Annotated in this window: 52 protein-coding genes (2 of these 52 running past the window's edge); 26 read left to right on the top strand and 26 right to left on the bottom strand. The window is 64.8% G+C overall.

Annotated elements, in window-relative coordinates; all coding sequences use genetic code 11:
- The 3 genes in view from glcF to N2602_RS35630 are tightly spaced (at most 52 nt apart) and all read right to left on the bottom strand, a layout consistent with a single transcriptional unit that may run on beyond the window.
- On the bottom strand, window positions 1-94 hold the start of the coding sequence (gene glcF, locus N2602_RS35620) for a glycolate oxidase subunit GlcF (protein WP_260381027.1). Its footprint begins 1,229 nt before the window's first position; 94 of the gene's 1,323 nt are visible here — the first part of the coding sequence; it begins with the start codon at window positions 92-94; its stop codon lies off the left edge, out of view.
- Window positions 91-1,329 (bottom strand): FAD-binding protein, encoded by a 1,239-nt coding sequence (locus N2602_RS35625; protein WP_260383795.1) that lies wholly within the window; start codon window positions 1,327-1,329, stop codon window positions 91-93. Before N2602_RS35625 ends, glcF begins: the two co-directional genes overlap by 4 nt.
- A 52-nt stretch (window positions 1,330-1,381) precedes the next feature.
- A complete protein-coding gene (locus N2602_RS35630; RefSeq protein ID WP_260381028.1) occupies window positions 1,382-2,875 on the bottom strand; it encodes an FAD-linked oxidase C-terminal domain-containing protein in 1,494 nt (497 codons plus the stop codon).
- 229 nt (window positions 2,876-3,104) lie between these two features.
- Here N2602_RS35630 and cycA point away from each other — a divergent pair, with 229 nt between their 5' ends.
- The gene (cycA, locus tag N2602_RS35635) at window positions 3,105-3,500 is read left to right on the top strand and encodes a cytochrome c-550 CycA (protein ID WP_172787135.1); all 396 of its coding nucleotides are present in this window, start codon (window positions 3,105-3,107) and stop codon (window positions 3,498-3,500) included.
- Window positions 3,501-3,617: 117 nt separating this feature from the next.
- On the opposite strand, the gene N2602_RS35640 is transcribed toward cycA, so the two are convergent.
- Window positions 3,618-4,574 (bottom strand): alpha/beta fold hydrolase, encoded by a 957-nt coding sequence (locus tag N2602_RS35640; protein ID WP_212259314.1) that lies wholly within the window; start codon window positions 4,572-4,574, stop codon window positions 3,618-3,620.
- 328 nt (window positions 4,575-4,902) lie between these two features.
- Here N2602_RS35640 and N2602_RS35645 point away from each other — a divergent pair, with 328 nt between their 5' ends.
- Complete coding sequence (locus N2602_RS35645) at window positions 4,903-5,085, top strand: hypothetical protein (RefSeq protein ID WP_172787133.1); 183 nt, start codon at window positions 4,903-4,905, stop codon at window positions 5,083-5,085.
- Between the two features lie 7 nt (window positions 5,086-5,092).
- Here the strand turns inward: N2602_RS35645 and N2602_RS35650 are convergent, their stop codons facing one another.
- From N2602_RS35650 to ykgO, 3 genes are all read right to left on the bottom strand, one after another.
- A complete protein-coding gene (locus N2602_RS35650; RefSeq protein WP_260381029.1) occupies window positions 5,093-5,353 on the bottom strand; it encodes a hypothetical protein in 261 nt (86 codons plus the stop codon).
- Between the two features lie 124 nt (window positions 5,354-5,477).
- Window positions 5,478-6,113 (bottom strand): tetratricopeptide repeat protein, encoded by a 636-nt coding sequence (locus N2602_RS35655; protein ID WP_212259312.1) that lies wholly within the window; start codon window positions 6,111-6,113, stop codon window positions 5,478-5,480.
- A 115-nt stretch (window positions 6,114-6,228) separates the two neighbouring features.
- Entirely contained in the window at window positions 6,229-6,354 is a 126-nt protein-coding gene (gene ykgO / locus N2602_RS35660) for a type B 50S ribosomal protein L36 (RefSeq protein ID WP_006611362.1), read from the bottom strand.
- 340 nt (window positions 6,355-6,694) lie between these two features.
- Between ykgO and N2602_RS35665 the strand changes: the two genes are divergently transcribed.
- A complete protein-coding gene (locus tag N2602_RS35665) occupies window positions 6,695-7,579 on the top strand; it encodes an amidohydrolase family protein (protein WP_036021159.1) in 885 nt (294 codons plus the stop codon).
- Between the two features lie 64 nt (window positions 7,580-7,643).
- On the opposite strand, the gene N2602_RS35670 is transcribed toward N2602_RS35665, so the two are convergent.
- Window positions 7,644-8,378, bottom strand: a complete 735-nt coding sequence (locus N2602_RS35670; protein ID WP_212259311.1) for an SDR family NAD(P)-dependent oxidoreductase — start codon at window positions 8,376-8,378, stop codon at window positions 7,644-7,646.
- A 159-nt stretch (window positions 8,379-8,537) separates the two neighbouring features.
- Between N2602_RS35670 and N2602_RS35675 the strand changes: the two genes are divergently transcribed.
- The 3 genes from N2602_RS35675 to N2602_RS35685 all read left to right on the top strand — a co-directional run bounded on the left by N2602_RS35675 (window position 8,538) and on the right by N2602_RS35685 (window position 16,158).
- The gene (locus N2602_RS35675) at window positions 8,538-8,909 is read left to right on the top strand and encodes a helix-turn-helix domain-containing protein (protein ID WP_260383796.1); all 372 of its coding nucleotides are present in this window, start codon (window positions 8,538-8,540) and stop codon (window positions 8,907-8,909) included.
- A gap of 189 nt (window positions 8,910-9,098) precedes the next feature.
- Complete coding sequence (locus N2602_RS35680; protein WP_260381030.1) at window positions 9,099-12,509, top strand: AAA family ATPase; 3,411 nt, start codon at window positions 9,099-9,101, stop codon at window positions 12,507-12,509.
- 238 nt (window positions 12,510-12,747) lie between these two features.
- Window positions 12,748-16,158, top strand: coding sequence for an AAA family ATPase (locus tag N2602_RS35685; protein ID WP_260381031.1), 3,411 nt, complete (start codon window positions 12,748-12,750; stop codon window positions 16,156-16,158).
- 160 nt (window positions 16,159-16,318) lie between these two features.
- Here N2602_RS35685 and N2602_RS35690 read toward each other — a convergent pair whose 3' ends face one another.
- A complete protein-coding gene (locus N2602_RS35690) occupies window positions 16,319-17,014 on the bottom strand; it encodes an alpha/beta fold hydrolase (RefSeq protein ID WP_260381032.1) in 696 nt (231 codons plus the stop codon).
- 111 nt (window positions 17,015-17,125) lie between these two features.
- On the opposite strand from N2602_RS35690, the gene N2602_RS35695 reads away from it, so the two are divergent.
- Window positions 17,126-18,049 carry a LysR family transcriptional regulator gene (locus tag N2602_RS35695; protein WP_260381033.1) on the top strand — a complete coding sequence of 308 codons (924 nt, stop codon included), beginning with the start codon at window positions 17,126-17,128 and terminating at the stop codon, window positions 18,047-18,049.
- A 53-nt stretch (window positions 18,050-18,102) separates the two neighbouring features.
- Here N2602_RS35695 and N2602_RS35700 read toward each other — a convergent pair whose 3' ends face one another.
- From N2602_RS35700 to N2602_RS35710, 3 genes are read right to left on the bottom strand one after another with little or no spacing between them, the layout of a single operon-like run.
- Entirely contained in the window at window positions 18,103-18,804 is a 702-nt protein-coding gene (locus N2602_RS35700; protein ID WP_260383797.1) for an aquaporin, read from the bottom strand.
- A 1-nt stretch (window position 18,805) separates the two neighbouring features.
- Window positions 18,806-19,294 (bottom strand): DUF3237 domain-containing protein, encoded by a 489-nt coding sequence (locus tag N2602_RS35705; RefSeq protein WP_260381034.1) that lies wholly within the window; start codon window positions 19,292-19,294, stop codon window positions 18,806-18,808.
- Window positions 19,295-19,338: 44 nt separating this feature from the next.
- A complete protein-coding gene (locus N2602_RS35710; RefSeq protein ID WP_260381035.1) occupies window positions 19,339-19,773 on the bottom strand; it encodes an ester cyclase in 435 nt (144 codons plus the stop codon).
- Window positions 19,774-19,887: 114 nt separating this feature from the next.
- Here N2602_RS35710 and N2602_RS35715 point away from each other — a divergent pair, with 114 nt between their 5' ends.
- From N2602_RS35715 to N2602_RS35730, 4 genes are all read left to right on the top strand, one after another.
- Window positions 19,888-20,499, top strand: a complete 612-nt coding sequence (locus N2602_RS35715) for a TetR/AcrR family transcriptional regulator (protein ID WP_212259306.1) — start codon at window positions 19,888-19,890, stop codon at window positions 20,497-20,499.
- 138 nt (window positions 20,500-20,637) lie between these two features.
- Window positions 20,638-21,369 (top strand): haloacid dehalogenase type II, encoded by a 732-nt coding sequence (locus N2602_RS35720; protein WP_260381036.1) that lies wholly within the window; start codon window positions 20,638-20,640, stop codon window positions 21,367-21,369.
- A 41-nt stretch (window positions 21,370-21,410) separates the two neighbouring features.
- Window positions 21,411-21,893 (top strand): YbaK/EbsC family protein, encoded by a 483-nt coding sequence (locus N2602_RS35725; protein WP_172787120.1) that lies wholly within the window; start codon window positions 21,411-21,413, stop codon window positions 21,891-21,893.
- Between the two features lie 45 nt (window positions 21,894-21,938).
- Window positions 21,939-22,784: an adenylate/guanylate cyclase domain-containing protein gene (locus N2602_RS35730; RefSeq protein WP_172787182.1), complete on the top strand. Its 846-nt coding sequence runs from the start codon at window positions 21,939-21,941 to the stop codon at window positions 22,782-22,784.
- A gap of 53 nt (window positions 22,785-22,837) precedes the next feature.
- On the opposite strand, the gene N2602_RS35735 is transcribed toward N2602_RS35730, so the two are convergent.
- Together N2602_RS35735 and N2602_RS35740 are read right to left on the bottom strand one after the other, a co-directional pair.
- Window positions 22,838-23,194, bottom strand: a complete 357-nt coding sequence (locus tag N2602_RS35735) for a hypothetical protein (protein ID WP_172787119.1) — start codon at window positions 23,192-23,194, stop codon at window positions 22,838-22,840.
- A 96-nt stretch (window positions 23,195-23,290) separates the two neighbouring features.
- Entirely contained in the window at window positions 23,291-24,277 is a 987-nt protein-coding gene (locus tag N2602_RS35740) for a tripartite tricarboxylate transporter substrate binding protein (RefSeq protein WP_172787118.1), read from the bottom strand.
- Window positions 24,278-24,422: 145 nt separating this feature from the next.
- Here N2602_RS35740 and N2602_RS35745 point away from each other — a divergent pair, with 145 nt between their 5' ends.
- A complete protein-coding gene (locus N2602_RS35745; protein WP_172787117.1) occupies window positions 24,423-24,680 on the top strand; it encodes a hypothetical protein in 258 nt (85 codons plus the stop codon).
- A 104-nt stretch (window positions 24,681-24,784) separates the two neighbouring features.
- Here the strand turns inward: N2602_RS35745 and N2602_RS35750 are convergent, their stop codons facing one another.
- On the bottom strand, window positions 24,785-25,306 hold the full coding sequence (locus tag N2602_RS35750) for an REP-associated tyrosine transposase (RefSeq protein ID WP_172787116.1): 522 nt from the start codon (window positions 25,304-25,306) through the stop codon (window positions 24,785-24,787).
- Window positions 25,307-25,434: 128 nt separating this feature from the next.
- Entirely contained in the window at window positions 25,435-26,370 is a 936-nt protein-coding gene (locus N2602_RS35755) for a LysR family transcriptional regulator (RefSeq protein ID WP_260381037.1), read from the bottom strand.
- A 118-nt stretch (window positions 26,371-26,488) separates the two neighbouring features.
- Here N2602_RS35755 and N2602_RS35760 point away from each other — a divergent pair, with 118 nt between their 5' ends.
- The 3 genes from N2602_RS35760 to wrbA all read left to right on the top strand — a co-directional run bounded on the left by N2602_RS35760 (window position 26,489) and on the right by wrbA (window position 28,728).
- Window positions 26,489-27,241, top strand: coding sequence for an SDR family NAD(P)-dependent oxidoreductase (locus N2602_RS35760; RefSeq protein WP_260381038.1), 753 nt, complete (start codon window positions 26,489-26,491; stop codon window positions 27,239-27,241).
- Window positions 27,242-27,278: 37 nt separating this feature from the next.
- On the top strand, window positions 27,279-27,977 hold the full coding sequence (locus N2602_RS35765; RefSeq protein WP_260381039.1) for a pirin family protein: 699 nt from the start codon (window positions 27,279-27,281) through the stop codon (window positions 27,975-27,977).
- A gap of 151 nt (window positions 27,978-28,128) precedes the next feature.
- Complete coding sequence (gene wrbA, locus N2602_RS35770; protein WP_172787112.1) at window positions 28,129-28,728, top strand: NAD(P)H:quinone oxidoreductase; 600 nt, start codon at window positions 28,129-28,131, stop codon at window positions 28,726-28,728.
- Between the two features lie 36 nt (window positions 28,729-28,764).
- Here wrbA and N2602_RS35775 read toward each other — a convergent pair whose 3' ends face one another.
- Window positions 28,765-29,241 carry an Lrp/AsnC family transcriptional regulator gene (locus N2602_RS35775; RefSeq protein ID WP_260381040.1) on the bottom strand — a complete coding sequence of 159 codons (477 nt, stop codon included), beginning with the start codon at window positions 29,239-29,241 and terminating at the stop codon, window positions 28,765-28,767.
- Window positions 29,242-29,363: 122 nt separating this feature from the next.
- On the opposite strand from N2602_RS35775, the gene N2602_RS35780 reads away from it, so the two are divergent.
- On the top strand, window positions 29,364-29,903 hold the full coding sequence (locus tag N2602_RS35780) for an alpha/beta hydrolase (protein WP_260381041.1): 540 nt from the start codon (window positions 29,364-29,366) through the stop codon (window positions 29,901-29,903).
- A 21-nt stretch (window positions 29,904-29,924) separates the two neighbouring features.
- Here N2602_RS35780 and N2602_RS35785 read toward each other — a convergent pair whose 3' ends face one another.
- From N2602_RS35785 to N2602_RS35795, 3 genes are read right to left on the bottom strand one after another with little or no spacing between them, the layout of a single operon-like run.
- Window positions 29,925-31,070, bottom strand: a complete 1,146-nt coding sequence (locus tag N2602_RS35785) for a GNAT family N-acetyltransferase (RefSeq protein WP_260381042.1) — start codon at window positions 31,068-31,070, stop codon at window positions 29,925-29,927.
- Complete coding sequence (locus N2602_RS35790; protein ID WP_260381043.1) at window positions 31,067-32,419, bottom strand: O-antigen ligase; 1,353 nt, start codon at window positions 32,417-32,419, stop codon at window positions 31,067-31,069. The genes N2602_RS35785 and N2602_RS35790 overlap by 4 nt, the downstream gene beginning before the upstream one ends.
- A gap of 3 nt (window positions 32,420-32,422) precedes the next feature.
- Window positions 32,423-33,526, bottom strand: coding sequence for a glycosyltransferase family 1 protein (locus tag N2602_RS35795; RefSeq protein WP_260381044.1), 1,104 nt, complete (start codon window positions 33,524-33,526; stop codon window positions 32,423-32,425).
- Between the two features lie 251 nt (window positions 33,527-33,777).
- On the opposite strand from N2602_RS35795, the gene N2602_RS35800 reads away from it, so the two are divergent.
- Window positions 33,778-34,764 (top strand): glycosyltransferase, encoded by a 987-nt coding sequence (locus N2602_RS35800; protein ID WP_260381045.1) that lies wholly within the window; start codon window positions 33,778-33,780, stop codon window positions 34,762-34,764.
- A gap of 11 nt (window positions 34,765-34,775) precedes the next feature.
- On the opposite strand, the gene N2602_RS35805 is transcribed toward N2602_RS35800, so the two are convergent.
- Complete coding sequence (locus tag N2602_RS35805; RefSeq protein ID WP_260381046.1) at window positions 34,776-35,804, bottom strand: glycosyltransferase family 2 protein; 1,029 nt, start codon at window positions 35,802-35,804, stop codon at window positions 34,776-34,778.
- 322 nt (window positions 35,805-36,126) lie between these two features.
- On the opposite strand from N2602_RS35805, the gene N2602_RS35810 reads away from it, so the two are divergent.
- The 5 genes from N2602_RS35810 (at window position 36,127) to N2602_RS35830 (ending at window position 41,962) form a co-directional block, all read left to right on the top strand.
- Complete coding sequence (locus N2602_RS35810) at window positions 36,127-36,921, top strand: bifunctional 2-polyprenyl-6-hydroxyphenol methylase/3-demethylubiquinol 3-O-methyltransferase UbiG (protein WP_260381047.1); 795 nt, start codon at window positions 36,127-36,129, stop codon at window positions 36,919-36,921.
- Window positions 36,922-37,212: 291 nt separating this feature from the next.
- Window positions 37,213-39,588, top strand: a complete 2,376-nt coding sequence (locus tag N2602_RS35815; protein WP_260381048.1) for a Wzz/FepE/Etk N-terminal domain-containing protein — start codon at window positions 37,213-37,215, stop codon at window positions 39,586-39,588.
- A complete protein-coding gene (locus tag N2602_RS35820; RefSeq protein WP_212259290.1) occupies window positions 39,581-40,384 on the top strand; it encodes a WecB/TagA/CpsF family glycosyltransferase in 804 nt (267 codons plus the stop codon). Before N2602_RS35815 ends, N2602_RS35820 begins: the two co-directional genes overlap by 8 nt.
- 19 nt (window positions 40,385-40,403) lie before the next feature.
- On the top strand, window positions 40,404-41,396 hold the full coding sequence (gene galE / locus N2602_RS35825; RefSeq protein WP_172787101.1) for a UDP-glucose 4-epimerase GalE: 993 nt from the start codon (window positions 40,404-40,406) through the stop codon (window positions 41,394-41,396).
- A gap of 224 nt (window positions 41,397-41,620) precedes the next feature.
- Entirely contained in the window at window positions 41,621-41,962 is a 342-nt protein-coding gene (locus N2602_RS35830; RefSeq protein WP_311739367.1) for a hypothetical protein, read from the top strand.
- On the opposite strand, the gene N2602_RS35835 is transcribed toward N2602_RS35830, so the two are convergent.
- Window positions 41,936-46,042, bottom strand: coding sequence for a GAF domain-containing protein (locus tag N2602_RS35835; protein WP_260381050.1), 4,107 nt, complete (start codon window positions 46,040-46,042; stop codon window positions 41,936-41,938). The genes N2602_RS35830 and N2602_RS35835 overlap by 27 nt on opposite strands.
- A gap of 373 nt (window positions 46,043-46,415) precedes the next feature.
- Window positions 46,416-46,871 carry an Lrp/AsnC family transcriptional regulator gene (locus N2602_RS35840; RefSeq protein WP_260381051.1) on the bottom strand — a complete coding sequence of 152 codons (456 nt, stop codon included), beginning with the start codon at window positions 46,869-46,871 and terminating at the stop codon, window positions 46,416-46,418.
- A 152-nt stretch (window positions 46,872-47,023) separates the two neighbouring features.
- On the opposite strand from N2602_RS35840, the gene N2602_RS35845 reads away from it, so the two are divergent.
- Entirely contained in the window at window positions 47,024-50,473 is a 3,450-nt protein-coding gene (locus tag N2602_RS35845; protein ID WP_260381052.1) for an indolepyruvate ferredoxin oxidoreductase family protein, read from the top strand.
- 134 nt (window positions 50,474-50,607) lie between these two features.
- On the opposite strand, the gene N2602_RS35850 is transcribed toward N2602_RS35845, so the two are convergent.
- Entirely contained in the window at window positions 50,608-51,765 is a 1,158-nt protein-coding gene (locus N2602_RS35850) for an IS481 family transposase (protein WP_409241876.1), read from the bottom strand.
- A gap of 167 nt (window positions 51,766-51,932) precedes the next feature.
- Window positions 51,933-52,844 carry a LysR family transcriptional regulator gene (locus tag N2602_RS35855; protein ID WP_172787097.1) on the bottom strand — a complete coding sequence of 304 codons (912 nt, stop codon included), beginning with the start codon at window positions 52,842-52,844 and terminating at the stop codon, window positions 51,933-51,935.
- 213 nt (window positions 52,845-53,057) lie between these two features.
- On the opposite strand from N2602_RS35855, the gene N2602_RS35860 reads away from it, so the two are divergent.
- From N2602_RS35860 to N2602_RS35870, 3 genes are all read left to right on the top strand, one after another.
- Window positions 53,058-54,239 carry an HlyD family secretion protein gene (locus N2602_RS35860; protein WP_260381054.1) on the top strand — a complete coding sequence of 394 codons (1,182 nt, stop codon included), beginning with the start codon at window positions 53,058-53,060 and terminating at the stop codon, window positions 54,237-54,239.
- Between the two features lie 117 nt (window positions 54,240-54,356).
- Window positions 54,357-55,970, top strand: a complete 1,614-nt coding sequence (locus N2602_RS35865) for an MDR family MFS transporter (protein WP_260381055.1) — start codon at window positions 54,357-54,359, stop codon at window positions 55,968-55,970.
- 25 nt (window positions 55,971-55,995) lie between these two features.
- Window positions 55,996-56,457 carry a carboxymuconolactone decarboxylase family protein gene (locus tag N2602_RS35870; protein ID WP_172787094.1) on the top strand — a complete coding sequence of 154 codons (462 nt, stop codon included), beginning with the start codon at window positions 55,996-55,998 and terminating at the stop codon, window positions 56,455-56,457.
- Window positions 56,458-56,591: 134 nt separating this feature from the next.
- On the opposite strand, the gene N2602_RS35875 is transcribed toward N2602_RS35870, so the two are convergent.
- Window positions 56,592-56,897, bottom strand: the end of a protein-coding gene (locus tag N2602_RS35875) for a D-amino-acid transaminase (RefSeq protein WP_172787093.1). Its footprint extends 555 nt past the window's final position; 306 of the gene's 861 nt are visible here — the last part of the coding sequence; its start codon lies beyond the right edge, outside the window — the gene reads right to left on this strand; it ends in the stop codon at window positions 56,592-56,594.

The following is a 56,897-nucleotide window of genomic DNA, read 5'->3' on the forward strand; positions in this document are numbered from 1 at the left end:
TGCAGAAGCCGCAATGGACGCAGGCGCGCAGGATCTTGTCGGCTTCCGCGATATCGGGGTCGGCGAGCTGCGCGAGTGAGAATTCGGTCTTCATCGGCCAGCGCTCCGCGTGAGCCGCCCCCGGTTGAGAATGGTCTTCGGATCGAAGCTGGCGCGCACCCGCTCGCTCAGCGCGGCAATACCCGGTGCCTGCGGATGGAACACATCGACGTCGCGCCTGACATCATCAGTCGCCCGGATCAGCGTGGCATGCCCACCGACCGCGTTCGCGCGCGCCCGCACGAGCGCGGCATGCGCGTCCGGCTTCGGCGGGAGCGCCGCCCAGATCAGGCCGCCGCCCCAATCGTAGATCACATCGCCGCCCGTCTCGCGCGCCAATTGAGTGCCGAGCGCCGCGCCCGAGGCCGGCGGGCAGACGATCCGCCAGACTGGCCAAGCGCCGAGCGAACCACTGGCCGCAAACGGCAGCACGTCGCGGATGGCGGTCCACAGCGCCGCGGATGCCGCGTCCTCGATCAGCGTCGCGGTTCCAAACGGCGCCAGCAATTCGCGCAGCGAGCCGGCGCGGTGCGCAGCAGATGCGGTGATGCCCTCGAGCCGCAGCACCGTCAGCGCCTCGCCCTCCCCTGCGAGATCGCCGAGCCCCTCGGTCCTGGCCCGGAGCGCCGATTTCGGCAGATGCGCGGCAGCCGAGACGTCAAAGGGCGAGCCGAGCGCCGCGGTCATGGCCTTGTTGGCGGCGGCATCGTCGAGCCCGCGCAGCAGCAGCGTCCGCTCGGCCTCGGGCTTGGGCATCACCTTCAGCGTCACTTCCGTCATCACCGACAGCGTGCCCCAGGACCCCGCCAGCAGCTTGCAGAGGTCGTAGCCGGTGACGTTCTTCACCACCTTGCCGCCGGTCTTGAAACTATCGCCGAAGCCGGAGACGGCATGCGCGCCGAGCAGGTGGTCGCGCGCCCCGCCCGCCCGGATGCGCCGCGGCCCGGCAAGCCCGGCCGCGATCATGCCGCCGATGGTGCCTGACACCGGCGTGCCGAGCAGCGGCGCGGTATCCATCGGCTCGAAGGCGAATTGCTGGTTCTTGGCGTCGATCAGCGCCAGCACGTCGGCAAGCGGCGCGCCGGCCTGGAGCGTGATGATGAGCTCGTTCGGCTCGTAGGAGGTGACGGCATTGAGCGCAGAGACGTCGAGCACCGCGTTGGTCGCCATCGCATGGCCGATGCCGCGCTTGCCGCCATGGCCGATGATCTCGAGCGGCTGCTCGTTGGCAATCGCCGCGCGCACCACCTCTTCGACGTCTTTGGCGTCTCTGACCTTGAGCGTATCCACCACTGAGCCGGTATCGAAGTTCACAAAGGAAAGCAATTCGTTCATCGCGGATCTAAAACCGCGGCAAATCCGGGAACGCCAGCTTGCCCGCGTGGACATGCATGCGGCCGAGCTCGGCGCAGCGGTGCAGGGTCGGAAATACTTTTCCGGGATTGAGCAGGCCCTGCGCGTCGAAGGCGCATTTCAGGCGCTGCTGCTGGTTGAGGTCGATTTCGCTGAACATGTCGGGCATCAGATCGCGCTTCTCGATGCCGACACCGTGCTCGCCGGTGAGCACGCCGCCGAACTCGACGCAGGCGCGCAGGATGTCGGCACCAAAAGCTTCGGCGCGCTCGATCTCGCCGGGCTTGTTGGCATCGTAGAGGATCAAGGGGTGCAGATTGCCGTCGCCGGCGTGGAACACGTTGGCACAGCCGAGCTGGTATTTTTCGCCGAGCTCGCGGATACGCGCGAGCGCCTTCGGCAGCGCGCCGCGCGGGATCGTACCGTCCATGCAGAGATAATCGGGCGAGATGCGGCCCACCGCCGGGAACGCTGCCTTGCGGCCGGCCCAGAACAGGTTGCGCTCGGCCTCGGAATTGGAAATCTGCAGCGTCACCGAGCCGCAGCCTCGTGCGATGGTCTCGACCCGCGTGATCAGCTCGTCGACCTCGATCTTGGGCCCGTCGAGCTCGATGATGAGCAGCGCGTCGACATCGAGCGGATAGCCGGCATGGACGAAGGCCTCCGCGGCGTGGATCGCGGGCTTGTCCATCATCTCCATGCCGCCCGGGATGATGCCAGCGCCGATGATGCGCGCGACGCATTCGCCGGCCGCCTCGACTTGCGCGAAGCCGACCATCAGCGCGCGCGCCGTCTCCGGCTTCTGCAGGATGCGCACCGTGATCTCGGTGATGACGCCAAGCAGGCCTTCGGATCCGGTGATGACGCCCATCAGGTCATAGCCGGGATTCTCGCACCCCTTGCCGCCGATGCGCAGGATCTCGCCGCTCATCAGCACGATCTCGCAGCCGAGCACGTTGTTGGTGGTCATGCCGTATTTCAGGCAATGCACGCCGCCGGAATTTTCAGCCACGTTGCCGCCGATCGAGCAGGCGATCTGGGAGGACGGATCCGGCGCGTAATAGAAGCCGGCATGCGCGACCGCCTGGCTGATGGCGAGATTGGTGACGCCTGGCTCGGTGACGACGACGCGGTTGTCGAAATCGATCTCGCGGATGCGCTTGAACTTGCCGAGGCCGAGCAGCACGCCGTCCTCGAGCGGCAGCGCGCCGCCGGACAGCGAGGTGCCGGAGCCGCGCGGCACCACCTTGATGCCCTGCGCGGCGCAATATTTCAGGATGAGCGAGACCTGCTCGGTCGTATCCGGCAACACCACGACCATCGGCGGCTGCCGATAGGCGGTCAGCCCGTCGGATTCATAGGCCCGCATTTCGGCAGGCGTATCAATCACGCCCTCGCCCGGCACGATGGCGCGCAAGGCGGCGGCGATTTCGCTGCGACGCGCCAGCACGCCCTGGTCGCTGGCGGGCATCATGATGGCCATTTTAAGAAGCCCTCGTCCGACGGATGGAATTGTCTCGGCAAATCAATCATGTCTTGCCGTCCTTGGGTAGGTCCTCCGAAGGTCCCATTGCTTTGTTGCAGCGCAAGTTCTCTCTGGGGCAAGTCTGCTAGCAGGAAACCTGTCAAAGTTTCGCGGCTTGTCCCCTTGCAACGGACCTGCCAAAACCACGACCCTCCATCTGACCCGGGAAGAGACGAAGAGCACACTTATGACAAAACTGACTTTCGGCGCGCTGACGATCCTCACCGTCATTGCCACCGCACCTGCCGCGATGGCGCAGGATGTCGCGGCCGGCAAGACATCGTTCAACAAGTGCCTGGCCTGCCACGCGATCGGCGAAGGCGCCAAGAACAAGGTCGGCCCCGAGCTCAACGGCCTCAACGGCCGCAAGTCGGGCACGGTAGAGGGCTATAGCTACTCGGACGCGAACAAGAATTCCGGCATCACCTGGGACGAGGCCACGTTCAAGGAATACATCAAGGACCCCAAGGCCAAGATCCCCGGCACCAAGATGGCGTTCGCCGGCATCAAGAACGAGACCGAGATCAACAATCTCTGGGCCTTCCTTGCCCAATACGACAAGGACGGAAAGACCAAGCAGTAAGCGCGCAAGAGGCCGCCGCTGAGCTTCGGTTCTGATTGGATCAGAATCGAAGCTCTAGCTTTCTTACTTTGACGCGTTTTCTTCCCGCGAACCGGTTTCCACTTCGCTCGAAACGCTTTAGTCGGCGGCCGCCTGCGCCGGGGCGATGTTTCCGATCATCGTCTCGATCTCCGCCTTCACGAGATCCGGCACGGCGTTCTGCACCATGTGGCCGAGATCGGGCAGCACGATCAGCTTTGCATTTGGCACCGCCGCGGCGAACGGGCGCGCGTGGATGCTGGTTCTCACCGTCTTGTCGGGCTCGCCCGCGATGATCGTGACCGGCGCATTGATCTCGCCATAGCGCGCGACTTGCGCGGCAACCGACTCCTTCAGCGTCACCAGATCATAGGCATTGGCGATGAACTCGCGCGGGCGCAGCAAGAGCGGCGTCGCGGAGTCCTGCACGAATCCGTCCGGCATCGTCTGCGGCAGGAACACGTTGCGGGCCCCGGCTTCGGTGACGAAATAGCCGAGCGGCAGGGTGATCGTGTAGGCGAGCAGCGGGCCGATGACTGGCGTTGCGATGATCTCGTTGTAGCGCCCGACGCCGCCGCGCCAGGGATGCGTGACGGGCGCGAGCATCACGAGACCCGCAACGCGGTGCGGATGATCGAGCGCGATGCGCGCGCCGAGCGCGCCGCTCCAGGAATGCACCACGAAGACCGCGCGATCGATCCCGAGCTTGCCAAGCGCCTCGTCGATCATGCGCGCCTGGATCTGCGGCGTCGAATCCTGCCGGCTCGCGCGCGTGCTCCAGCCATGGCCGGGACGGTCGATCAGAATCACGCGGTGATCCCTGGCGAGGAGATCGCCGAGCGGCCGCCGCATCGCTTCGAGATTGGAGCTCGCGCCGTGCAGCATCACGATCGGAGGACCGGAATCGCGTGGGCCGATGTCGACGAGATGAAGCGTCGCGCCATCGACCTCGATCATGCGGCCCTGCGGCGGAAAGGCCCGCTGCACGGCGACGACCCCGGCCTGCGTGAGCAGCGCCAGCAGAACCAGCGCCGTCACGACTGACATCACGATCATGGAGAGAATCCGGGTGATCCTGGGCACGGGGCAGTTACGGGTCTGATCGGGCGGCAGTTTCGCCGCCGGCAGTCAGCGCTTCCACTGAAAATGCAGGGGGCTGTGGATATGTGCATAATTGTCGATCGAGAAAACTCAACGAAATCAGAGCTATTCCAAGCGGCACGCAAGCTTCGGACCAGCTTCATGCAGGCGTCATCGCGGCTTCCATATAATCGCCACGGTCGGTTCCGCCATCTAGGCGCGGATGGGCGCCGATCCTCCTCGCAGCTTGGGAATGCGGGAAAGACCGGCAGGATATGTCCTGGTTTGAACCGGAGAATTTTTGATGAGCTTCAGATCGAACGACACTGCAATCGACGAAATCGTCGCGAGCTGCAACGGCGACCTGCGCGGTGCCGTGCGGGCGCTGCTGCTGATCAACGAGCATCTCGAGGCGGAGCTTGCAAGAGCTTACGCCGCAGCCGCCGACCGCGGCCTGGTCGAGCGCGGCAGCAGCGTCCTGCATTGAGGACCGGCTAGTTCGCCCCGTCCTCTTCTTTTTCCTGCTCGGGCGTGACCGGGGGGCAGACGCGGATCGTCGACCGGGCAAGCTTGGCATCGGCCCTGGACTTGTAGGGACCGTCGCCGAACCAGATGTCGCCGAGGATGACTGGATTGCTGGTCACGATGGTGCATTTGCCGGTGGCGCGGTTGCCGACCACCCAGAACAGTCCGTCGGCGAGGCTCACCGTTCCCGACGCGAGCAGCAATACAGCTGCGACCACCAAACGCTTCATGGCTTTCGCTCCTGCCATGCAGGTAGGCCTGCAACAGGCCCCGCAATAGTCCTTGCGACGCCTTGGCTCGGATCGTGGTTAATCCGCGCCGGCCGCGATCGCTCGAGAAATCATCGACTTATAGCTAGATGTCGCGGCCTTCGACCTTCTCGGTCAGCGCCTTGACCTGATCGGGGATCTTTTCCAGGTGCGGATTGACGGCGAGCGCCTTGCGATAGGCCTCGAGCGCGCGCCTCTCGTCACCGACCTCCTGCATGATCATGCCAAGACCGGCGAGCGCGCCGAAATGGCGCGGTTCCCGGATCAGCACTTGCTGGATGTCCGCGAGCGAGCGGCCATAGTCGTTCTGCATGTAATAGAGCGTGGCACGCCGGTTCCAGGCCTCGATGTAATCGGGCCTGAGCTTGATGACCGAATCCAGGAGCTTGATCGCGACGTCGATCTTCTTCGCATCGACCGCGGTCTTGGCGCGTGACATCAGGAGCGCGGCGGTGTCGCTCGGGGTCTGCAGCCAGATCGCCCAGATCCGCGCCTCGACATGCTTGGCGCTGGCCTCGTCGGGCGCCGCCTTCAGCGCGCCGAACAGGAAATCGAGATTCTTGCTGCGGTCGACCTTCGGCAGCTTTGACGGCGCCTCGGGGAGCTTCTTCTGCTTGCCGGGGGGCTCGACCTGCTGGGCCAGGGCGACCGGCGCAAGGCCGACGGTTCCCAGCACGAGGGCCAGACACAGGGTGCGCGCGAAACGGAATCTCACTGCCATGGTGAAAGTCTAAACGCGCAAAGCCGCCCTTGCAAAGCAAAGGCGGCGTCAAACTCGTGTGAGACCGTGGTCTTGCGGGCGCGCAGCGGCGCCCAGCGGGGATCAGCCGCTCAGGTCAGCCCTGGCGCGCCTTGAAGCGGCGCTGCACCTTGTTGATCACATAGACCCGGCCCTTGCGGCGGACCAGGCGGTTGGCGCGATGGCGACCGCGCAGCGATTTCAGCGAGTTACGGACCTTCATGGCAGAATCCTGAACGTTCGAAAGGCCGTGTTCGGCACTACCGTTTCGGCACGCGCGAATGTGGCAAAATGAGATTTTCCCCGCCGGCGGACCAGCCGCCCGGGACGGGGCGGTTCTTAAGGCATGGCGGGAGGTGATGTCAATGTTGACTGCCCCACCGGTCCCGCAAATCCGTGAAAACAACCCCATGCACAGTAGAAGCGGCCGGATCGGCCCGATCCGGCGCATGGGAGGTCAGCCCCGGCAAAGACTTTCGCGGCCTGCGCTTTCGCCGCCACCAGCGCCTTGCCAAATTCGTTATATACTATAATCAATTCGGCAACCCGTCGGGAGGACACAAATGCCAAAGCTGAAGCTGCCTGATATCGACAAAGTCGTCGCGATCGACATCCACACCCATGCCGAGGAGCCCTGCGGCACCCATCCTGACGACGGCTATGACGATTTCCAGGCGCAGATGGCGGAGTATTTCAAGTCGCCGCACAAGCATCCGCCGACGGTGCCGGAGACCGCCGCCTATTACCGCTCCAAGAACATCGCCGCGGTGATCTTCCCTGTCGATGCCGAGCGCGAGACCGGCTTCCGCCGCTACAAGAACGAGGAGATGCTGGAGATCGCCTCCGAGCATCTCGACGTGCTCATCCCCTTCGTCTCGATCGACCCGCACAAGGGCAAGCTCGGCGCGCGCGAGGCGCGCAAGCTGATCGAGGAATACGGCGTGCGCGGCTTCAAATTCCACCCGACCATGCAGGGCTTCTACGCCAACGACCGCATGGCCTACCCGCTCTACGAAGAGATCAACAATGGCGGCGCGATCGCGCTGTTTCACACCGGCCAGACCGGCGTCGGCTCCGGCATGCCGGGCGGCATGGGCATGCGGCTGAAATATTCCAACCCGATGTACATGGACGACGTCGCGGCCGATTTCCCCGACCTCAAGATCATCCTCGCCCACCCCTCTTTCCCCTGGCAGGAAGAGGCGCTCTCGGTCGCGACCCACAAGCCGAACGTCTACATCGACCTGTCGGGCTGGTCGCCGAAATATTTCCCGCCGATCCTGGTGCGCTACATCAACTCGATTCTGCAGGACAAGATGCTGTTCGGCTCGGACTGGCCGGTGATCACGCCGGACCGCTGGCTGTCGGATTTCGCCAAGATCGAGATCCGCGACGAGATCCGGCCGAAGGTGCTGAAGGCGAACGCGCGGAAGCTGCTGGGGATCTGAATTAGGCACGCAGAGCATCGAGGGCTTCGATCCCGCGGATCGAAGCCCTCTTGCTCAAAAAGTCTCAGACCTGCGCCAAGCCGCCGTCGACGAAGACCTCGCCGCCGGTCATGTAGCTGCTGTCCGCGGACGCCAGGAATGCGGCCACTGCTCCGGTCTCGCTGGGGTCACCGACGCGCCCGATGGGCGTGGCGCTGCCGAGTGCATCGAATGCTTCCTCGCCCACGACCTCCAGCGCCAGCTCCGTCTTGGTCGGCCCCGGCGACAGCACGTTGACGCGGATGCCCGTGCCGCGCAGGTCCTGCGCCCAGCTGCGCGCGAGATTGCGGATCGCCGCCTTGGTCGCGCTGTAGATGCTGAATTGCGGCGTCCCCATCACGCCCGTGCTCGATCCGGTCAAGATGATCGACGATCCCCTGCGCATCAGCGGCAGGGCTTTCTGCACGGTGAACACCAACCCTTTCACGTTGACGTCGAAGATCTGGTCGTAATGCTCGACCGTGATCTGGCCGAGCGGCGCAAACGCGCCGGTCCCGGCATTGGCGAACAGGACGTCGACGTTGCCGCGTTCGGCTTTCACCGTCGCATACAGCCGGTCGAGGTCGGACAAGTCGGTGACCGATCCCTTGACTGCGCGCGCCGAAGACCCCAGCTGCGCGAGCGCAGCGTCGAGCGGCTCCTGCCTTCGCCCGAACAGATAGACGAATGCGCCCTCATCGACGAACCGTTTGGCGGCTCCGAGCCCGATACCGGTTCCACCGCCCGTCACCACCGCCGTCTTGCCTTGTAGTCTGCTCATGATGTGCTCCCTTCATTGAGGTTGCACTGAGCTGGCGGCGTACCCACCTATCGACAAGTATGCACCTTTTGGTAAGTACCCAAAAAAATGTCAGATCGTTCAGACCCCATCTCCCCGCCGGCGCAAGCTGAAGCAGACGTCCAACGTTGCACGCCGACTTTGCCCGGCTTCACCTGCGGCCTCGACGCGACCCTGCGGGTCGTCTCGGGCAAGTGGAAGCCGCTGATCCTGTACTTCGTCGCTCAGGACGGACCGACCCGTTACGGCGAGCTCCGGCGCGCCATACGCGACGTCAGCGACAAGGTGCTGAGCCAGCAGCTGAAGGAGCTGGAGGCCGATGGCCTCGTGAAGCGGACCGACTACAAGGAGGTGCCTCCGCGAGTGGACTATAGCCTCACCCCGCTGGGTCACAGCCTCGCCCAGGCCCTCGTACCGCTTTGCACATGGGGCACGGAGCACATGGCGGAGGTCAGTCGGGTGTTCGCCGAGCGGGAGGGCTGGACGCGTCCAGGACGTCGGCCGACCGTGTAGCTTGCGCGGCTTCGTCCGTGGTGCTCCGCCCCCGAACGCAGCGCTTTGGCGCAACTCGCCTCGAGTCCGGCCTGGGCCAGAAGTTGTTCTTGCTCGGAGTTCGTATCTTGACGTTTCATCGCGCAGCGCACGCCATCTTGAGCTAGACTGGAGCACCTTAGCGCTGAAGACGAGAGCCGGGAGGAGCCCATGGATATCGGGGCCTGGCTGTGCGGTCTGGGGCTGGGACAGTACGAGCAGGCGTTCCGGGAGAACGACATTGATGCCGAGGTCCTCATGGACCTCACGGCGGAGGATCTGATCGGTCTTGGGGTCGTCTCGATCGGCCATCGCCGCAAGCTGCTCGCCGCCATTGCTGCCCTGCCCGCCGGTTCAATGTCGGCTACTACCATTGCGCCCCTCCCTACCATCACCCCCGGAAACGCTTCGCTTGCACCCGAGGCCGAGCGCCGCCAACTCACTGTGATGTTTGTCGACCTTGTCGACTCGACCGCGCTCGCGGCCCGGCTCGACCCGGAGGAAATGGCCGAAGTCCTGCGGACCTATCAGAACGCGGTGACGGGCGCGATCGGAAGGTTCGAAGGGCATGTCGCGAAGTACATGGGCGACGGTGTCCTGGCCTATTTTGGCTATCCGCGCGCCCACGAAGATGAGGCCGAACGCGCGGTGCGGGCCGGCCTCGCCGCGGTCGCGGCGGTCCATAGTCTGGCATCGGCGCATGGCGAGATGCTGGCGGTCCGCATCGGCATCGCGACCGGCCCGGTCGTTGTCGGTGAGCTGATCGGCGAAGGCGCGGCGCGCGAGGAGACGGTGGTCGGCGACACGCCGAACCTTGCCGCGCGCCTGCAAACCCTGGCCGAGCCCGACACCGTGGTGATCTCCACACGCACCCGAGAGCTCATTGGCGGCCTGTTCGAGCTCGCCGAGCTCGGCCTGCAGATCCTAAAGGGATTTCCCGATCCCCTGCGTGCATGGCGTGTGGTCGGCGAAGGCGCCGCCGAGAGCCGGTTCGAGGCGTTGCACGGCGCAGGCCTGACGCCGCTGGTCGGTCGCGACCACGAGATCGGTCTCCTGCTCGAGCAGTGGGAGCGCGCCAAAGAGGGGGAGGGCCAGGTGGTGCTGCTGGCGGGCGAGCCTGGTATCGGCAAGTCACGCCTCGTGCGGGCGCTGCGCGAGCGACTTGAAAACGAGCCGCATACGGCCCTGAGCCACTACTGCTCATCGCACCATCAGACCAGTCCGCTGCATCCGGTGATCGGCCTGTTGGAGCGGGCGGCAGGATTTCCCGCGGACGATCTCGTCGCGACGCGGCTCGACAAGCTCGAGGCGCTGCTTGCGCTATCGAGCGATGATGTTCCCGTGGTGGCCCCGCTGCTCGCGGCATTGCTGTCGCTCGAGGCCGGTGCGCGCTACCCGCCGCTCGACCTGAGCCCGCATCGGCAGAAGGAGCGGACGCTCGAGGTGTTAGTCGATCAGGTCTTGGGCCTCGCAACACGCCGTCCCGTCCTTGCCCTGTACGAGGACGTGCACTGGGCAGATCCGACCTCGCTCGAGCTGCTCGATCTCCTGATCGACCGGGTGCAAGGCGCCCCCGTGCTCGTCCTCATCACCTTCCGGCCCCAGTTCGAGCCCTCCTGGACACGCTATGCCCATGTCACCGCGCTGACCCTCAGCCGATTGAGCCGCCGTCAGGGAGCGGCCATCGTTGGTCGGCTGAGCGGTGGCAAGGCGCTACCTCCTGCGGTGCTCGATCAGATCGTCGCCAAGACGGACGGCGTGCCGCTGTTCGTCGAAGAGCTGACGCGGACGGTGCTGGAGACCAACCTGCTCCGCGATGAGGGCGACCACTACGCGCTCGCGGGACCGCTGCCGCCGATGGCGATTCCGGCCACGCTCCAGGAGTCGCTGCTGGCCCGCCTCGAACGGCTGGCTCCGGCCCGTGAGGTCGCCCAGGTCGCGGCCGCGATTGGCCGGGAATTCTCTCATGAACTGCTCGCGAGGACGACGGCGCTTCCAGAGAGCGAACTACAGGCTGCGTTGGACGACCTCGTCGGCTCGGGCCTGGTGTTCCGGCGCGGGACGCCGCCCCTGGCGACCTACAGCTTCAAGCACGCGCTCGTGCAGGACGCCGCCTATGCGACGCTGGTGCGCGCGAAGCGGCAGCGCTTGCACGCCCGGATCGCCGCCGCGCTCGAGCAGCATTTTCCGGAGACAGTGCAGGCGCAGCCCGAGCTGCTGGCCCATCATTATACGGAAGCAGGCCTGGCCGAACCGGCGATCGACTATTGGCTGAGGGCGGGGCAACGAGCGATCGCTCGCTCGGCGATGACCGAAGCGGTGGCGCAGTTGCGAAACGGCTTGAATCTGCTCAAGGGTGTCCCCGAGGCCGATCGGAGCCGGCGCGAGCTTGACCTCCAGATAGCCTTGGGCGTGGCGCTGATGGCCACGCAGGGCTGGGCAGCACCCGAAGCGGGACGCGCCAACGCCCGGGCTCGCGAACTCTGCGAGCAGATCGGGGCCACTTCCCAACTCTGGCCCGTGCTCTACGGTCAATGGGTATTTCACGGCGTACGCGCCGAGCACACAGCGGCGCGCGAAGTGGCAGACGAGTTTCTGCGCCGGGTACAGGACCATCAAGAGACCTCCGCAACCCTCGTGGCTCACCGCGTCAGCGGGACCGGTTCCTTCTGGCGCGGCGAGGTGGCTGCTGCCCGCAGCCATTTGGAGCAGGCGCTCGCTCTCTATGACCCGGAGCGGCATCGCTCCCTCGCCTTTCTCTACGTGCAGGATCCGCGCGTTGCGGCCTTGTCGGGGATCTCATGGACATTGTTTGCGCTAGGCTATCCGGAGCAGGCCCGGGCGCGGAGCCGCGAGGCGCTCGACTCCGCCCGCGAACTCGCTCACCTCAACACGCTGGGATACGCCCTGTTGTTCTCGTGCTTCTTCGAGCAGTACCGCGGCGCGTGGCGAGAGGCACAGGAACGAGCCGAGACACTCGTCGAGCTCTCGACGGAGCAGAACTTTCCGCATTTTCTCGCGGCAGCCACGGTGATCCGGGGATGGGCCTTGACTCAGTCGGGTGAGCTGGAGACAGGGCTCGCGCAACTTCTGCGGGGTCTTCCCGCGTGGCGCGCCACCGGAGCTGGGCTCTATGAGCCTTATTTCCTCGGTCTTCAGGCCGAGGTGCTCGGCCGTTCCGGCGCGGCGGAAGAAGGCTTGGATCTGGTCGCACAGGCGCTGCACCGAGTGGAAGAAACCGGTGAGCGATGGTTCGAGGCCGAGCTGCATCGGATGACAGGCGAGCTGATGCTGCGGCTGCCTAACGCCGATGCGAGGGCCGCGGGAGCACGGTTCGGCATTGCGGCTGCAACCGCGCGCCAGCAGGGCGCCAAGCTGTGGGAGTTGCGTGCGGCGACACGCCTCGCTCAATCGTGGAAAGAACAGGGTCGGTGCGGTGAGGCGCACGACCTGCTGAGTCCACTCTACAGCCAGTTCACCGAGGGCTTTGGGACGCCGGATCTGCAGGCTGCCAGCGCAGTGCTTCGGGAGACCATTGCCAGCTCCGAGCCGAAGAAGCCGATCCCACGTTCCGGCAGTTAATTCCGCATTCGGGCATGGGGATCTCTTGGCCAGATCGTCTGTGGATCTCGTCGGTTTTGCTCCCATAGGGCCGGACCGGACCTGGAGAGCGTTGCACCGCGCGGTTATCTATTCGAGTGCCTGCTCCCAGGAATTGCCGTTTTCCCGCAGTCGTTCGTGACGTTTTATCGCGCTTCGCTCAGACCGTTTTGCGGTAGGCTGATGTACCTGGTGCTGAGACAAGAGCCGGGAGGCCCCCATGGACGTCATGGCTTGGCTGTGCAGTCTGGGGCTGGGACAGTATGAACAGGCGTTCCGCGAGCATGACATCGATGCCGAGGTCCTCATGGACCTCACGGCTGAGGATTTGATCGGGATCGGCGTCGCCTCGATCGGTCATCGCCGCAAGCTGCTCGCCGCCATTGCCGCTCTGCGCGACGGCTCAATTTCGGCGAGGACTCCCGCCAACGCCGCGAGCGCTGCTATCTCCTGGAAGGCCTCGCTTGCATCCGAGGCCGAGCGCCGCCAACTCACTGTGATGTTTGTCGACCTTGTCGACTCGACCGCGCTCGCGGCCCGGCTCGATCCGGAGGAAATGGCCGAAGTCCTGCGGACCTATCAGAACGCGGTGGCGGGCGCGATCGGAAGGTTCGAAGGGCACGTCGCGAAGTACATGGGCGACGGTGTCCTGGCTTATTTTGGCTATCCGCGCGCCCACGAAGATGAGGCCGAACGCGCGGTGCGGGCCGGCCTCGCCGCGGTCGCGGCGGTCCATAGTCTGGCATCGGCGCATGGTGAGATGCTGGCGGTCCGCATCGGCATCGCGACCGGCCCGGTCGTTGTCGGTGAGCTGATCGGCGAAGGCGCGGCGCGCGAGGAGACGGTGGTCGGCGACACGCCGAACCTTGCCGCGCGCCTGCAAACCCTGGCCGAGCCCGACACCGTGGTGATCTCCACACGCACCCGAGAGCTCATTGGCGGCCTGTTCGAGCTCGCCGAGCTCGGCCTGCAGATCTTAAAGGGATTTCCCGATCCCCTGCGCGCGTGGCGTGTGGTCGGCGAAGGCGCCGCCGAGAGCCGGTTCGAGGCGTTGCACGGCGCAGGCCTGACGCCGCTGGTCGGTCGCGACCACGAGATCGGTCTCCTGCTCGAGCACTGGGAGCGAGCCAAAGAGGGCGAGGGCCAGGTGATCCTGCTCGGAGGCGAGCCTGGCATCGGCAAGTCACGCCTCGTGCGGGCGCTGCGCGGGCGACTGGAACATGAGCCGCATACGCCTCTGAGTCACTACTGCTCACCGCACCATCAGACCAGCCCACTCTATCCGGTGATCGGGCTTTTGGAACGGGCAGCGGGCTTTGCTGCGGACGATCCCGCTGCAACCCGGCTCGACAAACTCGAGGCGCTGCTTGCGCTATCGACCGAACACGTCATCGCGGTGGCTTCGCTGCTCGCGGCGTTGTTGTCGCTGGAGACAGATGCGCGCTACCCGCCGCTCGACATGAGCCCGCATCGGCAGAAGGAGCGGACGCTCGAAGTTCTGGTCGATCAGGTGCTCGGTCTCGCAAAGCGCCGGCCCGTGCTGGCGCTGTACGAGGACGTGCACTGGGCAGATCCAACCTCCCTTGAGCTGCTCGATCTTTTGACCGACAGGGTGCAGCGCGCCCCGGTGCTGGTCCTCATCACCTTCCGGCCCGAGTTCGTGCCGCGCTGGACGCGCTATGCCCACGTCACCTCGCTGACCCTCAGTCGGTTGAGCCGCCGGCAGGGCGCAGCAATGGTCGCGCGGCTGAGCGGTGGTAAGGCTCTGCCGCCTGCGGTGCTCGATCAGATCGTCGCCAAGACGGACGGCGTGCCGCTGTTCGTCGAGGAGCTGACGCGGACCGTGCTGGAGACCAACCTGCTCCGCGATGAGGGCGACCGTTACGCGCTCGCCGGGCCGCTGCCGCCGATGGCCATCCCAACCACGCTCCAGGAGTCGCTGTTGGCCCGGCTCGACCGGCTGGCCCCCGCTCGTGAGGTGGCCCAGGTCGCGGCTGCGATTGGCCGGGAATTCTCTCATGAACTGCTCGCGAGGACGACGGCGCTTCCGGAGAGCGACCTGCAGGCGGGGTTGGATGACCTCGTCGGTTCGGGCCTCGTGTTCCGGCGCGGCACGCCGCCTCAAGCGACCTACAGCTTCAAGCATGCACTCGTGCGGGACGCCGCCTATGCGACCCTGGTGCGGGCGAAGCGGCAGCGCTTGCACGCCCGGATCGCCGTCGCGCTCGAGCAGCATTTTCCGGAGACAGTGCAGACGCAGCCCGAGCTTCTGGCCCATCACTACACGGAGGCAGGATTGGCCGAACCGGCGATCGACTATTGGCTGAAGGCGGGACAAGCAGAGATCGCGCGGTCGGCCACAGCAGAGGCGATCACGCAATTGACCAAGGGGCTCGACTTGATTCCTGCTCTCCCCGACGACGCCCCACGATGGAGGCGGGAGCTCGAGCTGCAAATCGCGCTCGGCGTCGCCTTGATGGCGGCAAAGGGCTGGGCCGCACCGGAGGTCGGCCGGACCAACGCACGGGCCCGAGACCTGTGCGAGCGCCTCGGCGAGACGTCGCGGCTCTTTCCCGTTCTCTATGGGAAGTGGGTTTTTCACGTCGTACGGGCGGAGCTCGAGGCCGGTCGGACTGCAGGCGAGGATTTGCTCCGCCGCGCCCAGGCACAGAACGATACTGCCGCCGAAACCATCGGCAATCGCATCGTCGGAACCGCTGAATTGCTTCGCGGCGAGTTGACAGCTGCGCGCGCCCATTTGGAGCGGACGCTCGCCCTCTACGATCCGACCGCTCACGGGTCGCTTGCCTTCCTGTTCGCGCAGGATCCCAGTGTGGCGGGACTTTCCGTTCTATCCTGGGCACTGTTTGCCCTCGGCTATCCTGAGCAGGCTCAGGCGAGGAGCCGAGAGGCACTGAGCGGCGCGAAGGAGTTGTCCCACCGCAATACCCTCGGCTATGCCCTACTGTACGGCTGCATCCTGTCGCAGCTTTGCCAGAATCACGACGAGGCCGGCGATCGGGCGAATGCGCTGATCGCACTGGCAGCCGAGCAGGATTCCCCACACTTCCTCGGAGCCGGTATCATCATTCGCGGTTGGACGCTGGCCGAGGCTGGAGATCTTCGGGGCGGTCTCGCGCAGATCCGAGACGGGCTTTCGATGTGGCAGGCCACCGGAGCAGGCTTCCTAGTGCCCTATTTCCGAAGTCTGTTTGCCGAGGTCCACGGCCGGTCCGGTGCAGTGAACGAGGGCCTGGATATTATTAGCGAGGCGCTGCACCGCGTGGAAGAAACCGGCGAGCGATGGTTCGAGGCCGAGCTGCACCGGATGATGGGCGAGCTGATGCTACGGCTGCCGAACGCCGATGCGAGCGCCGCGCAAGCTCGGTTAAGCCATGCCGCGGCAATTGCGCGCCAGCAGGGCGCCAAGCTCTGGGAGTTGCGCGCAGCAACACGCCTCGCAGGATTGTGGAGAGAACAGGATCGGTATGTCGAGGCACGAGACCTGCTCGCACCACTCCATAGCCAGTTCACGGAGGGTTTTGCGACACCGGACCTACAGGCGGCCAGGGTAGTACTTCGAGAGATCACCGCTCGCTCCGAGACGACGACGGATTCCAAATACCCATAGAGATGCGCCTGGCCGATCCGACCTCGACCTCGTGTGTTGAGCAGTGGCGCGCTGCCGTTCATGCGCACGCCTCCAAGCGGAGTTCTTGTGATCACAACGGCCTGGCCGCCGGGGCGAAGCCGCCCTATAGCGGCTTCGCCCATGCCAACACCTGGTTCGATCAGCCTTTTTGAACGGCGGCTGCCGCCTTGCGGATGACGTCGATGACGAGATCGGGTTGGGACAGCATGGTGACATGGCTGCTGTCGGTCTCGATCGTGGTGGCGTTGATGCGCTTGGTCAGAAAGCGCTGAAGATCGGGATGCACGGTCTGGTCCTTGCGGGCGAGGATGTACCAGCTCGGCTTCGTCTTCCAGGCGACCTCATCGAGATCTTGCTGCTCGAGCAGGTCGGCGGCGGGCGGGTAGTGGGTCGCCCACACCAGCTTCTGCTCCTGCTCGGGAAGATCTCCAGCAAAATACTTGACACCTTCCGGCTTGATCCAGACGCGTCCGCCTGCGACCTCGATCTGGGAGAATATCTCATTGGGGTATTTGTTGAGCTCGCTCTGTACGGTCTCGTGAACATCCGGAACGACGGCGGCGATGTAAACCAGGCCGGCGACGCGCTCGTCGGTCCCCGCGCCCGTGATGGTGGCGCCTCCGTACGAGTGACCGACGAGGATTGCGGGACTGTTGACCCGCCCCAGCGTGCGCTTCACGGTCGCGACGTCATCGGTATAGCTATTGAGCCCGTACTGGACGGCGATCACTTGGTGACCGTCGGCCTGCAGGGTGGGGATGACCTTGCTGAAGCATGAGCCGTCGGCCCAGAGGCCGTGACAGAACACGATGCTGGGCTTGGAGGTTGTCGACATTTTCTTTCTTGTCCCTTGGTGGTTGGAAACTGCGCGAAGCTAAATCCTCCTTCTGTTGATGACTAAGACCTTGTAGGCTCGGAGCTATACCTTGGAGATATACGAGGGCAAATGGAACTTCGGCACTTGCGCTACTTCGTTGCCGTCGCGGAGGAAGGCAGCTTGTTGACCGCTGCCCAGCGGCGGCTGAACACCTCACAGCCGTCCTTGAGCCGGCAGATTCGCGATCTGGAAAACGAAGTTGGCGTACAATTATTCGAGCGCCAGGCGCGCGGCGTGACGCTGACGGCCGCAGGAAAAGTGTTTCTCGATCACGCACGGCTGGCGCTGTTGCAGGTCGAGGCGGCGATGGATGGCGCTCGGCGGACGGCCGAGCCGCAAAGACCTGTGCTTTCGATGGGCTTCCTGGTCGGATTGGAGGTGACTTGGCTGCCTCATCTATTGCGCATGCTCCGCGAGGACGCACCCGAGGTCGAAGTCACGCTGTGTACTCTATCTTCCCCAGAAATCGCCCTCGCATTGATGCGGGGAAAGTTGGACGTCGGTTTCCTACGGCCTGAAAAGGAGAGTGTTGGTCTGGTCTTCAAGACGCTGGCGAAGGAGCCCTTGATCGCCGTGCTGCCGGCTGACCACCGTTTGGCATCGCGCAAGAAGATTCGGCCGCAGGATCTCGCTCGGGAAGTCTACGTCAGCTCGGCAAGAACCTCTCCGGTGCTCCAAGCCGTCATTCAAGACTACGCAACAAGGGCGGGAATCACGCTCAAGGCAAAGTACGAAGGCGAAAACATATCTTCGGCCATGTCGCTGGTCGCGTCCACGGGCGGAGTTAGCCTGGTTCCCCTCTATGCGCAGAATATGCTGGCACCCAACGTTGTCGCCAGAGCGCTCGACGGGGGAACGCCAACGGTCGATTTAGCCTTGGGCTACAACCAGGCAAATTCCTCACCGTTGCTGCATCGGCTGTTGTCTCGGGCAGATGAATTGATCGCAAACGTTCAGAACCAGAGCATCATCCGCTATGTCGAGGTTCAATAATTTGGGATGCGGAAAGTCCGATGAAGTCGACTAGGCGGTGTTCGCTTCAAACCTCAAACACCAGCTCGTGCCGGCAACAACCAGCGAAACACAACGATCGCGGCACCCGCGCCGATGACCTCTGCCGCGATGAAGCCGATGACATCCTGGGGCCTTATGCCTGCGAATGAGTCGGTAAAAGCGCGTGCGATGGTCACCGCTGGATTGGCAAAGTCGGTCGCTGTGAACCAGAAGGCACCGCCGATGTAAGCGGCGACAACGCCAGCAACTGATGCCGGACGAAGCCGTGAGCAAACCCATACCGCTCCGAGCAGTCCGAATGTCGAGACGAACTCGCTCAACAAATTGGAAAAGCCGCTTCGGTCGTTGACCGAGACGGAAAAGACCGGCGCTGCAAACATTGCATTCGCCACACCCACTCCCAACAAGGCGCCGACGAGTTGAACGGGAACGTATGAAGCCCCCGTTCGAAGCGGCAAATCGCCTCTGATGACGAGCGCGGCGGTCACCAGGGGATTAAAATGAGCCCCGGACACAGGACCCAACCATTCAATCAGCGCATATAGCGCCGCGGCTGTGGCGAGTGCATTGGCAATGAGCGCGACAGCCGTGTTGCCGCTGGCCAGCCGGGCCCCGAGAATGCCGGAGCCCACCACGGCCATCAGCAGAAAGCAGGTCCCGAGTCCCTCCGCCGCAAGCCTTTGCGACAAGTTGAAGTCGGGAAAATGGGAACTCGAGCCCTCGCTTGCTGCCACGTCAGACAACCTGGAAGATCTTGTAGGCCACCGCGCCCTCGACGAGATATCCGGTTCCGACGCAAACGATGTCGTTCATCCAGGCGTAGGCGGAAGAGCCTGTCTCGAACAACGGCTGCGTTCGGAAATAGTAGCGTGAGGGATCGACTGTGTAGCGCTTGGCCGGATCGGCCATGTTGGCCTTCAGTTCGGGCGGCGTGATCCAGCGTCCGCCATAGGTCATGTAGATCAGTTCGTTGTCGTCAGTACGCAAGGTCAGACGCACGTCGAGAGCCATCTCTCCGTGGGGCCGGAAGAGGGCCCAGTCGCCGCCGCCAGCAAGAACTTCGCCGCGCACGCGCTCTCCGGCGAACGATCCCCCCGCGGCGCCGAATAGAACCCGCCGGCCGACGGGCGTCTCGCCAAAGGAAAGACGTGGATCGAGATCAACGACGATGTCGAACAGCGGCACCGTTTTGATATCGGCAACAGGTTTTATGCGCGGATCCATCGTGCCATTCTCCATTGCGTAAACGTGTGATGCCCCTCAGACGACTAGAGAACTTCGCCAAAGAGCTTCCGACGGACCTGATCGGTCGAGACCCCTGACTGCGCGCACAGGGCCGAGAGATCGAAGAAGAAGTATTCGCTTGCAATGAGGTCATTGCGGAAGGTGAAGCGGATAAAGACCGGAAGTTCGGCGCGCTTTCCGTTGGGAGTGACCCCAAAGCGGTCTCCCGTCATGGTCATTCGCACCTCTCCCCAGCAAACCAGCGTCTCGGCGTCGTTGGCGTGGCCGGACAGCACGACGTTGTAATCCGGGAAAGACTTGAAAAACCGCGCCAGCGCCGCCTCGTTTTCCGCAAGTCCCTTTGCGCGGGTGCCGAACGCGGGTCCTTCGAGCACCATGTCCCTGTCGAGAAATGCAAGTGCAGAGGCGACGTCTTGCCTGCACTTGGCAACAGCCAGACCCTGCGCCAGCTCGAACATCCGGTCTCCATTCACGGCAACCTCCTCGGTCTGACATACCATGACCATTCCACATACTATGAGTATGTGATATTCAATTTGCATGTTTCATGTCAAGCGGTATGTAAATGGCCTATGAACAAGGCTGCTACTGACCAACGAACGCGGCGTGAGGAATATGCGGAAGCCACCCGGCAAGCGCTGCTTGCTGCGGGGCGGGAAATATTCGCCCGTGAGGGTTATCAGGCCGCGGGCATCGAGGCGATTTCAAGAGCTGCGAGAGTGACGCGCGGTGCGTTCTATCACCACTTCGAGGATAAGAAGGCTCTGTTCGACGCCGTCGTCGTTTCGCTGCAATCGGATGCCGCTGCACGCGTGCAGGAGCTCTCCAAGCGGAAGTCGAAAATATGGGAGCGGCTCTACACCGGCATCGATGCGTATCTGGATGTTTCGATCGAGCCTGATTACGCGCGAATTGTGGTTCAAGAAGCGCCGGTCGTTCTCGGCCATGCCCGCTTCGCAGAGATCGAAGAGCAGTACCCAATGGCGCTTTTGAAGGCGACGCTGAGGGCGCTCAAGCGCGAAGGTGAGCTGGTCTTCGATGATATAGATCTGCTTGGACACATGCTTGACGCGGTCATTTGCGAGCTGTCGATCAAGCTTCCAACGGCGTCCGACCCCAAGAAAACCCGCATTCACGGTCGCAAGATCATAGAGGGGTTGCTGGACGCGTTTCGCCGTAAATAGCGGGCTGCGAGCACTTGGGTCCAGGGGCCGCCGGTCACGGTTGCAGTGGCAGACGTCCGTTGTTCCTTGGTAGGCTGGGGATGAGGTACCCTGCCGATCAAAGTTGCCCGTGACCACAACGGCCCGGAAGGACAGCCAATGAGCATCAAAGCCGTCGTCTTCGACGCCTATGGCACGCTCTACGACATCCAGTCGGTCGCTGACGTGACCGAGGATGCGTTTCCCGGCTATGGCGAGATCATCACGCAGGTCTGGCGCATCAAGCAGCTCGAATACACCTGGCTGCGCTCGCTGATGCAGCGCTACCAGGATTTTGACGCGGTCACGCGCGACTCGCTCGCCTATACGCTGCGCGTGCTCGGGCTGGCCTACGAGAACGAGACGTTCGAGCGCGTGATCGGGAAGTATCTGCATCTCGATCTCTATCCGGATGCGGCGGAAACGCTTGCGGCCCTGAGACCGCGCAAGCTCGCCATCCTCTCCAACGGCAGCCCGGACATGCTCGATGCGCTGGTGCGCAATTCCGGCCTCGATGCCCTGCTCGATGCCACCATCAGCGTGGACGCGAAGAAAATCTTCAAGCCGAGCCCACAGGCCTATGAGCTGGTCGGCGAGGTGCTCGGCACCGCGCCTGATGAGGTTCTGTTCGTCTCCTCCAATCCCTGGGACGCCGCCGGGGCGAAATCGTTCGGATTGAAGGTCGCCTGGATCGAGCGGGTGACGCCGGAAGCCATGGCGCTGGCTTGCGTCGAGAACGAACTCGTGGCACCGCTCACCATGTTCAGGGCGATCCGCACCCAAATGGACGAGCTCGGTTTCGCACCGGATCATCGTGTCCGCGCGCTCTCTGAGCTGCCAGGAGTCGCTTAGGGGTCGTCGCCCGCCTGCAAGATTGGAATGAGCTGCCCGGAATGAGCCTGCAATCCGTTCGCGCCTTCTTCGCCGAGAAAGCCCCCGATATTTCCGTCATCGAATCCCCGATCAGCTCCGCGACCGTGGCGCTGGCGGCCGAGGCCTATGGCGTCGAGCCCGGAATGATCGCCAAGACGCTGAGCTTGCGCGTCGGCGAGCGCGTGATCCTGATCGTCGCGAGCGGCACCTCGCGCATGGACAACAAGAAGGTAAAGGCGCAGTTCGGCGGCAAGCCGAAGATGCTGGGCCTGGAGGAAGTCGCCGAGATCACCGGGCACGAGGTCGGCGGCGTCTGCCCGTTCGGGCTGAAGTCGCCGCTGCCGGTCTATTGCGACGTCTCGCTGAAGGCGTTCGATGTCGTGGTGCCGGCGGCGGGCTCTACCCACAGTGCGGTGCGCATCACCCCCGATCGCATGGCCGAGCTGACCGCCGCCGAATGGGTGGACGTCTGCGAGGTCAGGCCGCAGGACGGCGCCGGATAACGATGCCTGGTTGCATTGCCGGTCAGGCGGGCTAGCATGGCGGCGATGACCGACGACAAGGTGAAACGACGACTGACCACCGTGCTGTGCGCTGACGTGTACGGCTATTCTCGTCTCATGGAAGCGGACGAGACCGGAACGCTGGAGACCCTCCGCCGCTACCGCGCGGCCATCGCGCGCCTGGTCGAGCGCCATGACGGCCGGATCGTGAACACCTGGGGCGATGCCGTGATCGCCGAGTTCGCCAGCGTCGTCGAGGCCGTGCAATGCGCGGTCGAGATTCAGCAGGAGATCTCCAGCCAGGCTTCGGATGCGTCCCAGGCCAACCCCATGCGGTTTCGCATCGGCATCAACCTCGGCGACGTGATGGTGGACGGCTCCGACATCTATGGCGACGGGGTCAATATCGCATCGCGCCTGCAGGAGCTCGCCGAGCCCGGCGGCGTCGTGATCTCGAGCTCCGTCTACGATCAGGTGCACAACAAACTAGCCGTTGGCTTCGACTGCCTCGGCCAGCGCCCGATGAAGAACATTGCTCCGCTGACCAGTTACCGGCTGACCCTGGGTGGCCAAGTGAGCGGTCAAGTGGGAGGTCAAGCCGCCGGGCCAGGGAGCTTCCCGTTCGAGGAGCGTGCAACGCCCTCAGAGCGAGCGCGGGCTCCGCGGATGGACGACAGGCGCGTGCCGTCGAATGTCGTCTCGGATTGGCTCGCAAGGCTGCCCCGCCCGGTTGCAGCGGCTCTCACGGTGTCGGCCTTCCTGATCCTGATCAATCTGTTCACCAGCAACAGGATCTGGTTTCACTGGCCGGTCGCAGCCATTCTGTTCGGTGTCGTCTTGCGGATGGTGCTCGGACCGCGTCCTCAATCGGGCAGCAGGCCGGAGCGCTGAACGAGGCGGCACGATCGCATGCCGGCGCGCATCTCTCATGCGCTCCTCAGAGCCTAATCGTCATATTCGTAATAAGGACGCGGTTGCCCGTACGGAGGTGGCGGCGGCGCATTGTTAAAGCGCGGCGGCGGCGCGGCACGATTGCGCGGGACCGGCTGCTGCGGTTGAGCCTGGTTGTTCGACTGGAACACGGCACGGCAGCCGCTGGAGAGCTGCGGGGTGTTCTGTTGCAGACACGCCACGATACGGTTCACATCGGGAATCTGATCGCTGCACAGCCGCCACACATCGGGCGTGCAAGCCATCTGCTGTTCCATCGTGCCGCGGTATTCCTGCGCGGACGCAGCGCTCTGCGCCACGATGCCGCCGACCGCAAGCGCCACACCCAGCGCAATCCGCTCTGCTCGCATGTCCAGATCCTTCCCAAGTCTTTCGAATTATCTTCAATCAATGAGACGAGGGCTTGTTCTGGACCAACAACAAAATGTGAAAAGCGCGGCTGGAACCTACTCCACCTTGCCGATCTTCCTCACCGCCGCGATCAGACGCGCGCTGTCGGCGGCGATGAACTGCGCGAAGGCCGGCGCGTCCTGATAGGCGACGAGGCTGCCCGAGGTCTCGAACGCCTTGAGCACATCAGGACTCGTCATCACCTGCGCCATCGCCTCACGCAGGCGGGTCGCGATCGGCGCAGGAAGAGAACTCTGTGCGAAGAGCCCGGCCCAGATGTAAAACTCGACGTCCTTGTAGCCGAGCTCCTGGAAGGTCGGCACGTCCGGGAAGCTCGCGATGCGCTGCGCGCCGCAATTGCCGAGTACGCGCAGCCTGCCGTCGTCGACCTGCGGTTTCAGCGTGCCCGGTGCGGCGGCGATCGCCTGCACGGTGCCGCCGAGGATCGCGGTCAGCGCAGGGCCCGCGCCGCGGAACGGCACGTGCAGCAGCTTGATGCCCGCGCTGCTCGCGAACATCTCCATCGCGACATGCAGCGTGCCGTACGGCCCGGACGAGCCATAGGCGATCTGGCCCGGCCGCGTCTTCGCATCCTCGACGAAATCCTGCGCGGTCTTCCACGGCGCCGAGGCCGGCACCGCGAGCAGCGTCGGATCGGCGAGCACGCGCGCGATCGGCATGAACTGCGAGACCTCGTACGCGACAGGCCGGTCGAACAGCCGGTCGGCCTCGGGGAGCACCGCGAGCGAGGACAGCGTCATCAGCAGTGTGTAACCGTCGGGCTCGGCACGCGCGGCCGCGGCATTGCCGACCGATCCGCCGCCGCCTCCCGCCCGGTTGTCGACGATCACGGGCTTGCCGAGGATCCGCTCCAGGGCCTGTGCCACGGGACGCGCCGCGAGGTCGGCCTGTCCGCCGGCCGGGAACGGCACGATCATGGTGATGTTGCGCGCCGGATAGGCTTGCGCGAACGCGCTCTCCGGTAGGGCTGCCCGCACCAACGGCAATGCCGCAGCGGCGCGCAAGAGATCGCGGCGATCCATGGCGGGCCTCCCCTGATTTTCTTTGTTCACGGGCCAGCCTAACGTAGGGACGGCCAGGAACAAGACGTTTACCGAGCGTTAGCCATGTCCAGGGTGGCCAGGAACGCCGGCCTGCAGCCATTGTTGGCCTTCCAGGGAGTGAGTGATGCACAATCTTGGAACCATCGACGTCGCCTTGGACGAGATGCTGGTGAATCTCGCAGCGATCGTGTTGCGGCTTTCGACGCCCGAATTGACGCGAACGCCGGAAGCGCGGCGCGCGCTGGCGCAATCCGTCCATCAATACGGGGTGTGCGCGGCGCGGTCGAGCGACCCACGCGTTCACGAATTGAAGGCGCAATTGGAGGGGACGCTGAAGCCGAGCCTGCGCGTAGTCGCGAGCCATGGCGTGAAGGTGTCGTAGCGAGATGGTGGGCACGCTTCGCTTTGCCCACGCTACGATAGCTGCGCTTGCGATAGATCTCGTAGGGTGGGCAAAGGCGCGCTCTTCGCGCGCCGTGCCCACCGTCATTCGCCAAACTGGCCTGCGATGTCCCGCATATCCCCTCCCCAATCCACTGGCAGGATGCCCTGGTCGACGTAGCGATGGAAGCTGCTGAGAGACCAATCGCGCACGCGCTTGACGAGGCCGTGCTTCACTGGATTGAAATGAATGTAGTCAACGTGGCGCTCCAGATCGGCATCGTCGCGAATGGCATGCTCCCAGTAGCGGCGCTGCCAGATTCCCTTTTCGCGCTTGAGCAGCTTGCTTGCCGAGCGCTCCTGCGGTTCTATCCCGCGCGAAAAGCCGCCCTTGATCAGATTCCACCGCGACGAAAAATTGACGTCGCGGTCCGGAAGCGACCAAATTGCATGGAGATGATCGGGCAGGATACAGATCGCGATCGTTTCGAACGGGCGGCGTTGCTGGACCGTCTGATAAATTCGCCTCAGGCGATCAACGTGATCCACGAGCAACGTGTTTGAACGATCGGCGAGCACGACTGTGAAGAAGAACATGCTGCCCTGCGCGCGCCGATATCGAGACACTTGTGATCCCCTCGGGCAAAGACGTGGGCACGCTTCGCTTTGCCCACCCTACGATAGTTGGGTTTAGGATAGAGTAGCGAGATTCCATAGGCAAAGGCGCGCCTTTCGCGCCCTGCCCCGACCAAACATCAAGGCACTCTCACACCCTTCTTCGGCCGCCGCTTGCACGTGCCGGGCAGCTTCGCTGCGAGGAAATCGGCGAGCGCTTCGACGCGTGCGGGGCGGGGGCCGCCGGGCGGGGTCACGAGGTGCACGGCGCCTTCGGCCTGCTTCCAGTCCTTCAGGATCACTTCGACCTCGCCTGACAAGATCGCTTCACCGACGATGAATTCCGGCAGCTCGGCGATGCCGAGACCCGCGATCAGCGCCGGCATCACGGCTTCGCCGTTGTTGACGCGAAGCTGGCCGCCCGGGCGCACGCTGGCCTGCTCGCCGGCCGAATTGGTGTAGTGCCAGACGTTGGGCGTGGAGAGATAGGCGTAGCTGAAGCATTTGTGCTCGGCGAGATGCATCGGGTGCGTCGGCCGGCCGTGTTGCTTGAGATAGGACGGCGCGGCGACCGTGTAGCGCGGCATGGTGAAGAGCCGCCGCGCGATCAGCGACGAGTCGGGCAGCCGCGCAATCCGCACCGCCATGTCGAAACCTTCGCCGATCAGATCCACGGTCGCATCGCTCAAATGCAGGTCGACGGAGACTTCCGGATAGGCCTGAAAGAACTCGGGCAGCAGCGGCGCCACCGCCTTGATGCCAAACGTCATGGGGACGGCGAGCCGCACCAGGCCGCGCGGCGCCACCGACTGTGCCAGCGCCTCGTTCTCGGCGGCCTCGCCGTCGGCCAAGAGGCGCGTCGCACGCTCGGCCAGCTTGTGGCCGGCATCGGTCAGCGCGAGCCGGCGCGAGGTGCGGTTGAACAGGCGGGCGCCCAGCCGCTCCTCGAGCCGCGTGACCGCCTTGGACACCGTGGCCTTGGACATCCCAAGCTCGCTCGCGGCCCCGGCAAAGGACCGCAGCTCCACGACTTTTGCGAAGATCGCGAGTGCCTCGAAGTCGGGGAGTTTTGCCATGGCGGGCGGTCCTGAGGGGCATTTAAGGAAACAATACGTTTCAACAGTTTCTATTTCTATACCACAGGCGAGAGCTTATCCAAGAGCCATCAGACATTCGGAACATGGAGAAACTCCAATGACCAAGAAGCTCTCAGGCAAGGTTGCCCTCGTCACCGGCGGTTCGCGCGGCATCGGCGCGGCCTCGGCCCGCGCACTCGCCGATCAAGGCGCTGATGTCGCCATCAGCTACGTCGCCTCGCCCGACAAGGCCGAGGCCGTCGTCGCCGAGCTGAAGGCGAAGGGCGTCAAGGCGCGTGCGTTCAAGGCCGACCAGGCTTCGGCGAAGGACGTGACACAGCTCGTCAACGACGTCGCAAAGGAATTCGGCCATCTCGACATCCTCGTCAACAATGCCGGTGTCGCCGCCGGCGGCGCGACCGACGATGCCAAGGCCGACACTGAAGCGCTGGAGCGGCAGGACCAAGTCAACGTTCACGGCGTGATCGCGGCGATCCGCGCCGCCTCGCAGCTGATGGGTGAAGGCGGCCGTATCGTCACCGTCGGCTCGATGCTCGCGGACCGCGCCACATTCCCTGGCCTTGCGGACTACGTCGCCACCAAGGCGGCCGTGGTCGGCTACACCAAGGGCGCGGCGCGCGACCTCGGCCCGCGCGGCATCACCGTGAACGTGGTGCAGCCCGGCTCGATCGACACCGACATGAATCCGAAGGACGGCGGCGAGTTCGCCGAAGCGCAGCGCAAGCAGCACGCGGTGCAGCGCTTCGGCCGCCCCGAGGAGGTCGCCGCGGGAATCGTGTTCCTCGCAAGCCCGGAAGCCTCCTTCGTCACCGGCACCGTGCTCAACGTCGACGGCGGGTTCGGCGCCTGAACAAGGCGCCGCTCGTCCAACCCAGGGAATTACGAAGATGATCGAACTCAGACCTTTCAATAAACTCGGCGGAGCCGATCACGGCTGGCTAAAAGCAAAACATCATTTCTCGTTCGCCAGCCACTATGATCCGAACAACATGGGCCACGGCGCGTTGCGGGTGTGGAACGACGACGAGATCGCGCCGAACACCGGCTTTCCCGCCCATCCCCACGCCAACATGGAGATCATCACCTATGTGCGCGAGGGCGCGATCACCCATCAGGACAGCCTGGGCAACCAGGGCCGCACTGAAGCGGGCGACGTGCAGGTGATGAGCGCCGGCAGCGGCATCCGCCACTCCGAGTACAATCTCGAGCCGACCAGGACGCGGATCTTCCAGATCTGGATCGAGCCGACCGAGCGCGGCGGGCAGCCGACCTGGGGCTCAAAACCATTTCCGAAGGCGGACCGCTCCGGCAAGCTCGTCACCATCGCGAGCGGCTTCGAGGATGACACGGATGCGCTCCCGATCCGCGCCGATGCGCGGGTGCTCGCCACCACGCTGAAGGCGGGCGAGAGCGCCGAGTACGCGCCGCAGGCGTCGCGGCATCTCTATCTGGTGCCGGCGGCAGGCTCCGTCGAGATCAACGGTGTCCGGGTCAACGCCCGCGACGGCGCTGCGATCCGCGATGAGGCCAAGCTGAAGATCACGGCGCTGGAAGATTCCGAGCTCGTGCTCGTCGACGCCGCGTAAACCGCATCCACATGAACTCGTCATGCCCGGCCTTGAGCCGGGCATCCATCGCCCTTCGCAAGGAGCTGTTCAAAGAACGATGGGTTGCCGGGTCAAGCCCGGCAACGACACCGAACAGAACGACTCATTTCTTCCCCCAACGGAGACCACCATGACTAAAGTTCTCGTCCTCTATTATTCCGCCTATGGCCACATCGAGGCAATGGCCAATGCCGTCGCCGAAGGCGCGCGCGAGGCCGGCGCGACCGTCGACATCAAGCGGGTGCCCGAGCTGGTGCCGGCCGAGGTCGCCAAAGCCTCCTATTACAAGCTCGACCAGGCAGCCCCCGTTGCGAAGATCGAGGACCTCGCCAATTACGATGCGATCGTCATCGGCACCGGCACCCGCTTCGGCCGCATGGCCTCGCAGATGGCGAACTTCCTCGACCAGGCCGGCGGCCTCTGGGCCAAGGGCGCACTGCACGGCAAGGTCGGCGGCGCCTTCACGTCCAGCGCGACTCAGCACGGCGGCCAGGAGACCACACTGTTCTCGATCATCACCAACTTGCTGCATTTCGGCATGGTCGTGGTCGGCATGAACTACGGCTTTGCCGGCCAGATGAAGCTCGACGAGGTTACGGGCGGCGCGCCCTACGGCGCCACCACGATCACCGGCGGCGACGGCAGCCGCCAGCCCAGCGCCAACGAGCTCGCCGGCGCGCGCTATCAGGGCCGCCAGATCGCGGAGACCGCCAAAAAGCTGCATGGCTGATGCGGCCCGAGCGGCATTCCCTCGAGGAATGCCACCTCAGCTCCGCTCGATCTTCCTCCTGACGAGGTCCTTGCCGATCGGCCGCACGGGTTCGCTCCGTAGCACCAGCGAGGTCGTCACAGCGCCGAAACCGGCAATGCGATCCACGATGGTCTCGAGATTCTCCGGCGCCGGAACGAGCACCTTGAGCACGAAACAGTCATCGCCCGTGACGCGATGGACTTCGATGATGTGAGGGATTTCGCTGAACCGTTTGAGGCAGGTCTTGATGTGCTCGTGCGAGGTGCGCAGGCGCACCAGCGCCATCAGGCCGAGCCCGAGGGCGCGCGGGTTGATGCGGGCGCCGTAGCCCTCGATGATGCCGGCTTCCTCGAGCCGCTTGACGCGTTCGGACACGGCCGGCTGGGACAGCCCGACGGAACGGCCGAGCTCGGACAACGGCACGCGCGCATTGGCTTGCAGCGCCTCGAGGATCTTCAAATCCTTGGCATCGATGCTCCCGAAGCGATCCAACTCAATTCTCCGTTCCACCTTGAGATCATCGGCAGATGGTCGATTTCGCCGATGACTTGCCATGTGATGCAGGACCGCAATCGGTCACACTGCGGCGTCACCTCAGATATCACGGGACGTACATGCACGACATCATCACATTGCCTGGGCTCGGCGGCTCCGGAGATAATCACTGGCAGACGCTATGGGAGCGCGCCGATGCGCGCTTCACGCGCTTCCGGCCGGCGAGCTGGGACCAGCCGGAGCTCGACGACTGGGAGCAGGCCCTGGAGCACGCGGTCGCGCGCTGCGCCAGGCCGCCCGTCCTGGTCGCACACAGCCTCGCCTGCCTGCTGGTGGCGCACTGGGCCGTGCGCTTCCCTTCCGCGATTGCGGGCGCCTTTCTGGTCGCCGTGCCCGATCCGGACGGCAGCCGTTTTCCCGCGGAGGCCGCGGCGTTCAAGCCGGTCCCCCGCCGCGCGTTGCGCTTTCCCGCGCTGATCATCGCGAGCACGAATGATCCATATGGAGCGCTCGAGGTGACGCGGCGGCGGGCGCAGGACTGGCAGTCCGGCCTGATCGTGCCGGGCGCGCTCGGCCACATCAATGCCGCGAGCGGGCTCGGCGACTGGCCGCAAGGACGCGCGTTGCTGGATGCCTTCCGCGCGGGCCTTCCGAGATGATAGCGAAACAGACGGCGCTGGTCAGCGCGCGCCCTTGCCCATCGCCCGCGCGGCGAAGGCAGCGAGCCTGGGGTGACGGCGCAGGCCCTGCGCGGCGTGATCGCGCCAGGCATAGGGCAGACCGCGCCAGGACAGCGCGACGCTGACGTCGGTCAGCGGCACCCTCTCGGCAAGGAAACGGCGCTTGTAGGCTTGATTGCCGATGCTGAGGTCGAAACGTCGCACGCCCTGTGCATGCAGTGCGGCCATGGTGCGCTCGGTGACGAGCAGGCCCGGCGAGCAGTTCGACCATGGATCGCCGGCATGGCTGATGCGCAGCAGGAAATAGGTCGCGCCATGCTTGACGCCGAGCGCGGTGGCGACGACGCCTTCGTCGCACACCAGCGCCGAGACCATGGCATAACCGTCCGCCACGCCGCGGCGGACGACCTCGCGATAGAATCGCGCATGGGTCTCGTCGTTGAGAACGAACGGCGATTTGAGCTTTCGCATGCGCGCCTGCTGCTGGACATCCATCACGTCCAATAGCTCGTGCGCACGCCCGACATCGGCGGCGATCTCGAACCGTGCGCCGGCATGACGGCTGAAGACCCGCCAGCAGCGCCCCATCTGCAGGCGCTTGATCGAGGCCTGATAGTGGTCATAGGCGTCGTCCATCGACACGAGATTGCCGTTGAGCGAGGAGGATCCGATCCGGCCGAGCGCGACCAGCGGGTTCGGCTTACCGCCGATTTGGGCCGGCATCTTCTTCAGGCGCAGCAGATCGAGACGGTCGGGCAGCGCGCGCAACGCGCCGATCAGCGCCGTGTTGATCGTGTCCGCCGCGCCCGCATCCAACGCGGCATCAAGCGCCAGGATCGGTGCGTTGTTGTCGGAGACGCCGAGGTCCGCGAACTCGACGATGCGGATGCCGCGCCTGACATGGCTGATCATCGGCACGACCGCGATGTCCTTGCCGGTGGCGGCATCGGAAATCAATGCGATCAGCGGAGCGACGTCGTGAAACGCCGCGTACCAGGCGCCGAGCCAGCCGACATGCTGAAACGCGGTGCGGTGCCCCGCGCTCAGGCGCAAGGCCGCGTGCCGCCAATCCCGCAGGACGTCGACGGCGACGGCCGACGCGCGGGACGCAAAGTCATCGGGCTGATCGAGGCTGAGGAAGGTCATCCGCGGGGCTCGATCTGCTCGACGCATTGAAACCTGGCCAGGAAGTGCAGTCCGGCCACCGACAGCGCGAATATGAACCAGATCGGATTCTGCCGTTCGAGCAGGAAGGTCTCGGTGGTGCCGTAATAAAGGCCGAACAACCACACGGTCAGGAACAGCTTGGCAAGTGCGCCACTGCGGCTGTGAGCCTGGGCCGTCTGGAAATTGCCGAGCGGGGCCAGCACGAAGATGAGAATCACGAGCAGCAGCCCCGGCAAGCCGATGGTGACCGCGAGATCGAGGTAGCTGTTGTGGCTGTGCGCCGCCGACGTCGCCCATTCGGCGCCCTGGGCGGTGGCCCGCGCACTGACGTCGTCCCAGAACGCCGCATAGCCGTGGCCAATGATCGGCTTCTCGGCGACGGCCGCGAGCGCGAAGTCCCAGATCGCGGAGCGTCCGGTGAAGGTGGGATCGAGCGGAAGCAGCCGCGTCATCGACGCGAGCACAGGGCTGAGGACGCTGCCGACGGTCAACAGGTTCATCGCAACCAGCGGCACGAAGCAGATGATCCGCTTCAGCCAGAGGCCTGGGGTGACATAGACCAGTGATGCGAGCGCGTAGATCGCGAGGCACAGCACCGACGACGTCTTGCCGCCGGTGAAGATTAGGAAGGTGCCGGCCAGCACGGCGATCACGGGCCCGATCACGAACGAGCCGACGGCGGACAGGTAGAAGCCGACATAGACCAGGATCGTCATCACGGCCGAGGCGATGTTCTTGTGGCCGAAGCTGCCGCGCCAGTCGCCGGCGAGCTGCGGCTCGGTGACGTCGAGCGCCGTGTGGATCGCATATTGCGGGGCGAGGAAGACGCCGAGATAGCACAGCGTGAGCAGCACGAGTGCGGCGGCACCGAGGCAAAAACTGAAGCTGCGCTGCGTCGGCGGCAGCAACGGCAACACGATGGCGAGCGACGTCACGCTGACCGCGAGCACGAATCGCTGCATCGAGACGCCGCGGCTCTCGGAAAAGGCGATATTGATCGCGAGCCAGCCCAGCAGGCAAAGATGCAACGGTGTCACCAGGCTCTTCAGCGCGGGCGCATCCGTGGCTGCGACACACAGCATTGCCACCGCCGCCAGGAGGCCCCAGGCGACATAGGTCAGCGCCATTCGTCCGCCGACGATGATGGTGACGTCGGGATTGCGCAGGTCCGGGAACGGATCGAGCGTCACCAGCACCAGCAGCAGCGCCCCGACCGCGACGAGGCAGCGCGCCAGCGGCACGGCATCGAGACCTGCAAGGCGATCGCGCAGGATATGGCCGAACGATTGGGCCTCGACGTCGGTCATGTCTGCGGCGCTGCGGTCCATGGCTCAAGACATTTGGTGACGCCGGTGAAGCTTCCGGTCCTGGCTCGACACTTCTGACGCTCCGTCAACGGGCGTTGCGGAGGTCTGCGACACCGCGGGCTGCCGCATGATGCCCAGCGCGATCTCGTAGTATTGCAGCGCCCGTTGCTCCAGCGTGAGATTGTCCAGGATGTAGCCGCGGGGATCGAACGCGCCTGCGTTGCACCCGGCCCAGAACTTGTCCCAGCCGGCCTCGAAGCCCGCGACGTCGGTGAACTTGACGCCGCAGCGTTCGTCCCAATAGGGCACCGAGGACACCGGCGCGAACTGCACGCGGTGCGGATAATAATCGGGGTCGCGCCACGGTCCGCCCGGATCCCAGGCAAACACCGGAACGCCGCAGGACAAGGCCTGTTGATAGGCAATGCCCTGGCTCTCGCTCTGGCACAGGAAGATCATCGCGCGCGAACGCCCGAGCGCGTCCTGATAATCCGCTTCCTTATAGCTGCCGTAGCGCAGCTCCGTGAACGAGCGGCCTTCCTTGACGAGCCGGGCGCGAACGGGCTCGATCATCTCCGGCGCGTAGCGCTCGCGGTCCCAGTGCACCTTGTCGTAGATCAGGACATCGACGGTCTTTTGCGCTCGAGCCGACGGCGCCCAGAGATTCGTGTCGATGCCGACAGGCCAGGCCTCGGTCTCGGGCCAATATGGCCGGTACATGTCGACGTACCAGGGACCGGGCACCACGACCTTCTTCACCGGCAGACGCTTGAACAAGTCGGGGTCGTCGAGCGGATGATTGTGGGCGGCAACGCCGAGCAGGATCGGGTTCTTCCACGCGAACTTGTCGAGCAGGAAGGTGCGACCGACGATGCAGGCGAGCTCGTCGGGATGTTGCGCGATATAACCGTAGTCGTTGACGCGGTAGCGAATGCCGAGCCGGTCGAGCCCCGCACAGAGATTGAGGAACACGCGCAGCTGGCCGCTCATGCGCGGCTCGCCGAGCAGCAACCGGCGGGCCATGCGCCGCAGATGCCGGTCGCCGGGAAACCAGCGGTCGTCCTTGTCCTCATAGAAGAGGTTCAGGATCATCGCATCGGGGTCGTGTTCGAACGTGTTTGCGGGCACTGGATTCCATCCGCGGCAGTCCGATGCGCATTCTCGCACGGGGCCGTCTGCCGCACTCTTTGAAATTTGCCACAGGCTTAATGCCAGCGACTTAACGTTATTCTACGAAACCGGCGAGACGCGGGCCTTCTCGGCAACGGGTTCGAGCGCAATGCGGGTATCATCCGAGGCCGCCGGACTTGGCGATCGTCAGCGTTTCTCGGCGCGGCACACGGGTCCTGGTTAACAGATCATTAAAGGCGAGCCGTAGCGTGATCACCGCCGAAGAGGTTCTCGAACTGCCAGCCGCCTCACGCGCGACAGTGCCGGCGCGCTTGCCGCTTCAGGTCGGCTCGACCACATCGGTATCGGTCGTCATTCCCGCCAAGAACGCTGCGGCCTATGTCGGCGAAACCCTCGCCAGCGCACTGGCGCAACGCGAGGTGACCGAGGTGATCGTCGTCGACGACGGCTCGGCCGACCAAACCGTTGCGATCGTGCGCGGCGTGCGTGACCCGCGGCTGCGCTTGATCCGCAACGATTCCGCCGGCGTATCGGCCGCGCGCAATCTCGGCGCGCGACAGGCCAGCGGCGAGTGGCTGCTCTTTCTCGATGCCGACGATCGCCTGCGCCCTGGTGCGGTGGCGGCGCTGCTCGCTGCGGCGCGCGGCGCGCCGCGCGCCGTTCTCGTCTATGGCGACTACAACACGATCGACAGCGAAGGTCGCCAGATCGGCCGGCGCGGCCTCTTGAAGGGGCGCCGGAAGCCGTCCGGCGACGTGCTGACGCGACTCGCCGCCGGCAACTTCATCGTCAATGGCGGCATCGCGCTCGCACGCGCGGAAGCTTTCCGGGCCATCGGCGGCTTCGATACGTCCCTTAGATATTGCGAGGACTGGCATTGCTGGTGCCGCCTCGCTGCGATCGGCGAGTTCGAGTTCGCGCCGGAGCTGCTGCTCGATTATCGTCTGCACACGGCCAACACCATGAACGCCGCAGTCCGGACGCCAAAGGACTTTTTCCCAGCCGTTGCGCGGGTGTTCGATGACGGGTTGATCCTGGCGCGACTGCCCGGGCGGATGACGGCCGGGCTGCGTCTCGCCGCCGAGATTCATCTCGTCACCTACTCGGCGATGCAGGCGGTCCGCTTCGGCAGGTATCGCCAGGCGTTCGCTTATCTCGCGATGATCGGCCGGCGGTCGCTCAGATCGCTGCCACGCTCGGCCATCCGGGTCGCCCTCGCCCGCTTCGGCATCTAGTCCCCGCCGCGTCAAGACGCGATCTTCGAGGCCTCGTAAGGCTTCGGCTCGAGGCCAAGGGCCGCCAGGGCGGCACCAAACGCGACCATCACCGGATGCATCGCGACGACGGCTTTCGACGACGTCGACAAGACGGCGGCTCGAAGCAGCGACAGCGGCAACCGTCCAAGCATCTGCGCGCACACCCGCACCCGCGCCGATGCGCTTCGCGCGGCCTTGTACTGCACACGATAATTGATCGCACCGATGCGCAGGCCGCGCTTTGCGATCCAGGCGAGGCTGGTGCGGTTGTGCGGCACGGTCTCGGTGATGACGGCCTCCGCCGTCCAGTGGAACAGCATGCCGGCGTCACGGCACCGCACGAAGAAATCGCAATCACCGCCGCCGAGAAAATTGAAGCGCAGGTCGAACGCGGGACGGTCGAACCGTTCGAATGCGGCACGCGTGATCAGGCAATTGCCGCAGCCGTAGATCAGCGGCACCGCACCGCTGTACTCGTAGGCTGGACAGAAGGCGGGATGACGCGACAGCCAGGGCTTGCTGTCGTCGTCGAACACAGGCAGCACCGGCCCGCCGACCACATCGGCGCCGGTCGCCTCCGCGGTGCGGACCATCAGCTCGAGCCAGTCGCTTGATGCGATCTCGTCGTCGTCGATCATCAGGAAACGGGTTGCAGCGGGAAACAGTTCCTGCGCGGTCTCGAAGGCAGCATTGATCGCGTGGCAATTGCCCTGCCGCTTCTCGATGAGGCAAACGCCCTGGAGCCTCCCAGCGGCCAGGAACTCCGCGGCAACCGGCGCGCTTTCGCGCCGCATCGCGTCGTTCTCGACCATGACGACGGCAAAGGAACGCGGGGTGCGCTGGTTCGCCAGCGATTCCAGCGTCAGGCGCAGGTGTTGCGGACGACGGAAGCAGGGAACGCAGACGACGATGCCGACCGACAGGTCGATGACGCGAGAGCTCGCCACGATCTCCCGGTTGGGATCGCCCACGGCATCCGAGATGCGCGCCACAGACAGGTCTGTCGGGATCAATGTCATGAGGTCTAGATGTCCGAGATGTATTGAAAAAGCCCTGCTTCGATCGCGCGTCCCACGACGGCACATCGCCGCGGGACAGATGCGTCCCAAAATGGACGGCTGCCGCGCGGCACATGACCACCAAGTTCGCCGCGCGTCATGCTGCAATTGGCGGTCCACGCGCCGACAACGCTCCAACATGAACAATGCTGTAGTTAATGCGCCTGCGCATTAACCGGGCCGTAAGCACTGCGACCGGTGAGACGATGCGGCATCGGATTTGCTCTTCGGGCAGGCGCATTTTTTCCTGTAAATTTGAATAGAACAAGCGCGGTCAGAATCCATGAACAAGCCAGCCACGATCGACTTCGCGACAACCACGGCGATCCCCGCGGCCGCGCCCTATGCCGAGGCGCTTCATGATCTCGTCCCCGGCGAAGCCCGCGACAGCCTGCTCGCCGTCCATGACGTGCTGTGCCGCGAGCTGCCGCGGGGCCGGCTCGCGATCTATGAAGCAGGCGGCGGCTCGTGCAGCGTTCTGCCGCCGGACTTGCTGAGCCGCAGCAAGGTTACGGTCGTCGACATCGACGAGGACCAGGTCCGCAACAACACCTACGCCGACGAGGCCATCCTCGGCGACGTCCAGACTTACCGCTTCGCCCGCGAGACCTTCGATCTCGTGATCTGCTACAACGTGATTGAGCATCTGCCTGATGTCGACGCCGCGCTGCTGAATTTCCGTGACGCGCTCAAGCGCGGCGGGATGATCCTGATCGGCGCGCCCAATCCGCGCTCGCTCTCCGGGGTCGTCACCAAATATTCGCCGCACTGGTTTCACGTCTGGTTCTATCGGCACATCCGCGGCATCAAAGACGCCGGCCTGCCCGGCGAGCCTCCGTTCCCGACCTTCTTTCATCCGCTGGTGACGCTGCCCCGGCTCCAGGCATTCGCGGCCGCCAACGGCCTCGAGATGATCTACCGCCGTGAAGTCGAAAGTCCGCGCTATCCCGAGATGCGCCGGCGCAAGCCGCTGGTTGCGGCGCTGGTCGACGCGGGCGCCGCGGTGCTGAACGCCGTGCTGCCGCGCGGCACCGACGTCCGCCGCGGCGACTATCACGTCATTCTTCGGAGGATCTGACGGCGATGGCACGTGCGCGGCCCATCACCGGACGAACGGCGGCTCGCGGCCATGCTGCGCGCGGTAACGAACCGTTAATTGCTGGAAGAGGCGGGTATCGCGGGCGTCATAAGGACGCGCCGAGGGATGGCATGCGCTTAAACGCTTTGTTTGCCATTTCGGTGAATAGTCCCTCAATGAGTATGGTTAATTTTCCCTGTTGCGTTGATTGGGCACCTATATCCCGGGTGCGTGGCGTAAAGCGAAGAGTAACCCCTCAGCCCGCGGCACTTGGAATGAAAGCTGGGGATCATGCTTGATTATAACCAGCCGATCGATCGAGCCGGACCAGAGGCCTCAGAGCGGAAGCCGCAGGCCGGCTTCAACGTGCTGGAGCTCGCCACTCTGCTCTGGCGGCGGAAGGTCGCGATCGCCGCGGCCGCCCTGCTCGGCGCAACGCTTGCCGTCACCATCGGCAAGAGCGTGACGCCCCGCTACACCGCCACCGCTCAGCTCTATGTCGACCCGCGCGAGCTCCAGCTCGTCGACCGCGAGCTCACGCCGCGCGCCCAGGACGTTTCCGGCATGTCCATGGTGGTGGAGAGCCAGGCGCGCCTGATCACCTCCAACAGCGTGCTGCTCCAGGTGATCCAGCAGGCGGGTCTCGACAAGGACCCGGAATTCGGAGGCGGTGACGCTGCGGGCCTGATGTCGTCGCTGCTCGGCCTGATCGGCCTGCAGCCCCGCGCGCCGTCCGCCGCGGAGACGAAGGAGGTGCAGCTTGCGGCGCTCGAGGCGCTGAACAGGCACATCGCCGTGCGCAAGACCGAGAAGAGCTTCATCGTCGACGTCGAGGTCTGGTCGACGAATCCAGCGAAGGCGGCGATGCTCGCCAACACGCTGACCAATGCCTATCTCGCCGAATCTCGCAATTCGCAGGCTTCGGCGGCACGGCGGGCCACCAACGATCTCTCCAGCCGCCTGAAGGAGCTGCGCGACCGGCTGCGCAACGCCGAGACCGCGCTGGCGACCTACAAGGCCCAGAACAATTTCGTCGGCACCCAGGATGCGCTGATCAGCGATCAGCAGCTCTCCGCCAGCAACCAGCGGCTTTCCGCGGCCCGCGCGGCGACGATGGATGCGCAGGCGCGGCTCGACCAGATCGAGGCGAGCCGCCGTACCGCCGCCGATGCCGGCGCGATTCCGGAGGCGCTGCAATCGCCGACCATTGCGAATTTGCGCGCGCAATATGCCGATGCGCGGAAGAAATATGCGGAGCAGACCGGCGAGCTCGGCCCGCGCCATCCGGCACTGCGCCAGACCGAGAAGCAGGTCGAGGACCTCAAGCGCACCATCAACGAGGAGATCGACCGCTTCGCCCAGTCCGCCAAGAACGACCTGACGCGCGCCCGCGATTTCGAGGCCTCGCTCAACCGCGCGCTCGAAGCACAGAAGCGGCAAAGCGTCCAGCTCAGCCAGGCCGCCGTGCGCTTGCGCGAGCTCGAGCGCGAAGCCGATGCCAGCCGCGAGGTCTATCAGTCCTTTCTCAAGCGCTCTCGCGAGACCGAGGAGCAGGAGAGCCTGAATACCTCGGCCGCCCGCGTCATCGGCGAGGCGACGGTGCCGCAGCGGCGCTCGTTCCCGCCGGCGATGAGCCTGTTCGCGATGATCGGCTTCATTTTCGGGGCGATCGCTGCATCGAGCTGGTTCGTTGTGGCAGATTTGCTGTTCGCTGGCGCAACCGCGCCTGCGACGCCGACACCCGCCCGACGTGAGCGCTCGCCGATGCCACGGGCATCCCGAGCACCGGAGCTCCCGCGGGCTGCGGAGGTTGCCCAGCCGCGGCAGACCCCGCGCGCATCTGAAGCTGCGTCGGCTCCGCCGGAACTTGCCGCGCCTCCGCTGCAGCCTTCGATGGTCGAGCAGCCATTGATCGAGAAGCCGCTGATAGCACGCTTCCAGGAGGCCGACGTCATCCACACGCTCGGCGCCCTACTTCCCACCGGCGGCGGCGTCGATCTCACACGGCTGGGTTGGCCGACGCTGCGCCCGGGCTTTCCCCTGACGAGCCTGCTCAACGCCTGGCGCGACATGCGCGCGGCGGTGGCGCGGCGCGCCGGCGGCAAGGCGATGCCGGTGGTCGCGCTGGTCGGTGTCGGCAAGACCAGCGGCCGCAGCGTGGCCGCGCTGAATTTCGCGCTGGCGGCTGCCCGCGACGGCGCCCGCGTGCTGATGATCGATGCCGACCATCAGGCGCGCTCGCTCTCAAACAAGGTCATCCGTCCCGGCAGGAGCGAGCCGAGCAGGCTCGGCTGGCTCTCGATCGGCAGCAAGGACGCACGCGAGATCAGGACGGTCAACGGCATCTCGGTGCTGCCCGCCGCGGAGGGCGACGCCGGCAAGGCCGCCGACGCCATCCGCAAGGCGATTGCGCAGGCCCGTTCCGCCGGCGGCTATGATCTCGTGGTCCTCGACGGCCCGGCCTTGCCGCTCGCTTCCAGCGGCCGCAAGCTGTTCGACGACATCGACGCGCTGGTGGCCGTGCTGCCGACCAGCCTCGACGTCAACGACAGCCTGGAAGAGATCCTGACCGCGCTCGGCCAGGCCGAGCGCAAGCTCGTCGGCGTCGTGCTCGACGAGCTCACCCCTGCAATGCAAACGCGCCAGCGAGGCAAACAATATGCTTGAGCGCCGCGTCAACTTCGACGGACGGGCAGCAACTGCCGAGGTGCCGAGAATCACCGTCGGCGGACTTCGCATGGCCGCGCTCGACCTGGAAGAGACCGCCGATTTCATGATCGAGGCGACCAATCCCGACCATCGCATCGGCCGTCCGCTGTTCCTGACCTCGGCCAATGGCGAGGTGCTGGCGCGCTGCTCGACCGAGCCGCAGACCGAGCGCCTGTTCCGTGCCGCTGATTTGATCAACGCCGACGGTCAGCCGCTGGTCGCAGCTTCGAAGCTGCAATCCTGGTTCCCGCTGCCGGAGCGCGTCGCAACCACGGACCTGTTCCACGTCGTCGCGCGCAAGGCCGAAGCCGCAGGCCGCACCTTCTACATGTTCGGCGCAAGCGAGCCCGAGAACGCCGCTGCGGTCGCAAACGTCCAGAAGATGTATCCACGTCTCAAGATCGTCGGGCGCAGCCACGGCTATCTTCGCGGCGAGGCGCTGCGTGCCCAGGTCGAGGAGATCAATGCCCTGGCGCCGGATTATCTGTGGGTCGCGCTCGGTGTGCCCAACGAACAGGCATTCGTGAAGGAGTTCACGCCGCATCTGACCAATGTTGGCGTCATCAAGACATCCGGCGGACTATTCAACTTCTTGTCAGGGAGCCGTTCCCGCGCGCCGCAATGGATGCAGAAGATCGGGCTCGAATGGGCCTGGCGCACCTTGCTCGAGCCGCGCCGTCTGCTCTGGCGTTATTTGACCACCAACCCCCGCGCGCTCTATCTTCTCTTCAGCCGCAACCGCCCCCTCCGCTAAGAGAAGAGCAGAATACGATATGACTGACCGACCGACCGTCCTCGTCACCGGGGGCGCTGGCTATATTGGCTCGCATGCTTGCCGCGCATTGACCGCCGCCGGCTATCAGCCCGTCGTTTATGACAATCTCTCGACGGGTCATCGCAGCTTCGTATCCGGCCCGCTGGTGACGGGCGACCTGCTCGACGGCGCGGCGCTGGCGCGCGCCTTCGCCGACCACAAGATCACGGCGGTGATGCATTTCGCGGCGGCGAGCCTCGTCGGGGAGTCCATGACCGACCCGCAGAAATATTACATCAACAACGTCCAGGGCACGCTGTCGCTGTTGCAGGCGATGCGCAACGCGGGCTGCCATCGTATCGTGTTCTCCTCGACGGGCGCCGTCTACGGCAACGCCGATTCCAAGGCGCTGCCGGAAGACTTTCCTTGCGCGCCGATCAATCCTTACGGCGCATCGAAATTGATGATCGAGCGCATGCTCGCCGATTACCGCACGGCCTATGGCTTCGGTGCGTTCTGCCTGCGCTATTTCAACGCCAGCGGCGCCGATCCGGCCGGCGGCATCGGCGAGCTGCGCGACAACGAGACCCACCTCATTCCGCGCGCGATGATGGCGCTTCAGGGCCATGTCGACTTCGCGGTGTTCGGCGACGATTACGACACGCCCGACGGCACCGCGATCCGCGACTACATCCACGTCACGGACCTTGCGGCCGCGCATGTCGCGGCCTTGAAGCTTCTGGAACAAGGCCATGCCGGCGGCAGCTTCAATCTCGGCACCGGCTCCGGTTTTTCCGTGCGCGAGATCCTCGACGCGATCAAGAAGGAGACCGGGCGCGAGGTGCCGCACACGGTCAAGCCGCGCCGCGCCGGCGATCCCACCTTTCTGGTCGCCGATCCCTCTGCTGCGAGAAAGGTGCTGAACTTCGTGCCGCGTCACTCCGACCTGCCGACGGTCGTCCGCACGGCCTGGGCCTGGCACCAGAAGGCGCATCCGTTCAGGCCGCGTTAGGCAATCGCGGCTGCAATCGCTTGCTTGCCGTGCCCTCGAGCGGCTAGAATGAATTGTCGCGGCCGCGCCGGCGCATCGCCGACCGCCGCGCGTTCCGCATTGCCGACGACGACGTCGGCCTGCATGGTTCGGCCCAGTTGCACGAACCGAATTTTCCGAGCGAAGTGACGATCAAGTCGGCGTGTCGGCCCGTCGTCGGACGCGATTCTGGGAGCATCGACCACATGCATCAGGCTGCCCGCCTGGAATTCGAGCGCGTGATGGAGGAGTTCGTCCGCTGGCATGTCGTGCCGGAGGACGAGCGTTCGCCCGCGCCTGCCTGGTGGTGGGGGCCTGCCATGGCCGTGGTCGACGACCAGGAGCCGATGAGCGCAACATGCTGCTGCGCATTGGACGTAAGCGAAGGGACGAGCTTCGCCGACGGCGCGCGTGCCATTCTTGCACTGTTCAACGAGCAGACGTCACTGACGGCCCCCCAGGATTTTCCGAGCAAGGCCGAGGGGGAAGAGCACGAGGTCCGCGAGCTGCACCCGCAGCCGTCAGACGACAGCGCGTTTCAGCCCTGAGGCTGCGTCTTCATCGGCCGCTTCCGGCTGGAGCGGCGGCGCGACGGGCAGCACCATCGGCCGCAGCAGCTCGGCCATCTGCCGCGCCGGCAGCGGCTTGGAGATCAGGAAGCCCTGCATCTCGTCGCAGCCATGGCTGCGCAGGAACGCCTCCTGCTCGGCATTCTCGACGCCCTCGGCGACGACGGTCATGCCGAGGGCCTTGCCCATGCTGATGATCGCCTGCGCGATCGCCTGATCCTCCGAATCCTGCGGCAGGTCGCGCACGAAGGAGCGGTCGATCTTGATCGTGTCGATCGGGAAGTGCTTCATCAGCGACATCGACGAATAGCCGGTGCCGAAATCGTCGATGGCGAGACGGATGCCGCGGCTCTGGATGGAGTCGAGCACCTTGAGCGCGCGGCCGACATTGCGCATCATCATGCTCTCGGTGACCTCGAGCTGGAGCAGCACCGGCGACATGCCGGAGGCCGCCAACGCCTCGTCGACGTCCTGCAACAGATGCTCGTCGGCAAACTGCCGCGGCGACAGGTTGACCGCCATCGACAGCGGCAGCAGGCCGCGGCGCTGCCAGGCCATGGCTTGCGCGCAGGCCTCTTTCAGCACCCAGCGGCCGATCGGCACGATCAGCCCGGTTTCCTCCGCGAGCGGAATGAATTGTGCGGGCGAGACGTTGCCGAGCTCGGGATGGGTCCAGCGCAGCAGCGCCTCGACACCCGTGATCTGACCGGTCGCCATGTCCACCTTGGGCTGGTAGTTGAGCGAGAACTGCTCGCGTTCCAGCGCGCGGCGCAGCGCGCTCTCCAGCGACAGCCGCTCGATCGACTGCGTCTTCACCTCGTTGGAGAAGAATCGATAGCCGTTCTTGCCGTCCTCCTTGGCGAGGTACATCGCCATGTCGGCGTTCTTGGTCAGCGTCTGCGCATCGGAGCCGTTGGCCGGATACATCGCGATGCCGATCGAGGCCGTGGTGTGGCACTCGTGGCCGGCGAGCTCCATGGGCTCGGCGAGCGCAGCGAGCAATTCAGTCGCGATGCGCTGAACGTCGTCGATCTCGCCGCACTGGTCGAGGATCACCACGAACTCGTCGCCGCCGAGGCGCGCGACCACGTCGCTCGCCCGCAAGCTGCCGCGCAAGCGGTTCGCGACTTGGAGCAGGAGCAGGTCGCCGGCCTCGTGGCCGAGCGAATCGTTGATGACCTTGAAGCGGTCGAGGTCGATGAACAGCACCGCAAAGCGGTGATCATGGCGCTGCGCCGCATCGATCGCCTCGCGCAAGAGCCCGTTGAAGGTCTCGCGGTTCGGCAGGTCGGTCAGGCTGTCGTGCGAGGCGAGGTATTCGATGCGCTCGTCGGCCTTGTTCTTCTCGTCGGTGCGATCGAAATTCTCCATCGCGAAGGAGACGTTGTCGGCGAGACGCTGCAACAGCTCGACGAATTCTGGCGTGAAGGTCGCCGGCTCGGTCGACATGTAGATCATGACGCCGACGGCCTCATCGTGCGTGACGAGCGGAAACGCGGCGCCCGACCGCGCGCCATCCCCGCGCACAATGGGGTGGAAGACGCGGACGCGGTCGTCGTTGAGATAATCGTTGCTGATGCAGGGCTGGCGCGTGCGGAACGCCGTGCCGCTCATGCCGCGCCCCTCCGGCCGCTCGGGATCGATCGAGAGACGGACATTGCGCGTGGTGGCGGCGGACGGACCGGCGGCGGCGACGATCTCGAGCAGGTCGGTACCGGGCCTCGCCAGGGCAATCGTGGTCGAGGTGAACTTGGCGCCGTTCGATGCCGCAAGGCAGACGAGGTCGAACAGCTCGGCACGCGACTTCGCGCGCATGATCGCCTCGTTGGTCGCGCTCAAGGCCGCGAACATGCGGGTGAGGCGCTCCTTCTGCGCTTCGGTGCGTGCCTTCTCCTCGGCGCGCTCGAAATTGTCGAGTGCGAAGGAGACGTTCTCCGCGAGGCGCCCGAGCAGCTCGACCAGATCGGGCGTGAACGTATTCTCTTCCGGTGCGAGGAAGAGCAGAATGCCGACCGGTTCCCGTCCCGCTCTCAGCAGCGGGAAGCACGCCGCAGCCCGCGTTCCGTCCTCGATGGCCCTCGCGCGCCAATAGGCGGACCGCGGCTCGCTCAGATAATCGTTCATGACGCTGGGCCGGCGCGTGCGCAGCGAGAGGCCGATGATGCCCTGGCCCTCGGGATGGTCGGCGGAAATGACGGAGGTCCGTCCGGCTATGCGCTCCTGCAGGCGCCCCTTGACCGCAACGACGCGGACGAGCTCGCCTGCTTCGTCGATGATGCCGATCGTCGCCGCGGCGAACAGGTCGCCCAGCACGGCCGCCTGGCAAGCCACCTCGAACAGCTCCTCGCGCGTCTTGGCGCGCATGATGGCTTCGTTGGTTGCGCTCAGCGCCTCGAACATGCCGCTGAGACGATTGCGCTGCTTGTCCGCCCGCGCCTTCTCTTCGGCGCGGTCGAAGCTTTCGAGCGCGAAGGCGACGTTGGCCTGAAGCCTGCACAGCAGCTCGACGAGCTCCGGCGTGAAGGTGCCGCGCTCCGGGGAGTTGAACAGAAAGATGCCCTCGACCCGGTCGCCGTTGAGCAGCGGCAATGCCGCCGAGGATGCGATGCCGGTACGGCGGGCGCTGGCGTGCCAGGGCGCGATACGGTCGTCGGCGAGCACGTCGTTGCTGACGGCGGGCTGGCGCGTGCGAAACGCGGTGCCGGTCAGGCCGCGCCCTTCGGGCACCTGGTCGGAGGTGGAGAACGTGAACTCGCGAACCTCATCGGCGTTCGGGCCATAGCAGGCGGCGACGCGCAGCAGCCCGGTGCGATGGTCGACCAGCGCGATGGTGGCCGAGGTGAACTTGGCCCCCTTGGCGGTCGCCTCGCAGACGAGATCGAACAGCTCGGCCCGCGACCGCGCCCGCAGGATCGCCTCGTTGGTGGCGCTGAGCGCCGCATACATGCGCGCCAGGCACTCTTCTTCTGCGGCGATGCGGGCTTTCTCGGCCTCGCGGCCGAAATTCTCGATCGCGAACGAGACGTTCTCGGCCATGCGCAGCATCAGCGCGACGATCTCCTCGTCCTTGGCCCAGGAGCGGCTGATGAAGAACAGCAGCACGCCGACGCTCTCGCCGTGCCTGATCAACGGCGCGACGACGCAGGCGGCGACGCCGGTGTTGACGTTGGCCTGCTCCCACGGCGTGCCCCTGGTGCGGCTGGCGAGATCGTCCTCGACGATGGCCTTCTGCGTCCGGAATACCTCGCCCGAGATGCCCTTGCCGTAGGGATTCTCCGGATCGACCGAATAGCGCGCCTGGGTGACCAGCTCGAGGTTCTGGCCGGTGGCGGCGACGGGCTTCATCCAGTGCGAATCCGGCTCGCGAAGCAGCACGATGGTCGCCAGCGACTTGCCGCTGTGGACCGAGGCGTCGCATACCAGTTGATACAGCTCCTGCTCGGTCTTGGCGTGCAGGATGGCTTCGTTGGTGGCGCTGATGGCGCCGAACATGCGGTTGAGCCGCCGTGTCGCCCGTTCACTGGCCTGCCGCGCGGTCTCACGCGCGAAATTGTCCAGCGCGTAGGAAATGTTCGCCGACATGCGCTCGAACAGCGACACCATCTGCTCGTTCAGCGAGTTGGGCTCGCTCCGCGTCACATACAACACGCCGACACTCTTGCCGCTGCAGAGCAGCGGCAGCGCCGCGGCCGCACCGATGTGGGCCTGGGCGGCGCCCTCGCGCCAGGCCAGCGAGCGCGGATCGTTCAGATAATCGTTGCTGACGCACAGCTTCTGATGGCGAAACGCCTCGCCGCCGACGCCGGATCCTTCGGGCGTGCCGGTTTCCGTCGTGATCACGATCGAGCGGAGCCGCGCAATGTCATCGCCACAGCCGGCCGCGAAGCACAACCTTCGGCCGTCCGGCTCGACCAGGAACACGGCAACGGCCAGAAAGTCCCCGCTCGAAAACCCGGCATCGCAGACCTTCTGGTACAGCTCCTCCGGCGATCTCGCGTAGAGAATCGCTTCATTGATGGCGCTCAACGCCGCAAAGGTGCGCGCGAGTGTCGTCGACACGATCTCAGCTCCCGGGCATTTCTGCCTATTTCTCCCGGTGCCTTTATGGGTGGCGACCGCCTAAGTGGTCGTTATTGCGCGGCGCAAACCGTCGATCAAAGTGAACGAGCTGCGAACGAGCGCGACAAAACTGACGGGAATACCGCTGCGGGGCCGAACCGTCGACGAAAGGCATGTTCCGTTTACCAATTTGCCGCCCTGTGTTGGTTTACGGGAGATTGATATCGCGGTGCCCTGGGGTGGGCAAAGCGACTTGTCCGCCGTAGCTCGATGAGCGAAGGCGGAAGCGCGCCTACCGACCTTCGCAAGGTCGAGCGAGATCGTGGGCACGGCGCAAGTGCGCCTTTGCCCACCCCACAGGACTTTCCGCATCTCAAAACGGCAGCGCCACGCTGGTCTTGATCTCCTTCAGCACGACGTTGCTGCGGACGTAGCGGATGCCGGGGATGCGGAACATGAACTCGTCGAGGAAGCGGTTGTAGGCCGCCATGTCCTGGACGACGACGCGCAAATGATAATCGGCGTCCCCGGTGGTCGCAAAACACTCCAGCACCTCGCGGCGCTTGGTGACCCTCGCCACGAATTCGTCGACGAACTTCGCATCGTGACGCTCCAGCGAGACGTGGAGGATGGCCGACATCGCAAAGCCCGCCTGCTCGCGCGCGACCAGCGCCGCATAGCCCTGGATGACGCCGCTTTCCTCCAGCGTCCGCACCCGCCGCCAGCAGGCGGAAGTGGACATGCCGACCTCGTCGGCGAGTTGCTGGTTGGTGGCGCGGCCATCTCTCTGGAGATGGGCGAGAATGCGGCTGTCCTGCTCTTCGATCATGGGAGGCTCCAGTTCGAGCAGATCTACCAGATTGAACGCCCACTTGCAAAATCCTACCGAATTTCTGCAACAGAAGGGATAAATAGGTAAGACCTACCAACGCCTCGGGCATAACCTTCCATCACTGGGCAGGATGCCGCGCGAGGTCCGCCATGGACGCCATTTCCTCACTCGACACGTACGAGCTCTCCGATCGCTACGAGCGCGAGGAGGGCCGCGTCTTCCTCACGGGCACGCAGGCCATCGTCCGTATCGCGCTCGACCAGGCGCGACGCGATCGTGCGGCCGGGCTCAACACCGCCGGCTTCATCTCCGGCTATCGCGGCTCGCCGCTCGGCGGCGTTGATCTCGAACTGTGGCGCATCCAGCAGCAGCTCAAGCGCGACCGCATCGAATTCCTCCCCGCCGTGAACGAGGACCTCGCGGCAACCGCGGTGCTGGGCTCGCAGCAGGTCGAGACGCAAGCCGACCGCGAGGTCGATGGCGTGTTCGGGCTCTGGTATGGCAAGGGGCCGGGCGTCGATCGGTCCGGCGATGCGCTCAAGCACGGCAACGCCTATGGCTCCTCGCCGCATGGCGGCGTGCTGGTGGTCGCCGGCGACGACCATGGCTGCGTCTCCTCCTCGATGCCGCATCAGTCCGACGTCGCCTTCATGAGCTGGTTCATGCCGACGCTGCATCCGGCCGACGTCGGCGAATATCTGGCGTTCGGCGAATATGGCTACGCACTGAGCCGCTTCTCCGGCATGTGGGTCGGCTTCAAGGCGATCTCAGAAATCGTGGAATCAGGCGCCTCCGTCGCGCTGCGCCCGCCGCGCCTCTTCCACACCCCCGACTTCACGCCGCCGCCGGGCGGACTGCACTATCGCTGGCCCGATTTGCCGGGCCCGCAGATCGAGGAGCGGCTGGAAGCCAAGAAGCACGCGGTCTACGCCTTCGCCAAGGCCAACCCGATCGACCGTCACATCTACGATATCCCTGGCGCCACCTACGGTATCGTCACGACCGGCAAGGCGCATCTCGATTTGATGGAGGCGTTGCGGCTGATGGGCCTCGATGAAGCGGCCTGCCGCCGCATCGGCATCGACGTCTACAAGGTCGGCATGGTCTGGCCGCTGGCGTTGCACGACGCGATGGGGTTCGTGAAGGGCAAGCGCGAGATCCTGGTGGTCGAGGAGAAGCGCGGCATCATCGAGAGCCAGTTCAAGGAGTACTTCTACGACTATCCCGGCAGCAAGCCCGAGCGCATGGTCGGCAAGCACGACGAAACCGGCGCACGGCTGATCTCCTGGATCGGCGAATTGTCGCCTCGCGCGCTGGCGAACCTGCTCGCGCGCCGGCTCGATCCGATGTTTCCGGGCCTCAATCTCGCCGCGCGCGCCGCCGCCTTGATGCCGGAGGCCGCGCGTACGATCAATGTCAGCGGCGCGACACGCACGCCCTATTTCTGCTCGGGATGTCCGCACAACACCTCGACCAAAGTGCCGGAAGGATCGAAGGCGCTCGCCGGCATCGGCTGTCATTTCATGGCGAGCTGGATGGACCGCGAAACCTCCTCGCTGATCCAGATGGGCGGCGAGGGCGTGAACTGGGCGGCTTCATCGCGATTCACCGGGCACAAGCACGTGTTCCAGAATCTCGGCGAAGGCACTTACTACCATTCCGGCTCGATGGCGATTCGCCAGGCGATCGCGGCCAAGGCCAACATCACCTACAAGATCCTGTTCAACGACGCGGTCGCCATGACCGGCGGCCAGCCGGTCGACGGGCCCGTCAGCGTCCATGCCATCGCCCACAGCGTCCGCGCCGAAGGTGTTGAGCGCATCGCCCTGGTGTCGGATAATCCCGCGCAGTTCTCGCCGTCCGATCTGCCGGCCGGCGTCACCATCCATCCGCGCGAGGAGATGGATGCCGTGCAGCGCGAGCTGCGCAACATTCCCGGCGTCTCGGTCCTGATCTACCAGCAGACCTGCGCCACCGAGAAGCGGCGCCGGCGCAAGCGCGGGCAGATGGCCGATCCCAAGCGGTTCGCCTACATCAACGATCTCGTCTGCGAAGGCTGCGGCGACTGCTCGGTCGAATCCAACTGCCTCAGCGTCGAGCCGAAGGAGACGCCGTTCGGCCGCAAGCGGCAGATCAATCTGTCGGCCTGCAACAAGGATTTTTCCTGTCTCAACGGCTTCTGCCCGAGCTTTGTCACGGTCGAAGGCGCGACGCGCCGCAAGAAGAGCGCGAGCCGGATCGATGCGACCGAGCGCGCCGCAACGCTTCCCCTGCCCGCGCCCGCAACGCTCGACCGGCCCTACGACCTCATGGTGACCGGCGTCGGCGGCACCGGCGTGATCACCGTCGGCGCGCTGATCGGCATGGCCGCGCATCTGGAACGCCGCGGCGTTTCGGTGCTCGACTTCACCGGCTTTGCGCAGAAATTCGGGCCTGTGCTGAGCTACATTCGCCTGGCCGCGAGCCCCGAGGCGCTGCACCAGGTCCGCATCGACCAGGGCGCGGCCGATGCGCTGATCGGCTGCGATCTCGTCGTCAGCTCCTCGCCAAAGGCCTCGGGCACCTATCGCCGCGGCACCCGTGCCGCCGTCAACACCGCGGAAATGCCGACCGGCGACGTGGTCCGCTTCCGCGACGCCGATCTCGCTGCGCCAGCCCGCCTGCGCGCAATCGATCAGGTCATCGGCGAGCACAATCTCGACACGATCAATGCCAACGTACTGGCCGAGCGCCTGCTCGGCGATTCCGTCTACGCCAACATCATCATGCTGGGCTTTGCCTGGCAGCACGGTCTTGTCCCTGTTTCGCTGCAGGCTTTGTTGCGGGCGATTGAGCTCAACGGCGTCGCGGTCGAACGCAACAAGCAGGCCTTTGCCTGGGGCCGGATCGCCGCTGCCGATCCGGATTTTCTGCCGAAGGCGGAGGATGCGCCAAAGGCCGAGACGCTCGATGCGACCATTGCCCGGCGCATCGAGTTCCTCACGGCCTATCAGAACGAAGCCTACGCGGCGCGCTACCGGGCGATGGTCGCAAAGGTGCGCAATGCCGAGGCCAAGCTGAACAGCGAGGCGCTGACCGAGGCGGTCGCGCGCGCGCTGTTCAAGCTGATGGCCTACAAGGACGAGTACGAGGTGGCGCGGCTGCACATGCAAACCGGCTTTCTCGATGAATTGAAGCGCGAGTTCGAGGACGGCTTCAGCGTCCAGTATCACCTCGCCCCGCCGTTCCTGACGTCCCGGCGCGACGCCCGGGGCCGGCCGCGCAAGCGCGCCTTCGGCCAGTGGATCCAGGTGCCTCTGGCCATGCTCGCGCGCCTGAAAGGGTTGCGCGGAACGCCGTTCGATCCGTTCGGCTACACCGCGGAACGGCGCGCCGAGCGTGAACTGATCGCCTGGTATGAAGGCCTGATCGAGCGGATGCTGGGCGAGCTCGACGCGGCGCGCCTGCCAAATCTCGTGGCGATTGCCAGAGGCCCGATGGAGATCCGCGGCTATGGCCCGGTGAAGGACGCCGCGATCGTGAAAGTGAAGACCGAGGTCGAGCGACTGCTCGTTGAACTTGACACACCACCGCCGGCAAGGATGCAGGCCTACGGTTGACGCAGCGCTGCCGGGATCGTGCCCTACCCTTCGCCCTCTCGTCATTGCGAGGAGCGCTTGCGACGAAGCAATCCAGAATCTTTCCACGGAGGGATTCTGGATTGCTTCGCTTTTGTTCAGCCCGGGTACATAGCTTACACCTGTTCGGGGACATGGTTGACACTTTTGGGGTTACGTAAATCGATCGTTTCGATCTGATGAGCGGCAAAGAATATTCCGAACTTTCCGTCAGCACTGAGTTGGCGAATGGCGAGCCTCTCACCACGGAAGGCCTGCGGGACTTTCCAGAGCCGCCCCTTGAAGCTGACATAGGCCTTCGTGGTGGAGACGGAACGGACGATCTCGCCCTCCTCATATGCCACCGTTGGAAGGCGGTCCGGCATGGGGCGCTGGCTCGGTCGATAACGGCTCGCGGGCACATCGAAGCCCAATGCCTCGTGCGGCCGATCGAGATTGTAGACGGCTCGCCATTGGTCGAACGCCCGCTGGACATCAGCAAGGTCCCGGTAGCGCTTGAAGGCGAAGACCTCGGCTTTCAGGCTGCGGTGGAACCGTTCGTTCTTGCCTCGGCTCTGGGGATGATAGGGCCGGCTGTGGATCGTGCGGACGCCGAGCTTGAGAAGCCACACCGTCAGCGTGGTCCAGGGATCTTCAAGGGTGAAGCCCCAGGGGCCGCCATTGTCGACAAAGATCGCATCCGGCAGCCCGTAACGGCGGAATGTCGTCTCGAGATGGCCTCGTACCGTCGAGCCTCGTTCGTTGTCACAGGCTGCCAGGCACAAGGCAAAGCGCGAGTGATCGTCCAGCGTCGTCAGTGGATGACAGGACACGCCGTTCTCCAGCGCACTGTGTCCCTTGAAGTCCATTTGCCAAAGCTGATTGGGCGTATCCTTCTCGAAGCGCGTATACGGCTGTCCAGGCGTCCCCGCCGGCTCCTTCACCCGATCGTAACGTCGCAGAATCTCGTGCACGGTGGATATCGCCGGAATGGCTTGCCGGTTGCGCTTGAGACGATGGGCGAGTTTACGCGCTCCCCAGGCCGGGTGAGCATCGCGCAGCTCGACGATCTGCTGCTCGATCGCAGCGGCTGTACGCTCCGGACTGTGATGAGGTCGTCGCGACCGGTCCGCCAAGGTCGTATCGCCTGCATCGTACCGCTGGATCCATTTGTAGCCGGTCGGGGCGCTGATGCCGAACTGCCGGCACAGCTGCCGTAGGTTCGCTCCTTCCTGCTTGGCAAGCATCACAAACTCTCGCCGTTGATCCATGACTGACACCTCTCGCCACGGCATCGCTCGCCCCCTTGTTTGACGAATCGAGCCGATTTTGACGTGTCAACCATGTCCCCGAACACCTGTCAGTCATGTCTCCGGGCTAAACACTTCGCTCGCAATTACGAAGAGATGGTGGGCACCGCGCCAACGCGCCTTTGCCCACCCTACGGCTCTGCCGCCATCGCTTACGAATACGGGTTGATCAGCTTCTGCTGCTCGGCGCTGTGATGCACGAGCAGGTCGATGAAGGTCCTCACCTTCGCCGATAGATGATGACGATGCGGGTAGACCGCATTCATGGAGAGCTCGACCGTCCGATATTCCGGCAACAGGCGCACGAGGCGGCCGGCTTCGAGATCATCCTGAATGAGGAACCCCGCCATCAGGCAGATTGCGGCGCCCTCCAGCGCGACCTTCCGCAATGCTTCCCCGCTGTTGGTGACGAAGCTGCCGGAGATGCGCACCGAGGCCGGCGAGCCCTTGCGATCGAGGAAACGCCACTCGTCGCCGAACGGATAGTTCAAGTGCCGACCACAATTGTGCGCGGCGAGCTCGTCGAGCTTCTGCACCCGGCCGTGCTTCTCGATGTAATCGTGGGAGCAGCACAGCACGTGACGCCAGGTGGCAAGGCTCCGCACGATCAGGCTCGAATCCGGCGGCTGTATCATGCGCAGGGCCACGTCATAGCCTTCCTCGATGAGGTCGACCTCGGCCTCGCCCATGCGCAGATCGATCTTGAGCTCCGGATAGGTCGACAGCAGTTTCGCCGCAATCGGCGCGACGAACGGCACCATGTGCGTGGCGACGTGAATGCGCAACGTGCCACGCGGCACCGACTGCAATTCGCTCGCGATGTCGTCGGCCTGTTCGATGTCGGCGAGAATCTGGACGCAGCGGTCGTAATAGGCCTTGCCGATCTCGGTCAGATTGACCTTGCGCGTGGTGCGGTGAAGCAGCCGCACCCCGAGCCGGTCTTCCAGGGCCTGCACGTGATTGCTCACCATGGTGGTCGACATATTGAGCTTGCGGGCTGCTGCAGAGAAGCCGCCGGCCTCGACCACCCGGCTGAACACTTCGAGGCTGGTCAATCGATCCATGGCTTTCCTTGCACCGGATGTGCGCCTCGGCAGCAATCGCGCGACAGAGACGGCAATCGCGCTGGCGCAGTCGCGCCCCTGACCCGGTAGACATCACGAACCAGGGTGACGGCTCAGATTATCAACTCTCAATGGATAATCCTTCCAAAATTTAGCCGATTATCATCCCGGCCAGCAAGACCGATAGTCTCAGCGAGCCGACAGGAGACTGCAATGTCCGAAATGCCCCGCACTGAGACCTTCCAGCAAGCAACTGAAATCGCGCACGAATATGCCAAGGCGCCACCCGCTATCCCGGCCCGGAACATGGTTCGGCGCGCGGCCTTGGCGCTCGCGCTCCTCGCAGGCACGGCAGCCATGGCCTACTACGGACACGATTACTGGACCAACGGCCGCTACCTCGAATCCACCGACGATGCCTATGTAAAGGCGGACTCCACGATCGTCGCGCCGAAGGTCTCCGGCTACATCGCCAAGGTGCTGGTCGGCGACAACGAGAAGGTTCGGTCGGGCCAGCTGCTGGCCAAGATCGACGACCGCGATTTCAAGGCGGCGCTCGACCAGGCGAAAGCCGACGTCGCTGCCGGCGAAGCCTCGGTCCGCAACATTGATGCCCAACTCGAACTGCAACAGCCGATTATCGCGCAGAGCACGGCTGATGTGGCGGCTGCGGACGCCAATCTGAAGTTCGCGCAGGAGGAGCGTGCCCGTTACGACGACCTCATGAAGTCGGGCTCCGGCACGATCCAGCGCGCACAGCAGACCGATGCAGCGCTGCGCGCCAGCAGCGCACAATTGCAGCATGCCAAGTCCGGCCTCGTCGCCGCGCAGCGCAAGGTCGACGTGCTCACCACCCAGCGCGCCCAGGCTGCTGCCCAGCTCGAACGCGCTCGTGCAGTCGCGCAGCAAGCCGCGCTGAACCTGTCCTATACGGAAATCACAGCTCCCGTGGACGGCACGGTCGGCGCCCGCAGCTTGCGTGTCGGCCAATACGTGCAGGCCGGCACGCAATTGATGGCAGTGGTGCCGCTCGATGCCGTCTATGTCGTCGCCAATTTCAAGGAGACCCAGCTCACCCATGTGCGGCCGGGCCAGCCGGTCGAGCTGCACGTCGATAGCTTCCGCGACACCATTCTGCGCGGTCATGTCGACAGCCTGTCGCCGGCAAGCGGGCTCGAATTCGCGCTGCTGCCGCCCGACAACGCCACCGGCAACTTCACCAAGATCGTGCAGCGCGTTCCCGTGAAGATCGTGCTCGACGATCACAGCCTCACCGGCCTGCTGCGGCCGGGCATGTCCGCGGTGCCGATCGTCGACACCAAACAGGCGGTGCTGGCCGAGCGCGACAGCGCGAAACGTCTGGCTAACAACGCACCCCACGCAAGCGGAGACTGAAGCCGGAAGGCTCCGGCCGGACCGTCAAATCCGCCCGGATGATCCTTCCAAAGCTTCCACGATGATCGAAACCAACCGCATAACGCATCCAGTCTCAGTACCCGAGACGAGGCTTCCATGAGCACGCTCCAACCGGCCCTCAACGCCACCTCCGCCAATCTCCCCGTCCCTGCTGAGCCCACGATGCCGGTTGTATCCACAAGGACCTGGATCGCGGTGATCGGCGCCACCCTCGGCGCCTTCATGGCGGTTTTGAACATCCAGATCGTCAACGCCTCGCTCGCGGACATCCAGGGCGCGATCGGCGCCGGCATCGACGACGGCGGCTGGATATCGACCTCCTACCTGATCGCCGAGATAGTGGTGATCCCGCTGTCCGGCTGGCTGGCGCAGGTGTTCTCGATTCGCATCTACCTGCTCACCAACGCGATCCTGTTCCTGGTTCTGTCCGCGGCCTGCGCGCTGGCGCAGGATCTGTCGCAGATGATCGTGCTGCGCGCCATCCAGGGCTTCACCGGCGGCGTGCTGATCCCGATGGCCTTCACGCTGATCATCATGCTGCTGCCGCGCGGCAAGCAGCCGGTCGGCCTTGCGCTGTTCGCGCTGTCGGCGACGTTCGCGCCGGCGATCGGCCCGACCATCGGCGGCTATCTCACCGAGAATTTCGGCTGGCAATACATCTTCTATGTCAACCTCGTGCCCGGCGCGATCATGGTCGGCATGCTCTGGTATGCGCTCGAGGCGAAGCCCATGAAGCTGGCGCTGCTCCGCGAGGGCGACTGGGCCGGCATCATCACCATGGCGATCGGCCTGTCCGCACTGCAGACCGTGCTGGAGGAAGGCAACAAGGACGACTGGTTCGGCTCGCCGTTCATCGTCAAGCTCTCGGTCATCGCCGCCGTTGCGCTGACCGCCTTCCTGATCATCGAGCTCACGGTGAAGAAGCCACTGCTCAATCTGCGCCTGCTCGTGCGCCGCAATTTCGGCTTCGGCATGCTCGCGAACTTCCTGCTCGGCGTCGCACTCTACGGCTCCGTGTTCATCCTGCCGCAATACCTGTCGCGCATCCAGGGCTACAACGCCGAGCAGATCGGCACGGTGCTGGCCTGGACCGGGCTGCCGCAGCTCATGCTGATCCCGCTGGTGCCGCGCCTGATGCAAAAATTCGATGCGCGGATTATCATCGGCGTCGGCTTCGTTCTGTTCGCAGCATCCAACTTCATGAACATCGACATGACCAACGACTATGCCGCCGACCAGCTGCTGTGGCCCAATGTCGTTCGCGCCATCGGCCAGGCGCTGGTGATGGCGCCGCTGTCGGCGGTCGCAACCGCAGGCATCGAAGCGGAGAATGCGGGCTCGGCCTCCGGCCTGTTCAACATGATGCGCAATCTCGGCGGCGCCGTCGGCATCGCGCTGCTGCAGACCGTTCTGACCAAGCGCGAGCAATATCACTCCAACGTGCTGATGCAGTCGGTCTCTGTGTTCGAAGAAGCCACACGCACGCGGATCGAGCAGCTCACACAATATTTCGTCAATCACGGCGTTCTCGACCGTGCGGACGCCGCGCATCGCGCCTATGTAGCGATCGGCCATACCGTGCAGAAGCAGGCCTTTATCTTCGCCTTCAGCGACACGTTCTATCTGCTCGGCATGGCGCTGATCGTTGCCCTGGTTGCCGTCCTCTTCCTGAAGAAGCCCGGCCAAGTCTCGGCCGGTGGAGCCCACTGACCCAGCCAAAAAAAGGAGAACGACCATGAAGCCCCGCATGAACTACTACCAGGCCGCGCCCGACACGATCAAAGCGCTGATGGCGCTGGAAGCGCAGATCCAGTCGACGGGCCTGGAGAAATCGTTGATCGAGCTGGTCAAGATCCGGGCGTCGCAAATCAACGGCTGCGCCTTCTGCATCAACATGCACACCGAGGACGCCCGCAAGCGCGGCGAGACCGAGCAGCGCATCTATCTACTCAATGCCTGGCGCGAATCCCCGCTTTATTCCGACCGCGAGCGCGCGGCGCTGGCCTGGACGGAAGCGGTGACGCTGATCTCAGAGACGCATGCGCCGGATGACGTCTACGAACAGGTTCGCGCGCAATTCTCCGAGGCGGACACGGTGAACCTGACCATGCTGATCGGCGCCATCAATGCCTGGAACCGGATTGCGATCGCGTTCCGCGCCGTCCATCCGGTGAAGGTGAAGGCGTCGGTGGCGTGAGCCGGCCGTAACAGACGGTCTCGTAGGGTGGGCAAAGCGTAAGCGTGCCCACAATTCTTTCAGCGAAAACGAGAGAAGACCTGGGCACGGCGCAAGGGCGCCTTTGCCCACCCTACGGCAGCTGAGCGTGTGGCCTAAACCGCCGTCGCCTTGGCGAACTCAACGTAGATCTCGCGAAGGCGCGTCGCCGTCGGACCGGGCTTGCCGTCGCCGATCGTCTTGCCGTCGATGGCGACGACCGGCTGCACGAAGGAGGATGCGCTGGTGATGAACGCTTCCTTGGCGGCGAGCGCTTCGGCGACCGTGAAGGAACGTTCCTCGACGCGGAGCTGGCGCTCTTCGGCAAGCGCGATCACGGCCTTGCGGGTGCAGCCGGGCAGGATGGCGTTGGAGTTCTTGCGGGTGACGATGACGTCGTCCTTGGTCAGGATGAACGCCGT

It is taken from the genome of Bradyrhizobium sp. NC92 (assembly GCF_025200865.1).
Taxonomy (GTDB): Bacteria; Pseudomonadota; Alphaproteobacteria; order Rhizobiales; family Xanthobacteraceae; genus Bradyrhizobium.

Bases quoted from the DNA above. Each gene is read 5' to 3' on its own strand.
- N2602_RS35865 (WP_260381055.1), top strand. From the start codon at position 54,357: ATGAGCACGCTCCAACCGGCCCTCAACGCCACCTCCGCCAATCTCCCC.
- N2602_RS35810 (WP_260381047.1), top strand. From the start codon at position 36,127: ATGAACAAGCCAGCCACGATCGACTTCGCGACAACCACGGCGATCCCC.
- cycA (WP_172787135.1), top strand. From the start codon at position 3,105: ATGACAAAACTGACTTTCGGCGCGCTGACGATCCTCACCGTCATTGCC.
- N2602_RS35805 (WP_260381046.1), bottom strand. From the start codon at position 35,804: ATGACATTGATCCCGACAGACCTGTCTGTGGCGCGCATCTCGGATGCC.
- N2602_RS35650 (WP_260381029.1), bottom strand. From the start codon at position 5,353: ATGAAGCGTTTGGTGGTCGCAGCTGTATTGCTGCTCGCGTCGGGAACG.
- N2602_RS35780 (WP_260381041.1), top strand. From the start codon at position 29,364: ATGCACGACATCATCACATTGCCTGGGCTCGGCGGCTCCGGAGATAAT.
- N2602_RS35670 (WP_212259311.1), bottom strand. From the start codon at position 8,378: ATGAGCAGACTACAAGGCAAGACGGCGGTGGTGACGGGCGGTGGAACC.
- N2602_RS35710 (WP_260381035.1), bottom strand. From the start codon at position 19,773: ATGTTCGAGCTGGCGCAGGGTCTGGCTGTTGCCAAGTGCAGGCAAGAC.
- N2602_RS35870 (WP_172787094.1), top strand. From the start codon at position 55,996: ATGAAGCCCCGCATGAACTACTACCAGGCCGCGCCCGACACGATCAAA.
- N2602_RS35695 (WP_260381033.1), top strand. From the start codon at position 17,126: ATGGAACTTCGGCACTTGCGCTACTTCGTTGCCGTCGCGGAGGAAGGC.
- N2602_RS35760 (WP_260381038.1), top strand. From the start codon at position 26,489: ATGACCAAGAAGCTCTCAGGCAAGGTTGCCCTCGTCACCGGCGGTTCG.
- N2602_RS35690 (WP_260381032.1), bottom strand. From the start codon at position 17,014: ATGTCGACAACCTCCAAGCCCAGCATCGTGTTCTGTCACGGCCTCTGG.
- N2602_RS35790 (WP_260381043.1), bottom strand. From the start codon at position 32,419: ATGGACCGCAGCGCCGCAGACATGACCGACGTCGAGGCCCAATCGTTC.
- galE (WP_172787101.1), top strand. From the start codon at position 40,404: ATGACTGACCGACCGACCGTCCTCGTCACCGGGGGCGCTGGCTATATT.
- N2602_RS35815 (WP_260381048.1), top strand. From the start codon at position 37,213: ATGCTTGATTATAACCAGCCGATCGATCGAGCCGGACCAGAGGCCTCA.
- N2602_RS35680 (WP_260381030.1), top strand. From the start codon at position 9,099: ATGGATATCGGGGCCTGGCTGTGCGGTCTGGGGCTGGGACAGTACGAG.
- N2602_RS35785 (WP_260381042.1), bottom strand. From the start codon at position 31,070: ATGACCTTCCTCAGCCTCGATCAGCCCGATGACTTTGCGTCCCGCGCG.
- N2602_RS35715 (WP_212259306.1), top strand. From the start codon at position 19,888: ATGAACAAGGCTGCTACTGACCAACGAACGCGGCGTGAGGAATATGCG.
- N2602_RS35705 (WP_260381034.1), bottom strand. From the start codon at position 19,294: ATGGATCCGCGCATAAAACCTGTTGCCGATATCAAAACGGTGCCGCTG.
- N2602_RS35850 (WP_409241876.1), bottom strand. From the start codon at position 51,765: ATGCCGTGGCGAGAGGTGTCAGTCATGGATCAACGGCGAGAGTTTGTG.
- N2602_RS35860 (WP_260381054.1), top strand. From the start codon at position 53,058: ATGTCCGAAATGCCCCGCACTGAGACCTTCCAGCAAGCAACTGAAATC.
- N2602_RS35645 (WP_172787133.1), top strand. From the start codon at position 4,903: ATGAGCTTCAGATCGAACGACACTGCAATCGACGAAATCGTCGCGAGC.
- N2602_RS35840 (WP_260381051.1), bottom strand. From the start codon at position 46,871: ATGATCGAAGAGCAGGACAGCCGCATTCTCGCCCATCTCCAGAGAGAT.
- N2602_RS35820 (WP_212259290.1), top strand. From the start codon at position 39,581: ATGCTTGAGCGCCGCGTCAACTTCGACGGACGGGCAGCAACTGCCGAG.
- N2602_RS35720 (WP_260381036.1), top strand. From the start codon at position 20,638: ATGAGCATCAAAGCCGTCGTCTTCGACGCCTATGGCACGCTCTACGAC.
- N2602_RS35725 (WP_172787120.1), top strand. From the start codon at position 21,411: ATGAGCCTGCAATCCGTTCGCGCCTTCTTCGCCGAGAAAGCCCCCGAT.
- N2602_RS35640 (WP_212259314.1), bottom strand. From the start codon at position 4,574: ATGATCGTGATGTCAGTCGTGACGGCGCTGGTTCTGCTGGCGCTGCTC.
- N2602_RS35745 (WP_172787117.1), top strand. From the start codon at position 24,423: ATGCACAATCTTGGAACCATCGACGTCGCCTTGGACGAGATGCTGGTG.
- N2602_RS35730 (WP_172787182.1), top strand. From the start codon at position 21,939: ATGACCGACGACAAGGTGAAACGACGACTGACCACCGTGCTGTGCGCT.
- wrbA (WP_172787112.1), top strand. From the start codon at position 28,129: ATGACTAAAGTTCTCGTCCTCTATTATTCCGCCTATGGCCACATCGAG.
- N2602_RS35845 (WP_260381052.1), top strand. From the start codon at position 47,024: ATGGACGCCATTTCCTCACTCGACACGTACGAGCTCTCCGATCGCTAC.
- N2602_RS35685 (WP_260381031.1), top strand. From the start codon at position 12,748: ATGGACGTCATGGCTTGGCTGTGCAGTCTGGGGCTGGGACAGTATGAA.
- N2602_RS35665 (WP_036021159.1), top strand. From the start codon at position 6,695: ATGCCAAAGCTGAAGCTGCCTGATATCGACAAAGTCGTCGCGATCGAC.
- N2602_RS35740 (WP_172787118.1), bottom strand. From the start codon at position 24,277: ATGGATCGCCGCGATCTCTTGCGCGCCGCTGCGGCATTGCCGTTGGTG.
- N2602_RS35830 (WP_311739367.1), top strand. From the start codon at position 41,621: ATGCATCAGGCTGCCCGCCTGGAATTCGAGCGCGTGATGGAGGAGTTC.
- N2602_RS35765 (WP_260381039.1), top strand. From the start codon at position 27,279: ATGATCGAACTCAGACCTTTCAATAAACTCGGCGGAGCCGATCACGGC.
- N2602_RS35735 (WP_172787119.1), bottom strand. From the start codon at position 23,194: ATGCGAGCAGAGCGGATTGCGCTGGGTGTGGCGCTTGCGGTCGGCGGC.
- N2602_RS35855 (WP_172787097.1), bottom strand. From the start codon at position 52,844: ATGGATCGATTGACCAGCCTCGAAGTGTTCAGCCGGGTGGTCGAGGCC.
- N2602_RS35655 (WP_212259312.1), bottom strand. From the start codon at position 6,113: ATGGCAGTGAGATTCCGTTTCGCGCGCACCCTGTGTCTGGCCCTCGTG.
- N2602_RS35755 (WP_260381037.1), bottom strand. From the start codon at position 26,370: ATGGCAAAACTCCCCGACTTCGAGGCACTCGCGATCTTCGCAAAAGTC.
- N2602_RS35630 (WP_260381028.1), bottom strand. From the start codon at position 2,875: ATGGCCATCATGATGCCCGCCAGCGACCAGGGCGTGCTGGCGCGTCGC.
- ykgO (WP_006611362.1), bottom strand. From the start codon at position 6,354: ATGAAGGTCCGTAACTCGCTGAAATCGCTGCGCGGTCGCCATCGCGCC.